Origin of the sequence: Halorubrum lipolyticum DSM 21995, from assembly GCF_000337375.1 — an archaeon.
GTDB lineage: Archaea > Halobacteriota > Halobacteria > Halobacteriales > Haloferacaceae > Halorubrum > Halorubrum lipolyticum.
In genome coordinates this window covers 1-56,658 of the sequence record NZ_AOJG01000038.1, presented here as the reverse complement: position 1 = coordinate 56,658, position 56,658 = coordinate 1, and the positions used below count along the sequence as shown (strand labels likewise).

The 56,658-nt window shown below is 70.2% G+C and carries 52 protein-coding genes, 1 tRNA gene and 1 pseudogene (1 of these 54 only partly in view); 22 read left to right on the top strand and 32 right to left on the bottom strand.

From position 1 onward, the window contains the following. Positions 1–607, top strand: the 3' portion of a protein-coding gene (locus C469_RS13365) for an ornithine cyclodeaminase family protein (RefSeq protein ID WP_008007464.1). Its footprint begins 392 nt before the window's first position; 607 of the gene's 999 nt are visible here — the last part of the coding sequence; its start codon lies beyond the left edge, outside the window; its stop codon occupies positions 605–607. A 70-nt stretch (positions 608–677) separates the two neighbouring features. On the opposite strand, the gene C469_RS13360 is transcribed toward C469_RS13365, so the two are convergent. Continuing rightward, a complete protein-coding gene (locus C469_RS13360) occupies positions 678–1,691 on the bottom strand; it encodes an ion transporter (RefSeq protein WP_008007462.1) in 1,014 nt (337 codons plus the stop codon). Positions 1,692–2,040: 349 nt separating this feature from the next. On the opposite strand from C469_RS13360, the gene C469_RS13355 reads away from it, so the two are divergent. Then, positions 2,041–5,940 (top strand): beta strand repeat-containing protein, encoded by a 3,900-nt coding sequence (locus tag C469_RS13355; protein ID WP_008007460.1) that lies wholly within the window; start codon positions 2,041–2,043, stop codon positions 5,938–5,940. A gap of 16 nt (positions 5,941–5,956) precedes the next feature. Here C469_RS13355 and C469_RS13350 read toward each other — a convergent pair whose 3' ends face one another. Both C469_RS13350 and C469_RS13345 read right to left on the bottom strand, forming a co-directional pair. Then, positions 5,957–7,024, bottom strand: coding sequence for an mRNA surveillance protein pelota (locus C469_RS13350; protein ID WP_008007458.1), 1,068 nt, complete (start codon positions 7,022–7,024; stop codon positions 5,957–5,959). 25 nt (positions 7,025–7,049) lie between these two features. Continuing rightward, entirely contained in the window at positions 7,050–8,234 is a 1,185-nt protein-coding gene (locus C469_RS13345; RefSeq protein ID WP_008007456.1) for a DUF4013 domain-containing protein, read from the bottom strand. A gap of 303 nt (positions 8,235–8,537) precedes the next feature. Here C469_RS13345 and C469_RS13340 point away from each other — a divergent pair, with 303 nt between their 5' ends. The 3 genes from C469_RS13340 (at position 8,538) to C469_RS13330 (ending at position 10,225) form a co-directional block, all read left to right on the top strand. Continuing rightward, on the top strand, positions 8,538–8,915 hold the full coding sequence (locus C469_RS13340) for a hypothetical protein (RefSeq protein WP_008007454.1): 378 nt from the start codon (positions 8,538–8,540) through the stop codon (positions 8,913–8,915). Beyond that, entirely contained in the window at positions 8,912–9,847 is a 936-nt protein-coding gene (locus C469_RS13335) for an alpha/beta hydrolase (RefSeq protein ID WP_008007452.1), read from the top strand. Before C469_RS13340 ends, C469_RS13335 begins: the two co-directional genes overlap by 4 nt. Positions 9,848–9,913: 66 nt before the next feature. Further along, positions 9,914–10,225, top strand: coding sequence for an MTH1187 family thiamine-binding protein (locus tag C469_RS13330; protein ID WP_008007450.1), 312 nt, complete (start codon positions 9,914–9,916; stop codon positions 10,223–10,225). Positions 10,226–10,285: 60 nt separating this feature from the next. Here the strand turns inward: C469_RS13330 and C469_RS13325 are convergent, their stop codons facing one another. From C469_RS13325 to C469_RS13295, 7 genes are all read right to left on the bottom strand, one after another. After that, a complete protein-coding gene (locus C469_RS13325; protein ID WP_008007449.1) occupies positions 10,286–10,972 on the bottom strand; it encodes a hypothetical protein in 687 nt (228 codons plus the stop codon). A 57-nt stretch (positions 10,973–11,029) separates the two neighbouring features. After that, positions 11,030–12,538: an RtcB family protein gene (locus C469_RS13320; protein ID WP_008007447.1), complete on the bottom strand. Its 1,509-nt coding sequence runs from the start codon at positions 12,536–12,538 to the stop codon at positions 11,030–11,032. Positions 12,539–12,622: 84 nt separating this feature from the next. Next, positions 12,623–13,069 carry a hypothetical protein gene (locus C469_RS13315; RefSeq protein ID WP_241430031.1) on the bottom strand — a complete coding sequence of 149 codons (447 nt, stop codon included), beginning with the start codon at positions 13,067–13,069 and terminating at the stop codon, positions 12,623–12,625. A 221-nt stretch (positions 13,070–13,290) separates the two neighbouring features. After that, the gene (locus tag C469_RS13310; protein WP_008007443.1) at positions 13,291–13,755 is read right to left on the bottom strand and encodes an archease; all 465 of its coding nucleotides are present in this window, start codon (positions 13,753–13,755) and stop codon (positions 13,291–13,293) included. Continuing rightward, positions 13,752–14,564 (bottom strand): DUF502 domain-containing protein, encoded by an 813-nt coding sequence (locus C469_RS13305; RefSeq protein WP_008007441.1) that lies wholly within the window; start codon positions 14,562–14,564, stop codon positions 13,752–13,754. Before C469_RS13305 ends, C469_RS13310 begins: the two co-directional genes overlap by 4 nt. Positions 14,565–14,855: 291 nt before the next feature. Continuing rightward, on the bottom strand, positions 14,856–15,773 hold the full coding sequence (locus C469_RS13300; protein WP_008007439.1) for an ABC transporter permease: 918 nt from the start codon (positions 15,771–15,773) through the stop codon (positions 14,856–14,858). Position 15,774: 1 nt separating this feature from the next. Further along, a complete protein-coding gene (locus C469_RS13295; RefSeq protein ID WP_008007437.1) occupies positions 15,775–16,545 on the bottom strand; it encodes an ABC transporter ATP-binding protein in 771 nt (256 codons plus the stop codon). Positions 16,546–16,651: 106 nt separating this feature from the next. On the opposite strand from C469_RS13295, the gene C469_RS13290 reads away from it, so the two are divergent. The 4 genes from C469_RS13290 (at position 16,652) to hmgA (ending at position 19,512) form a co-directional block, all read left to right on the top strand. Then, the gene (locus tag C469_RS13290) at positions 16,652–17,008 is read left to right on the top strand and encodes an ArsR/SmtB family transcription factor (RefSeq protein ID WP_008007436.1); all 357 of its coding nucleotides are present in this window, start codon (positions 16,652–16,654) and stop codon (positions 17,006–17,008) included. Next, entirely contained in the window at positions 17,005–17,673 is a 669-nt protein-coding gene (locus C469_RS17375) for a DUF7521 family protein (protein ID WP_008007434.1), read from the top strand. The genes C469_RS13290 and C469_RS17375 overlap by 4 nt, the downstream gene beginning before the upstream one ends. A gap of 54 nt (positions 17,674–17,727) precedes the next feature. Continuing rightward, positions 17,728–18,201, top strand: a complete 474-nt coding sequence (locus C469_RS13280; RefSeq protein WP_008007432.1) for a GNAT family N-acetyltransferase — start codon at positions 17,728–17,730, stop codon at positions 18,199–18,201. A gap of 87 nt (positions 18,202–18,288) precedes the next feature. Next, complete coding sequence (gene hmgA, locus C469_RS13275; protein ID WP_008007430.1) at positions 18,289–19,512, top strand: hydroxymethylglutaryl-CoA reductase (NADPH); 1,224 nt, start codon at positions 18,289–18,291, stop codon at positions 19,510–19,512. A gap of 13 nt (positions 19,513–19,525) precedes the next feature. Here the strand turns inward: hmgA and C469_RS13270 are convergent, their stop codons facing one another. The 3 genes from C469_RS13270 to C469_RS13260 all read right to left on the bottom strand — a co-directional run bounded on the left by C469_RS13270 (position 19,526) and on the right by C469_RS13260 (position 22,844). Then, entirely contained in the window at positions 19,526–19,843 is a 318-nt protein-coding gene (locus C469_RS13270) for a DUF2250 domain-containing protein (protein WP_008007428.1), read from the bottom strand. 100 nt (positions 19,844–19,943) lie between these two features. Continuing rightward, positions 19,944–21,371, bottom strand: coding sequence for a 7,8-didemethyl-8-hydroxy-5-deazariboflavin synthase subunit CofH (cofH, locus tag C469_RS13265; protein ID WP_008007427.1), 1,428 nt, complete (start codon positions 21,369–21,371; stop codon positions 19,944–19,946). 543 nt (positions 21,372–21,914) lie between these two features. Continuing rightward, positions 21,915–22,844 (bottom strand): HFX_2341 family transcriptional regulator, encoded by a 930-nt coding sequence (locus C469_RS13260; protein ID WP_008007425.1) that lies wholly within the window; start codon positions 22,842–22,844, stop codon positions 21,915–21,917. 140 nt (positions 22,845–22,984) lie between these two features. On the opposite strand from C469_RS13260, the gene C469_RS13255 reads away from it, so the two are divergent. Then, positions 22,985–24,292 carry an acetamidase/formamidase family protein gene (locus C469_RS13255; protein WP_008007423.1) on the top strand — a complete coding sequence of 436 codons (1,308 nt, stop codon included), beginning with the start codon at positions 22,985–22,987 and terminating at the stop codon, positions 24,290–24,292. Positions 24,293–24,781: 489 nt separating this feature from the next. Here the strand turns inward: C469_RS13255 and C469_RS13250 are convergent, their stop codons facing one another. Then, positions 24,782–25,768: a M48 family metallopeptidase gene (locus tag C469_RS13250; RefSeq protein WP_008007421.1), complete on the bottom strand. Its 987-nt coding sequence runs from the start codon at positions 25,766–25,768 to the stop codon at positions 24,782–24,784. A gap of 102 nt (positions 25,769–25,870) precedes the next feature. On the opposite strand from C469_RS13250, the gene C469_RS13245 reads away from it, so the two are divergent. After that, on the top strand, positions 25,871–26,950 hold the full coding sequence (locus C469_RS13245) for an aminopeptidase (protein ID WP_008007420.1): 1,080 nt from the start codon (positions 25,871–25,873) through the stop codon (positions 26,948–26,950). Between the two features lie 24 nt (positions 26,951–26,974). Here C469_RS13245 and C469_RS13240 read toward each other — a convergent pair whose 3' ends face one another. Continuing rightward, the gene (locus C469_RS13240; protein WP_008007419.1) at positions 26,975–27,370 is read right to left on the bottom strand and encodes a hypothetical protein; all 396 of its coding nucleotides are present in this window, start codon (positions 27,368–27,370) and stop codon (positions 26,975–26,977) included. Positions 27,371–27,469: 99 nt separating this feature from the next. On the opposite strand from C469_RS13240, the gene C469_RS13235 reads away from it, so the two are divergent. Further along, entirely contained in the window at positions 27,470–27,757 is a 288-nt protein-coding gene (locus C469_RS13235) for an amphi-Trp domain-containing protein (RefSeq protein ID WP_008007418.1), read from the top strand. A 16-nt stretch (positions 27,758–27,773) separates the two neighbouring features. Here C469_RS13235 and C469_RS13230 read toward each other — a convergent pair whose 3' ends face one another. Further along, positions 27,774–28,334 (bottom strand): response regulator, encoded by a 561-nt coding sequence (locus tag C469_RS13230; RefSeq protein ID WP_008007413.1) that lies wholly within the window; start codon positions 28,332–28,334, stop codon positions 27,774–27,776. Positions 28,335–28,663: 329 nt separating this feature from the next. Here C469_RS13230 and pan2 point away from each other — a divergent pair, with 329 nt between their 5' ends. From pan2 to C469_RS13215, 3 genes are all read left to right on the top strand, one after another. After that, positions 28,664–29,887 carry a proteasome-activating nucleotidase Pan2 gene (gene pan2, locus C469_RS13225; RefSeq protein WP_008007411.1) on the top strand — a complete coding sequence of 408 codons (1,224 nt, stop codon included), beginning with the start codon at positions 28,664–28,666 and terminating at the stop codon, positions 29,885–29,887. Positions 29,888–30,199: 312 nt separating this feature from the next. Beyond that, positions 30,200–30,745, top strand: a complete 546-nt coding sequence (locus C469_RS13220; protein WP_008007409.1) for a pyruvoyl-dependent arginine decarboxylase — start codon at positions 30,200–30,202, stop codon at positions 30,743–30,745. A 100-nt stretch (positions 30,746–30,845) separates the two neighbouring features. Further along, positions 30,846–31,223 carry a DUF5811 family protein gene (locus tag C469_RS13215; protein ID WP_008007407.1) on the top strand — a complete coding sequence of 126 codons (378 nt, stop codon included), beginning with the start codon at positions 30,846–30,848 and terminating at the stop codon, positions 31,221–31,223. A 7-nt stretch (positions 31,224–31,230) separates the two neighbouring features. Here the strand turns inward: C469_RS13215 and C469_RS13210 are convergent, their stop codons facing one another. After that, on the bottom strand, positions 31,231–32,130 hold the full coding sequence (locus C469_RS13210) for a succinylglutamate desuccinylase/aspartoacylase domain-containing protein (protein ID WP_008007405.1): 900 nt from the start codon (positions 32,128–32,130) through the stop codon (positions 31,231–31,233). A gap of 194 nt (positions 32,131–32,324) precedes the next feature. On the opposite strand from C469_RS13210, the gene C469_RS13205 reads away from it, so the two are divergent. Then, positions 32,325–32,999, top strand: coding sequence for a TetR/AcrR family transcriptional regulator (locus C469_RS13205; RefSeq protein ID WP_008007403.1), 675 nt, complete (start codon positions 32,325–32,327; stop codon positions 32,997–32,999). Between the two features lie 80 nt (positions 33,000–33,079). Here the strand turns inward: C469_RS13205 and C469_RS13200 are convergent, their stop codons facing one another. Next, positions 33,080–34,711, bottom strand: a complete 1,632-nt coding sequence (locus C469_RS13200) for a lipopolysaccharide biosynthesis protein (RefSeq protein WP_008007401.1) — start codon at positions 34,709–34,711, stop codon at positions 33,080–33,082. A gap of 63 nt (positions 34,712–34,774) precedes the next feature. Then, positions 34,775–35,794, bottom strand: coding sequence for an aldo/keto reductase (locus C469_RS13195; protein ID WP_008007399.1), 1,020 nt, complete (start codon positions 35,792–35,794; stop codon positions 34,775–34,777). Positions 35,795–35,908: 114 nt separating this feature from the next. Between C469_RS13195 and C469_RS13190 the strand changes: the two genes are divergently transcribed. Next, positions 35,909–36,238, top strand: a complete 330-nt coding sequence (locus tag C469_RS13190) for a transcription factor S (protein ID WP_008007397.1) — start codon at positions 35,909–35,911, stop codon at positions 36,236–36,238. A gap of 27 nt (positions 36,239–36,265) precedes the next feature. Here the strand turns inward: C469_RS13190 and C469_RS13185 are convergent, their stop codons facing one another. The 5 genes from C469_RS13185 to C469_RS13165 form a co-directional block, all read right to left on the bottom strand. Beyond that, entirely contained in the window at positions 36,266–36,817 is a 552-nt protein-coding gene (locus tag C469_RS13185) for a hypothetical protein (RefSeq protein WP_008007395.1), read from the bottom strand. Next, positions 36,814–37,809 carry a hypothetical protein gene (locus C469_RS13180; RefSeq protein ID WP_008007394.1) on the bottom strand — a complete coding sequence of 332 codons (996 nt, stop codon included), beginning with the start codon at positions 37,807–37,809 and terminating at the stop codon, positions 36,814–36,816. The genes C469_RS13185 and C469_RS13180 overlap by 4 nt, the downstream gene beginning before the upstream one ends. Positions 37,810–37,919: 110 nt before the next feature. Beyond that, a complete protein-coding gene (locus C469_RS13175) occupies positions 37,920–38,756 on the bottom strand; it encodes an RAD55 family ATPase (protein ID WP_008007392.1) in 837 nt (278 codons plus the stop codon). A 60-nt stretch (positions 38,757–38,816) separates the two neighbouring features. Beyond that, positions 38,817–39,830: a beta-ribofuranosylaminobenzene 5'-phosphate synthase family protein gene (locus tag C469_RS13170; RefSeq protein ID WP_049911450.1), complete on the bottom strand. Its 1,014-nt coding sequence runs from the start codon at positions 39,828–39,830 to the stop codon at positions 38,817–38,819. Positions 39,831–40,029: 199 nt separating this feature from the next. Beyond that, positions 40,030–41,142, bottom strand: a complete 1,113-nt coding sequence (locus tag C469_RS13165) for a zinc-dependent metalloprotease (protein ID WP_008007388.1) — start codon at positions 41,140–41,142, stop codon at positions 40,030–40,032. A gap of 119 nt (positions 41,143–41,261) precedes the next feature. On the opposite strand from C469_RS13165, the gene C469_RS13160 reads away from it, so the two are divergent. Beyond that, on the top strand, positions 41,262–42,326 hold the full coding sequence (locus tag C469_RS13160; RefSeq protein WP_008007385.1) for a M20/M25/M40 family metallo-hydrolase: 1,065 nt from the start codon (positions 41,262–41,264) through the stop codon (positions 42,324–42,326). Between the two features lie 121 nt (positions 42,327–42,447). Next, positions 42,448–42,522 (top strand) — tRNA-Glu (locus tag C469_RS13155). A 25-nt stretch (positions 42,523–42,547) separates the two neighbouring features. On the opposite strand, the pseudogene C469_RS17865 reads toward C469_RS13155, so the two are convergent. Then, positions 42,548–42,658, bottom strand: a pseudogene (locus C469_RS17865) (DUF3179 domain-containing protein); the annotation flags it as partial. Positions 42,659–42,879: 221 nt separating this feature from the next. After that, positions 42,880–43,665: a sulfite exporter TauE/SafE family protein gene (locus C469_RS13150; RefSeq protein WP_008007383.1), complete on the bottom strand. Its 786-nt coding sequence runs from the start codon at positions 43,663–43,665 to the stop codon at positions 42,880–42,882. 94 nt (positions 43,666–43,759) lie between these two features. Here C469_RS13150 and C469_RS13145 point away from each other — a divergent pair, with 94 nt between their 5' ends. Beyond that, positions 43,760–44,281 (top strand): redoxin domain-containing protein, encoded by a 522-nt coding sequence (locus tag C469_RS13145; RefSeq protein ID WP_008007381.1) that lies wholly within the window; start codon positions 43,760–43,762, stop codon positions 44,279–44,281. A 639-nt stretch (positions 44,282–44,920) separates the two neighbouring features. On the opposite strand, the gene C469_RS13140 is transcribed toward C469_RS13145, so the two are convergent. The 5 genes from C469_RS13140 to rdfA form a co-directional block, all read right to left on the bottom strand. Next, positions 44,921–45,265 carry a thioredoxin family protein gene (locus C469_RS13140; protein ID WP_241430029.1) on the bottom strand — a complete coding sequence of 115 codons (345 nt, stop codon included), beginning with the start codon at positions 45,263–45,265 and terminating at the stop codon, positions 44,921–44,923. A gap of 132 nt (positions 45,266–45,397) precedes the next feature. Next, the gene (locus C469_RS13135) at positions 45,398–48,208 is read right to left on the bottom strand and encodes a DEAD/DEAH box helicase (RefSeq protein ID WP_008007377.1); all 2,811 of its coding nucleotides are present in this window, start codon (positions 48,206–48,208) and stop codon (positions 45,398–45,400) included. Beyond that, positions 48,205–49,038, bottom strand: a complete 834-nt coding sequence (locus C469_RS13130; RefSeq protein ID WP_008007375.1) for a hypothetical protein — start codon at positions 49,036–49,038, stop codon at positions 48,205–48,207. Before C469_RS13130 ends, C469_RS13135 begins: the two co-directional genes overlap by 4 nt. A 459-nt stretch (positions 49,039–49,497) precedes the next feature. Next, entirely contained in the window at positions 49,498–50,715 is a 1,218-nt protein-coding gene (locus tag C469_RS13125; RefSeq protein WP_008007373.1) for a CaiB/BaiF CoA transferase family protein, read from the bottom strand. Between the two features lie 276 nt (positions 50,716–50,991). Next, complete coding sequence (rdfA, locus tag C469_RS13120) at positions 50,992–51,615, bottom strand: rod-determining factor RdfA (RefSeq protein WP_008007371.1); 624 nt, start codon at positions 51,613–51,615, stop codon at positions 50,992–50,994. Positions 51,616–51,977: 362 nt separating this feature from the next. On the opposite strand from rdfA, the gene C469_RS13115 reads away from it, so the two are divergent. Continuing rightward, positions 51,978–53,492: a phosphoenolpyruvate carboxykinase (ATP) gene (locus C469_RS13115; RefSeq protein ID WP_049911436.1), complete on the top strand. Its 1,515-nt coding sequence runs from the start codon at positions 51,978–51,980 to the stop codon at positions 53,490–53,492. Between the two features lie 361 nt (positions 53,493–53,853). Here the strand turns inward: C469_RS13115 and C469_RS13110 are convergent, their stop codons facing one another. After that, a complete protein-coding gene (locus C469_RS13110; protein ID WP_049911447.1) occupies positions 53,854–55,329 on the bottom strand; it encodes a family 4 glycosyl hydrolase in 1,476 nt (491 codons plus the stop codon). Between the two features lie 155 nt (positions 55,330–55,484). Here C469_RS13110 and xacR point away from each other — a divergent pair, with 155 nt between their 5' ends. After that, positions 55,485–56,180 carry an HTH-type transcriptional regulator XacR gene (gene xacR / locus C469_RS13105; protein WP_008007366.1) on the top strand — a complete coding sequence of 232 codons (696 nt, stop codon included), beginning with the start codon at positions 55,485–55,487 and terminating at the stop codon, positions 56,178–56,180. Positions 56,181–56,658: the final 478 nt, after the last annotated feature.

The following is a 56,658-nucleotide window of genomic DNA, read 5'->3' as shown; positions in this document are numbered from 1 at the left end:
CAGCGGCGCGCAGGCCCGCGGCCAGCTCGCGACGACCGCGACCGTCCGCGAGTTCGAGGCGGTCCGGGTGTTCTCCCCGACCCCGGAGAACCGCGAGGCGCTCGCCGACGAGTTCGACGAGCGGATCGACGCCGACGTGTCAGCGGTCGCGAGCGCGAGCGACGCCCTCGACGGCGCCGACGTGGTCGTCACCGCGACCACCGCGAGCGGGCCCGTGATCGACGACGGCGACGTGGAGCCCGGCACCCACGTCACCGCGATGGGACAGTATCACCCGGAGAAGAACGAGCTCCCGCCGGAGCTGGTCGCGCGGGCGACGTACGTCCCCGACATCCGGGCGCGCGCAGCGCAGGACGCCGGGTCGTTCCTCGCCGCGGTCGAGGCGGGGCTCGTCGACGAGGACCACGTCGCGGCCGATCTCGGTGAGGTCGTCGCCGGCGGGCACCCAGGTCGGACGAGCGAGGAGGAGATCACGGTCTTCGACTCCGGCGGGACCGGGATCGAGACGGTCGCGGCCGCGCACATGCTTTATCAACGGGCGAGCGAGAAGGGGCGCGGACAGACGATCGACTTCGCGCCCGCGAGCGAGGCGTTGACCGGGCGATAGCGGGCGGTATCGGGATTCGTGGCCGGGCGTCGTGTCGTCTCACGGAGCCGAACGCGGCGGGACGCCCCCGTTATCGCAGCGGGGTCCGGAGGTCCTTCCACGTCGCGGTGAGCCGTTCTTCGGACTCGTCTAACTCGATCAGATACTCGTCTCTGTCCGGATCGTACTCGGCGACGGTTCCGTGAACGCCGTGGTAGTCGTAATCGAGCGCGCTTTCCGCGGTGATGTCGATCCGGACGCGGTTCGACACGCCGTAGGTAGGGCCGTCGGCGCTCACGTCCGATTCCCAGTCGATCTCGTGTCCGCAGTCGGGACAGTAACCGGTCTCGTACGACGATCCCTGGATAAACCCGGACGCCATGATCGACGCCGGGAGGGCGAACAACCCGATCCCGAGGATCGCGACCGCGCTACCGATGACCTGGCCGGTCGGGGTAACGGGCGTGACGTCGCCGTATCCCACCGTTGTGAGCGTGACGATCCCCCACCACATCGTCCCCGGTATCGAGGGGAACGCCTCCGGTTGGGCGGCGTGTTCCGCGAAATACATCAGCGACGAGGCGACCACCAACAGGATCAGGTTGCCGGTCATCGCCACGACGAGTTGCCCGCGCTTGAGGGCGAAGGCGCGCCCGAAGGCCTGCATCGACTCGCTGTATCGAACGAGCCGAAACAGACGGAGAAACCGCATCAAGCGGAGTGCGCGCAAAAAGCGGAGGTCCGATGTTCCACCCACGAGCGTGATGTAAAACGGCGCGATGGCGACGAGGTCGAGCAACAGCAGCGGCCGGGTGGCGTATCGGAGTCGACCGACGACCGGTCGGTCGTAGGGTTCGCCCGCTTCGACCGCGCTCCAGATTCGCGCGAGGTACTCGGCGGTGAAGACGGCGACCGAGACGGTCTCCAACAGCACAAACTGCGCGCTGTACGCCGCGTATATCCAGTCGACCGTCTCGAGCGCGACCGCGAGCACGTTCAGCAAAATGAGAGAGATAATGACCCAGTTGAAGAGTTTCCCCCTCCCGTCGGCGTGCGTGGGATCGACCAGCCGACGGGTTCGCTTCCGTAACGAGATGTGACCCATTTTCGAACCCATCACGGCAGCGTGTATTAGGCCTTCGCTACTGTCCGTATTCAGCTATTAACAGCCGTCTGTCGGTTGATTTCGCCGTACCACCATGTGCTGGTATCGGTTATATCTCCTCCACCTGAGAACGTCACGCAAGAGCGGTAGTCCGGCCCATCCGAAGTGTTCGCCGTGGGCGCAGCTACCGGTCACAGCTCATGAAAATCGGAGACACGTACCATCGGAGCAGCGGACTGTGGCGAGACGTGCAGCGCGGCGCGCCCCCGTCGGCCGTCGGCCTCGGCGGACAACCGCCGGCGACGCGGACCACCGACCGACCGACCCGCCTGCGACCCGCCGGGAGTCGATGATCGGACGCGGGTTCTGGCGGGTCGTGCTCGTCGTTACGGTGGGAATAACGCTGTTTTCGGGAGCGGCGGCCGCCGAGCCGCTCGTCGGTCTCGATCCGGACGCGGACCTGGACGGAAACGGGACGGAATCGGACCCGTACCGGATCGGGAACGCCTCCGAGCTCCAGTCGATGGCCGGCAACCTGAGCGCCAACTACACTCTCACGGCCGCCGTCAACGCGAGCAACACCTCCGCGTGGAACGGCGGGGCCGGCTTCGCGCCGATCGGGAACGCCACCGACCCGTTCACGGGCTCGTTCAACGGGAGCGACCGGACGATATCGGGGCTGTCCGTCAATCGGAACGCCGAAGCCGACGTGGGGCTGTTCGGGGTCACAGACGGTGCGACTATCGAACGCGTCGGCCTCGATGACGTCGATATCGACGGTAACGAATCGGTCGGCGGGGTGGTCGGCAACGGCACCAACGACACCGCCGTGACCGCCGCGTCCGTCACCGGCTCGGTCGTCGGCGTCGACGGCGTCGGCGGACTGGTCGGCCGGGCCGCCGCGAGTACCGTCACTTTGTCGTACGCCACGAGCGCGGTCACCGGTAACGAGTCCGTCGGCGGGGTGGTCGGCGAGAGCGCCGACGAGAGCGAGATAACCGACTCGTACGCCGTCGGGGCGGTCGACGGAGAGACCGAGGTCGGTGGACTGGTCGGATATAACAACGAGAGCAGCGTGCTCAACGAGTCGTACGCCGCCGGAGCGGTCGACGGGGACGTCGGCGTCGGCGGCCTGATCGGTGTGAATAACGCGACCGTCGGGAACTCGTACTGGGATCGGGGAGCCGCGACCCGCGAGAACGCGACCGGTGGCGGAGCGGGATCCGAGGACGATCTCAGCGGCTTCGGCGCGGTCGGCGACGCCGAGCCGGCCGCCGAGATGACCGGTCTCAACGCGACCGTCGAGATGGACGACCTCGCGTTCTACGGGACGTGGATGCCGCGCGACGGCGGGTACCCCGACCTCGCGTGGAACTCGTCGTTCGCCGACGGCGGAGACGCCTTCGACGCGCTCGTCGCCGGCGACGGGAACGAAACGCCGTACGCGATCACGAACGTCTACGAACTGCAGCTGATCGGGCAGCGGCTCTCGGCGAACCACGAGCTGACGACCGATATAAACGCCTCTCGGACGGACGGCTGGAGCGTCTCGTCTGCTGAGAATGATGGAGTTGGATTCGAGCCGCTAGGGGACGACCTGGACTCGTTTGACGGCTCGTTCGAAGGTAACGGCCACTCTATCGATGGAGTAACCATCGAACGGCCTAACGGAACAGACACCGGGCTGTTCGGCGTCACCGGATCCGACAGCACGATAGCGAACGTCACGATTACCGACGCGAACGTCACGGGAGCGCAGAATGTCGGTGCGCTCGTCGGGCGGAACGGCGGCACTATTTCGGGGGGAGACGCTCAGGGCGGTTCACTGCAGGGCGTTGAAGCTGGTTCACAGCTGATTGGTGAAGCGAGATCCGATTCAGTCGGTGGACTGGTCGGCCAAAACAACGGTCGGGTCGTCGATTCGAGCGCCTCAGCGACTGTCTCCGCACCGGACAGGTCCGGTGTCGGCGGATTGGTCGGTCAGAACAACAACGGGCGGGTCGTCGATTCGAATACCTCCGGGACCGTCTCGGCACCTAACGGGTCCGATGTTGGTGGACTGGTCGGCGAAAACAACGGGCGGGTCCGCAGTTCGAGCGCGTCCGGGACCGTCTCTGCATCTAACGGGTCGAGTATCGGCGGGCTTGTCGGATTCAGCTCCGGGACGAGCGATTTCACAGCGATTTCGAACGCGAGCGCGAGCGTCGACGTGACCGCCCCGAGAGCACGAGCGGTGGGCGGGCTCCTCGGGAGCGGAGGCGGCTACGCCGAGGTCATCGACTCGGCCGCGACGGGAACCGTTCGCGGGCAGTCGGATGTGGGCGGGCTCGTCGGCGCGACCCAGAGCGACATCTTCCGGTCGTTCGCGACCGGCGACGTCGAGGGGAACACGACCGTCGGCGAGAACGCCGGCGGACTGGTCGGGGACAGCAACGGCCCGATCGGGAACTCGTCGGCGTTCGGCGACGTGACCGGGAACCGGAGCGTCGGCGGCTTCGCGGGGATCGTCAGGGACGAGTTCGACGGCTCCGAGATCGCCGCGTCCTACTCGGTCGGCACGGTCACCGGAACCGAGACCGTCGGCGGGTTCGCCGGCGAGATCAGTTCGATCCCCGTCGTCGACTCGTACTGGGACACCGAGACCAGCGGGACGGACACCCCGAACGGAACCGGTCCGGCGACCGGTCTCACCGGCCTCACGACGAGTGAGCTCCAGGGGTCGAACGTCACCGAGACCACGGCCCTCGCGTTCAACCCGGTCTGGGTCGCGACCGACGCGTATCCGATCCACGCGTGGCGAGTCGACGACTACGCGCTCTCGGTCGGCGAGACGACGCTCGATCCGGATGAGACGACCGCTGCGACGGTCACGCTCACGCTGTCCGACGGGACGACCCCCACCGCGACCGCGCCCGCGGAGTACACCTCGGACGCGCCGGCCACGGTCACGGTCGACGACGACGGCCTCGTGACCGCCGAGGAAGCCGGGACGGCCGAACTCACCGCCGCGGCGAGCGGCTTCTCCGACAGCGTCTCGCTATCGGTCACCGCTCCGACTCGATCGTCGACCTCGTCTTCTCGGTCGTCCGACGACGATGGCGGTGATGAACCGGAAGACGGACCGGTGGCAGACGAATCGGTGGAGAACGAATCGGTGGAGAACGAATCGGTGGAGAACGAATCGGTAGAGACCGAACCGGAGCCGGAACCGATAAACGAGACAGTTGACAACGCGACCGACGAGACGCCCGAGAACGAAACCGCGGTCGAATCGGTCGACGGCGGCGGGTCACGCTCGACGGTGGCGCGAATCGCCGCCGGCGGCGGTGCGGGTGCCATCGGCTCGTATCTCCTCGTCGTGCTGGTCTCGCGGACCGAGCTGTTCGCCGCGGCCGCGCCGGCCGGCGTCGCCAAGGCCGTCGCGGCGGTGCCGGGTGCCGCGGGCGTCCTTATGGCCGAACCCGAGCAAGCGGCGTTCGTCGTCGGCGCGGTGGCGCTCGCCGGCGGACGGGCGGACGGAGACGACGGTATCGACGTGACCGCCGGGGAGACGGCGACCCTCGACGTGACGGTCGAGAACAAAGGCGACGTTCCGGGCGCGAGGGTAGTCACGCTCTCGCTCGACGAGACGGAAGACTCGGTGACGATGGATCTCCCCGCCCACAGCGCCCGAACGGCGGTTCTGGAGTACCAGACGACCACGGCGGACGACGGCAAAACGCTCGGCTTCACCGTCGATTGCGAGACGGATTCGACCGACGTCGACGTCACCGTCGGCGAGCGAAATGACGAGGACCACGAACCAATGAGCGAAACGACGACGCATTCAGACGACGCACGTACCGACGACGGCGAGGCCGCACACGGCGAATCGACGGCTCCCGATGAGAGCGACAGCGAGGCGGCGCTCGACGCCGACGCCTCGGAGGCGGAGTTGGACGACGGCAGCCGAACCGGCCTCCTCGACCGGATCTGGCAGAAGAAAGGGAAGATCCTCAGTTACACCGCCGGGGTGATCATCATCTACATCGGGACGACGAACCTCGAAGGCAACGTCTTCGCCGGCGGGTTAGGCATCTTCCTCGGCGTGATGGCGCTCCCGATCGTTCGCGCGCAACTGCCGACCTCGACGCGGGTCCTGATCAGTCGCTACGGAAAAGTGGTGGTAGTCATCATCGCCGCGCTGTTCAGCGGCGTGCTGGTCGACCCCGCGGTCGTCTTCGAAACGCTCGAAGGTCTCGTCCGGTAGCCGTACTGTCGGTCCGCTACTGCAGCCGATACCGCAGTATCGCGGCGATGCCGCCGAGGTTGGAGAGCTGCTGGCCGGGGTCGAACTCCGAGGAGAAGACGACCACGTCGCCGCCCTGCTGTTCGACCGACTCGATCACCCCGTTGACGTCGATCTCCCAGTCGCCCTCGTGCTGCCGCTCCTGCCGGAGCCGCTCATCGACGACGAGGAGCGTCTCGATCGCGCCGAACTCGGCGGCCTCGGCCACGTCCTCGGGCCCGTACGTCGCCTTCGCGCCCTGCGCGATCTCGGCCGTGAGGTCGTCGATGAGCGTCGCCTCCTTCGAGATCCGGGTCTCCTTCTGCACCTCGTCGACCGCGCCGCGCTTGAGCACCTCGTGGACGCCGCGGTCGCCGGCGGCCGAGGTGTCGACGGTGGTGATCCGGTCGGCCAGATCGCGGTGCTCCTCCTCGACGTAGTCGAGCGCGTCCTGCTTCGTGAACCCCGGCCCCGCGAGGATCACCGCGTCGGCGTCGAGGTGCGCGAGCGCCTCGCCCAGCTCGGCGAACAGCTCCTCGCGCGGCCGTGAGAAGTCGCCCTTCCCGGTCGGCTTCGTGAACGAGGCGTACTCCTCGGTGCCGTACTGCTGGACCGTGTGGACGTAGGCGGCCCCTTCCTCGACGGTGGCGATGGCCACGTCGGGGTTCTCGGCGGCCTCGGTCGCCTCCTCCAGCCGCTCGGTCTGGTCCGGCTTGAAGTGCTTTTCCACCGTGATCTCGTCGTGCTCCTCGACGTTGAGGGTGTGGTGGGCGTTGAGCTGGTCCTCGCGGGAGCAGCCGACGATCACGCCCGACACGCGGAGCCGGTTGGCGAACCGGGCGAACTCCACCTCGTCGACCTCGAGCGTGACGAACAGGTGTTCGCGCTGGCCGCCGGTGTCCCGCATCTGGTCGTCGTTCCGCTGGATCCGGCGGGTGGTGTCGCCCTCGACGAGGTCCCCAGGTTCGAGGACGTGCGCGAGGTGCCAGAGGTCGTCGACGTTCTCGGGGACGAGAGCGAGCCGCTCGCGTCCCTCCTCGCCGTACCCCCGATCGGTGATGCGCATGCCCGAACGTGGCCCCGCCCGCGTATCAACGCTTGTCTTTCGGATCGGCGACGTCGACGTTCCACTCGAACTCGTCGGCGGCGTCGGTGGCGTCGGTGGCGTCGGTGGCGTCGGTGGCGTCGGTGGCGTCGGCGGTAGCGGGTCCGTCACGGGAGTCGGCCGCGTCGTCCCCGCGGCGGTCGCCCGGTTCGCCGCCGCGCGCGTTCCAGTCGAACCCGCCGTCGACCCCGACGACACCACCGAGCCCGTCGGGGACGGGGCCGTCGCCCCCCGTCTCGCCGACTCCCGCCTCGCCGACTCTCGGCCCACCGATCGGAACCGACCGGCCCGTCTGCACCGCCGGCGGCACCTCGGGCGTCGGGGGGCGTACGGGCTCGGCCGGCCAATCAGCGCGACCCGCCCCCGCCGTGGTCGCGTCGGCTGCCGGCCCGTCCGCGTCGCCCGCGACGACGGCGTCCAGCGTCGACGACGCCCCCCGCCCGTACAGCCCGTACGCGGCGACGCGGACGACGAAGACGAGCGCGGTCCCGACCACGAGCGGGACGAACGGCCCCGCCAGCGCGTAGCCCGCGCCCAGCGTCGCGGCCGCCACGACCCACGCGGTCGCGTACGCGCCGGAGCCGGCGACGCGAGCGACGCGGCGCGGGCGAAGCCCGTCGCGGAGGCGGCCGGACGCGGCGAACGCCGCGAGCGCCGCGGGCCTGACGTACGCGAACGCGAGGAGGTACGCCGCCGCGACGACCCCGCCGAGCCCGCCCGCGACCCCGGCAACGGCCACCGCGCCGCCGTCACCGAGGGCGCTCCGAGTCGCGTCGGCGAGGGGAGCGGGAGCGACGACGCCGGTCGCGAGCGCGCCGGTCGCGAGCGCCGAGAGCGCGGCTCCCGCCGCGAGCGGCGCGAGCAGGACGGCGCTCAAGAGCGCGGATCTGAGGCCGGTCCGATAGAGTTCGTTCCACGCGACGAACGGGGGTGCGCCGTCGGCGTTCCCGTCGGCGACGCCGGCGGCGAGGACGCGGACAAAGTAGCCGCGAGCGACGAACGCGGGCGCGAGCGCCAGCGGCGCGAACAGGACGAGCGGGGGGAAAAGGATCGATCCGCCGACCCAAACCGGGGTGACGACCCACGCCAGCAGCGTCAGCACCCCGCCGACGACGAGGACGCCGGCCGCGTCGGCCGAGCGCGTCAGCGCGGTCACCGTCCCCCGAAGCATACCGGATCCTGTCGCGCGACACTGATAAAGGGTGCCCGGAACCGGCGACTCGCTCGCGGAGCGGGTCCGGTTTCGGCCACACCTGTCACCGAGCCGACTTTCCCGAGAGTTTATATAATTTCACAGAGTACTACAGCCCGGCCGCGCGGGACAATCGTGTGCCTCTGACAGAACCGATCCCGGCCGTCGTTCGCGGCGGCCTTCCCCCGTCCGCGGCTTTCGGAACGAGTCGTTTCTCACGCGCCGAGCGGCCGCGCCGTCGGACGCCGGTACCGATTTATCTCGTCCGGACGTGGGTCGCGTATGACCGGTGACGAGCGGACGACCGAGGTGGAGCCGGCGCTCCGCAGCTACGGGGTCAGCGTCGAGGCCGTCGAGGGCGGCGACCCGCTGGATCTCACGTACATGACGGCGTTTCCCGGCCGCGAGGTGCACCGCGGGGAGATCGGGCGCGCGCTCAACGCGCTCATCGATCGCGCCGAAGCGGACGCGTGGGACCCCGTTCGGGTCGAGGCGACCGTGGTCCGCTCGCCGGGCGACGTGCTCGGGACGTGGCACGCGGAGGCGGCGTGGTTCGAGGCGCTGATCGCGTACGAGATCAGCGAGACCGAGTTCTCGACCCGCGTGCTGGAGACGCTGACGCACGCCGACGAGCCCGCCGGGAGCGGGGACGAAGCGTGACCCGCAGAGACCCGATAAACCGCGCGCAGCGGCGTCTATCGCGGCCGCCGCGCGAGCGGTTCGCCACCCGCGAGCTCGCGTTCGACGCCGGCGGCGACACCTGCCGTGGCACCCTCTATCTCCCCGGCGGCGACGGCGAGGACCCGCCGGTCGTCGTGATGGCGCCGGGGCTCGGCGCGGAGCGGAGCTTCGGCTACCCCGCGGTCGCGGAGCGGTTCGCCGACGCCGGCTACGCGGCGTTCCTCTTCGATTACCGCGGGTTCGGGGCGTCGGACGGCGACTCGCAGCTCGTCGACCCCGATGGCCAGCGCGCGGACTACGCGGCCGCGATCGACCGCGTTCGCCGGGTCGACGCGGTCGGCCGCGGACTGGTCCTCTGGGGCGCGTCGCTGTCGGCCGCGCACGTCCTCACGCTCGCGGCGGAGCGGCGCGACCCCGACGCCGTGATCGCCGCGGTCCCGATGCTCGACGGGCGGGCGATCGCCCGACGCCGCGGCGGCCGGTACCTCGCGCGCTCCGGGGCCGCGGGCGTCCGCGACCTGCTCGGTCACCGGCTCGGTCGCGGGCGGACGGTCCCGATCGTCGGCGGCACCGAGGAGCTCGCCGCGATCACGGAGCCGGGGACGAAGCGGAAGTACCTCGATCTGGTCGACCGCGGGTCGGCGTGGCGCAACGAGACGCCCGCGCGGTCGCTGTTGGGGGTGGCGAACTACCGGCCGGTCGAGCGGCTCGACGAGATCCGGGCGCCGACGCTGCTCCTCGCGGGGACCGACGACGCCATCGTCGACAGCGAGGCGGTCGTCGACGCGGGCGAAACCCTGTCGCGCGGGACCGTCGTCGCCATGCCCGCGGACCACTTCTCCCCGTTCGGCGAGGACTTCGAACCGGCCGTGGGGCACCAGCTCTCCTTCCTCCGGGACGCGCTCGAGTGATGCGGCTGCCGGAGCCGGCGCCGTGTCGCGTCCGTTTTTAAGTGTTCGCGGGCCGGACGCTCGGGCATGACCGCCATCGCGCTGTTGAGCGTCGCGCCGGTGATCGAGGGGAGCATGTCGGGCGAGGTCGCGAAGGCCGTCGCGGCGCTCGACGAGTTCGACGTGAGCTACGAGACCAACCCGATGGGGACCGTGATCGAGGCCGGCGACGCCGAGACGCTGTTCGCGGCGGCTGCCGCCGCCCACGACGCCGTCGACGGCGACCGCGTCTCCACCGTCTTAAAAATCGACGACAAGCGGACCGAGGAGACGACCGCCGACCGGAAGGTCGCGGCCGTCGAGGAGCACCTCGGTCGGGAGGCGAAGCGGGAGCGCTGACCGGCCGAGGGCGGGGGAGTCGACCCCCGAACGGCGTCGCTCCTCAGGCGGCGTCGCGTCTCAGGCGGTGTCGACCTCGACCGACCCGCCCGCCGTCGCGTCGCCCGCCGGGTTCTCGACGGTCAGGTCGACGGTCGTCGTGCGCACGACGGTCGCCTCGTCGCCGCCGCCGGCGACGTCCACGCGGAACACCACGTCCAGCGTCGTCGTTTCCGTCTCGCCGCCGGACAGGTCGGTGGCCGAGAGCGTCTCGCTCGTCACCGCGTCGCCCCGGGCGGTCGCGTCGGCGCGCTCGAACCGCGCGGTGAGGCCGCCGTCGACCGCGTCGAAGTCGGGCGTCGAGTCGTCCGATGCAGAGTCGTCGCCCACGGCCGCGACGTCGCCCGGCGTCGCCCCGGGATCGTCAGCGGTGAGGGTCTCCCGGTACACCTCGTCGACGCCGTCGTCGCTCCCGACGGCGAGCGTGAGCGTCACGCGCTCGACGCCCTCGGAGAAGTCGGTCCACGACACGTCGACGGCGGGCGAGAGGTAGACCGACTCGATCCGGCCGTCGTTGCTGGTGACCGTCGGGGCGTCGCCCGCCTCGAAGGCCGCCGGGTCGCCGTCGACCGCGGCGGCCGGTTCGCTCGACGCCGCGAGGGCGCCGAGGCCGGTGAAACCGCCGACCGCGACGGCGGCGACGCCGCCGAGGACCGAGCGTCTGGAGACCGCTTCGGACGAGCTACCGTTCCGCGAGTGGTCGGTCATCTCGGTGCGACGTGGCCGCGGTATCGGCCATAAACCGTCGGCGCTCCGGGACGCCGATCAGCCCTTGATGTTACAGACGGGGAACGTCCGCGCCACCTTGTCGCCGATTCCCAGGTCGTCGCTGACGCGGATCACCTCGTCGATGTCCTTGTAGACGCCGGGCGCCTCCTCGGCGATGGTGGCGCCCGACTGCGCCTTCACGTAGATCCGCTGGCCGTCCTCGAGGTCGTCCTGTACGTCGCCGCCCCAGAACTCCTGTTTCGCCTGCGTCCGGCTCATCAGTCGGCCGGCGCCGTGGGCGGTGGAGCCGAACGAGACCGACATCGACTCCGCGCCGCCCCGGAGCACGTACGAACCGGCACCCATGCTGCCGGGGATGATGACGGGCTGGCCGACGTCGCGGTACGCGTCGGGCACGTCCTCGTGGCCCGCGGGGAACGCGCGCGTGGCGCCCTTTCGGTGGACGTACAGCTCGCGGTCCGCGCGCTCGGTGGCCTCGTCGCCGACCGCGGGGCGGCCGTCGGCGTCGACGCCGACCTCGTGGGTCTCCTTCTTCGCGATGTTGTGCGCCACGTCGTACAGCAGCTCCATCCCGAGGTCATCGATCGGGTCGGCGTCGAACACCTCGCCGAACGTCTCCCGAGCCTGGTGGGTGATCAGCTGGCGGTTCACCCACGCGAAGTTGATACAGGCGCCCATCGCGCCGTAGTACTCGTCGGCCAGCTCGGAGCCGGCGGGCGCGGCCGCGAGCTCCTTGTCCGGTAGCGAGTCGAGGAGGTCGCCGTGCTCCTTCTCGATCCGACGCAGGTAGTCGTTGCAGGTCTGGTGGCCGAGCCCGCGGCTCCCGCAGTGGATCAGGACGACGATCCCGTCCTCGCGGAGGCCGAACTCGTCGGCGACTCCCTCGCGGAACACGTCGGTGACCCGCTGGACCTCCAGGAAGTGGTTCCCCGAGCCGAGCGAGCCCATCTGGTTGCGCCCGCGGTCCATCGCCTTCTGGGAGACGTACTCCGGGCGCGCGTCGGGGCGTCGCCCCTCGTCCTCGCAGCGCGCGAGGTCGCTCTCGATCCCGTACCCCTCCTCGACCGCCCACTCGACGCCGCGTTCGAGGGCGCCCTCGATGGCGTCCGCGTCGCCGTCGATGACGCCGCCGCCGCCGAGCCCGGACGGGATCGCCTCGAAGAGCGCGTCGACGAGCTCCGACTCGCGGCCGCGCACGTCGTCGTACGTGAGATTAGTTTTTACCATTCTCACTCCGCAATTTATGTCATAGCCGACCGCTCCGGGCGATATACAGCCGGTTCGGGCGTCGATGGCGCCGACGCCGCCGACCGGGAAGCCGTACCCCTGGTGGCCGTCGGGCATGCAGAGGGCGGGCTCGACCATCCCGGGCAGATGGGTGGCGTTCTTCAGCTGCTGCAGCGAGTCGTCCTCGCCGATCTCCTCCAGCAGCGATTCGCTGGCGAGGACCCGTGCGGGGACGTTCATGTCGCCCTCGCGGGGGATCTCCCAGACGTGCTCGCGCACCTTCTCCAGTCGGATCCCGTCGAACTCGCGCGTGGTCATACCCGGGGTTCGACGCGGGGAGGCAAGGGCGTTGCGAGAGGCGGGCGCGGTGGAGGGGAGCGGAGGCGGAGCTCTCCGCGACCGCTATCGGTCGACCGGGTCGATGGGGAGCCACCCGACCCCGCCGTCGGCGAGGGTGAACGCGGCGAAGACGCGCCCGAGCACGAGCCCGTACAGCAGGTGCGCCACCGCGATGACCGCGCCGAACTCGAAGCTCGCCGTGAGCCCCGGGACCGGCAGCGTCGGGACCGGTAGCGAAGTCGCGCCCGCGATCGCGATCGCGGTCGGCAACAGCAGTCCGCCGGTGATCACGCCGAGCAGCGCCGAGTGGGCGACGCCGAGCGAGAGGCACCCGCCGATGTCCGTCCGCAGGTCGTCGAAGAACGCGCGGTCGAAGACGGCGACGAACAGCGCCCCGAACGCCGTGCTGTTGATCAGGTGGACCGCCCAGCCCGCGGCGACCGTCTCGACGCCGACGAGGGCACCGATCGTCGGCATGAGGCCTAACGCCCCGTGCAACACGAGACCCATGGCGGCGCCGGCGACCAATCCGCCCACGGCGCCGGCGCGCCAGTGCCGCCCGTCCCTCTCGGCGTGCCGCCCGGCCGTCGCCTCCGACTGCGGTTCGGCCGTCGGTTCCGCTTCGACTCCCGCGTCCGTACCGCCTCGGGCTGACGGTGACATACGATGACAAGGTACTCACCACGGATAACGGTTTTTACACATTCCCGATTCACGGCCTGTTACGGCCCTCACACGTCGAAGACGACGTACGCGTACCACCCGTCGCCCCGCCGTTCGAGGGTCATCTCGGAGTAGGTGACCGCCTTGATCTCCCGGGCGGCGACGGCGTCGAGGGGGACGCCGCGGGCCGTCGCCTCGGCGGTCCACGCGGCGTCGTCGCTCCCGGCACCGTCGTCGCCCTCGGTGTCGTCGTCGCCCCCGGCATCGCCCGGCCCCGAGACCGCACACCGGTGATCGGCGGGGAGCACGAGCCGCACGTCGCGCTCGTAGATCAGTTGGTCGAGGTAGTCGAAGAGGAGCGCCTCGCGGCTCTCGGCGGTCACGGAGAGCTCGAACCGGTCTCCGGCGTCGGGAACCGCCTCGCAGCTCGCGGCGGTGAGCCCGTCGGCGACGGCCTCGAACAGCGCCGCGAGGGTCGGCGCGGTCGCCTCGACCGCGATGTCCGCCGTGTGCTCGCGGAGGGCGTAGCTCACGAGTCGTCACCTCGCTCGTCGGGCGCGACCCGCTCGTCGGACTCCCCGTCGGCGTCGGGGCGCTTCGCGGCGTCCGACATCGAGGAGTGGTACGAGCCGACCCGCCCGCCGCGGTCGGGGTCACGGACCTGTTCCGGCGACACCCCGTCGGCGTCGGCCGCGGCCCGTTCGAGGGCGACGCCGCTCGTCACCAGCGCCCGGATCCCCTCCTCGACGCTCAGGTCGACCTCGACGATCCGGCGCTCGGGGACGAACAGGACGTGGCCGCCCATCACCGGGTTCGGGGCCATCGGCATGAACAGCGTCCGCATCTCGCCGCCCTCGGCCGGGGCGGCGACCGCGTCCGGGGTCTCGCTCGTGACGAACGCGAGGGTGTAGACGGCCTCCGTGGGGAACTCGACGAGGACCACCTCCCGAAAGTTCCCGCTGTCGGACTCCAGCATGGCGTCGCTCATCTGCCGGAACCCCTGGTAGACGGAGCCGGCGCCGGGGATCTGCTCGATCGCGTAGTCGACGTAGTCGACCGCGAGCTCGCCGTAGCGCGTCGACTCGACGACGACTCCGAGCGCGAGGATCGACGCGACGAACACGACCGGCGTCGCGACCTCGATCGCGACCTCGCCGCCGACGGGGACCGTCCCCGACGGCAACAGCGGGACGAGCGCCGTGGAGAAGGCGTCCAAGTAGTCGTAGATCGCGTTGAACACCACGCCGAGCACCGCGAGCGTGATGACGGAGGGGACGATGACGGCGACGCCGGTCAGGAACGCGCGACGGAGGCGCTGCCGGCCCGTTTGCGACGGGTCCATTATTCCACACCCACGACCGAGCGCGACAAAACGCTTCCGTCAGAGACGACCCACCAGGCGTCAGTCGAACGCAAAAAGAGAACGGCGGCGGGTCACCGACCGATCGCCCCTGGTGGTCGGTGAGCGCGGGGAACGACCGTCTCGGCGGAGGGCCGAAGCGGCAGCGGGGGGAGACGCTACCGGGGGCGTCTCGTCCGTCTCCCCGTGTCCGCTTATGAAGGTGTGCCGAGTTTCACGGCGAGAAACTCGGCCCGTCTCCGCGCTCCGACCGAGCACCTCCGTTCCCACCCGTCACAGGTCACGGCGTCGGAGCCGGAGCGTCCCGACGGCGAGCGGGATCACCGTCCAGAGCCCGAGTACGGCGACGGCGAACGGGTCGGAGAGGTACACCGGAGCGCCCCCGGCTCCTCGCGCCGTCGTCGCGCCGGCCTCCGAGCCGAGGAGACCGATCGACACGCGGAGCGGCGCGACGGTCTCGGCTCCGAGCGCCACGGCGACCCTCGCGTACGCCCCGATCGGGTTGCAGGCATCGAGCGCGGCCAGCCACACCGGAAGCGGCGCGGTCGGGAGCGATCCCGTTGCCGCGTAGGACGCGCCGGCGACGACGGCCTCCCAGAGGAACAGGAGGGTGAGGTGGGCGCCGACCGCGATCGCGATCGATCGCTTCCGTGTGGACGCGAGCGCGGCGGCCCCGACGGCGACCCCTAAGAACGCCCCCGCGAGTAGCGTCGTCGCGATCCCGGCGGCGGCGAGCGACGACGCCGGGACCCGTCCGGTCGCGGCGAGGCTCGCGGGGACCGCGACCGCCACCGCCGCGGCGACGCCGAGCGTCAGCGCGGCGAACGCGCCCAGAAACGTCCCGGCGACGACCTCCGTCCGAGAGGCAGAGAGCCCGAGCAAGAGCCGTACCGTCCCGGCGTCGCGATCGCCGGCGAGCGTGAAACAGCCCGCGAGGATCGCCGCGACCGGGACGGTCAGCTGAAACGGGAGCCCGAGCAGCCCGACCGCGGCGTCGGCCGCGTACGCCGGGTCACCGTCGCTTCCGGCGACGAACGCGAGGACCGTCGCGGCGAGTAGCAGGACGAACAGCGCACGGAGGCTGCGCGACCGACCGATCCGGACGAACTCCGCGCGAGCGACGGCGAGGGACCGACGGATCCTCGGGGGTAGACCCGCGGTCGGCGGCGACGAACGGGGCCGGCGAGACATCTCACGTTACCTCCCCGTCGCGAACCCCTAGACGCGCCGTCTCCGAGTTCCGATCTGACGTGTACGCGTCGAACAGGGCCCGGAGCGATCGGTCGGCGGCTCCCGCGTCGGCGGTCGTCCGGAGCTCGTCGAACGATCCGACCGCCGCCAGTCGCCCGCCGTCGAGGATCCCGACGCGGTCACAGACCGCCTCGACGTGCGACAGGGCGTGGCTGGAGAAGAACACGGTCGCGCCGCCGTCGGCCGTCGCCCGGACGATCCGCTCCAACCGCGAGACCCCGTCGGGGTCGAGTCCGCTCGTCGGCTCGTCCAACACGAGCAGGTCGGGATCCCCGGCGAGGGCGAGCGCGAGCGCGAGCCGCCGGCGCATCCCGGTTGAATACGTCCCCGCGGATCGTTTCGCGGCCTCGGTCGATAGCCCGACGCGATCGACGAGCTCCGCGGCGTCGACGTCGACCCCCCGCAGATCGCCCGCGAGACGGAGGTGTTCGACCCCCGTGAGTTCGTCGTACAGCGCGTCGCCGTCCGGGAGGGAACCGACTCGTCCGCGGACCGCGCGCGGCGCCGTTTCGACGTCGTGGCCGAGCACCGTCGCCGTTCCGCGGGAAGGGGCGACGAACCCGAGCAGGACGCCGATCGTGGTCGACTTTCCGGCGCCGTTCGGTCCGAGGAAGCCGAACACCTCGCCGTCTCTCACGGTGAACGTCACCTCGTCGATCGCGGTGTGATCGCCGTACGTCTTGGTGAGGCCGTCGGTCTCGATCGCTGGCATATGTGGGCCCGACCGGCGAGAGACCTTAATCCGAGACCCACAGTTTCTGAGGACGAAACTCGGTGATCGGGTATTTTCTGTCACCGAACGAACGTCCGCGTGACAGATGGGGAAGCGCTCGGAGCAGGTCGGCGCCGAGACCGTCGGCGAGCTGCTGGAAGACGAATACGCTCGCTCGATCCTCGCGGAAACGAGTCGGGAGCCGCTGTCGGCACAGGAGCTCGTCGACCGATGCGACGCGTCTCCGCCGACGGTGTACCGACGGATCAACCGACTACAGGAGCTCGACATGGTCGAGGAAGAGCAGGAGCTCGATCCGGACGGCCACCACTACCGGCAGTTCTCCGCGCGGTTAGAGCGCGTGACGGTCGAACTCCGAGACGGGGAGTATAGGGTGTCGGTCGAGCGAACCGAATCCGACGCCGTCGAGCGGTTCACGAAACTGTACGAGGGGTTACGATGAGCGGGTCCGGACTCACCGTGGACGGCGGATCGGCCGCGGTCGTGCTGTTCGCGATCGCGATCGCGCTGGCGACGATCGCCGTCGGCGCCTGGGTCGCGGTGTCGGCGTACAACGGGTACCGGCGGTCCGGCGATCGGTCGACGTGGTTCCTCGCGGTCGGGATCGCGCTGGCGGCGGCCGTCCACGCGTCTCTGCGAGTGGTCCTATCGACGGCGGGGGCGTCGCTGTTCCTCGTGAACACGGTCGCGGTGGCGGTGCAGTTCACGGGGCTCGTGTTCGTCCTGTACGCGGTCTACGGGAACCCCGGCCGGAGGACGACGCGGGTGATGGCCGGCGCGGCGGCGGGCGGAGCCCTCGTGTTCCTGGTACCGGTGGCGCTCGTTCGAGCGGACGCGCTCGCGCCGCTGGCCGCGGCGACGGTCGCGAACGGCGTCACGGCCGGACTGGGGCTGTTCGTCGCGGCGCAGGCGTTCCGCGGGTACCAACGGTACGACCGCCGGCCGATGCTGCTCTTCTCCGTCGGGATCGGACTGTTGACCGTCGGGTCCTTCGCCGTGCTCAACGTCCCGGCGGCGTGGGCGTCCGACGCGCTCCGGATCGGCTCGGTCCTGACGGTAGAGTTCGCGGGGCTCCTGTCGATCGCGGCGTCGCTTCGGACCGAGTAGCTCGGTGGCCGCTGGCGGTGGAGTTATATTCCGTTGGCGTGTTAGCTTCGTGCAGTGAGCGTCAACGTGGAAAAGCGGACGGAACCGCCCGGCGAGGCCGACCACGCCACGGAAGCGTGGGAGCTCAAAGAGCGGATCCGGTCGGCGGAGGGCGTCCTCCGACAGCGGCGAGGGTTCTTCGTCGACGCCTACCGCCGGTCCACGACGCACCTCCTCACCGAGAACGACGAGATCGTCGCGTTCGCCTCCGTGCGCCGCGACGGCTACATCCTCTTTCTGGCCGTCCACCCCGACCACCGCGGGCGCGGCCACGCCGAGCGCCTCATCGCCGACGTGGCCGAGGAGCACCGGTCTGTCACCTGCCACGCCCGCACGACCAACACCCGGGCGCTCGGCTTCTACGAACACCTCGGCTTCGAGGTCGTCCGCCGGATCGACGACTACTACGAGGACGGCGGCGACGCCTACTACCTCAAGCTCGGCGGCGAGTCGCTCCGCGAGCGGCTCTCGGGGTTCGTCGGGCGGTAGGCGGCGGGACCGCGAAGCGGCCCCCGAGACCCCTCCGGCGCCGCCGGAACCGATAGCCATTAGCGCGCGCCGCGAGGAACCCCGGCCATGACCGAACCAACTCCCGCGTCGCTCGCGGAGCGCGTCCGCGACGGCGAGGTCCGCTTCCACGAGCTCGAAGAGCACGCCGACGCCGACACCGCCGCGGCCGCCCGGCGCCTGCTCGTCGCCGAGACCGCCGACGCCGACGTCGACGCCCTCGGCGAGTACGCGTTCGACGCGGCCGACGCCCACGGGTCGAACATCGAGAACATGGTCGGCGCCGTGCAGGTGCCGATGGGCGTCGCCGGCCCCGTCGCGGTCGACGGCGGCGCGCTCTCCGGCGAGCGCTACCTCCCGATGGCAACCACGGAGGGCGCCCTGGTCGCCTCGATCAACCGCGGCTGCTCGGTCGTCAACGACGCCGGCGGGGCGACCGCGCGCGTGACGAAGAGCGGGATGACGCGCGCGCCCGTCTTCCGCGTCGCCGACGTGGCCGAGGCGGAGGCGCTCGTCTCGTGGGTCCGCGACAACGAGGAGACCCTTCGGGAGGCCGCCGAGTCGACGACGAGTCACGGCGAGCTGCTCGACGTGACCCCGTACGTCGTCGGCAACAACGTCTTCCTGCGGTTCCGCTACGACACGAAGGACGCGATGGGGATGAACATGGTCACAATCGCGACCCGCGAGGCGTGCGACGCGATCGAGGCCGAGACCGACGCCTCGCTCGTCGCGCTCTCGGGCAACCTCTGTTCGGACAAGAAGCCGGCCGCGATCAACGCGGTCGAGGGCCGCGGGCGCTCCGTGAGCGCCGACGTGGAGGTCCCCCGTGAGGTCGTCGAGGAGCGGCTCCACACGACGCCGGAGTCGATCGCCGAGATCAACACGCGGAAGAACCTCGTCGGGTCCGCGAAGGCCGGCGGGCTCGGCTTCAACGCCCACGTCGCCAACGCGGTCGCCGCGATGTTCCTCGCGACCGGGCAGGACGAGGCGCAGGTCGTCGAGGGCGCGAACGCGATCACGACCGCGGAGACGACGCCGGACGGCGACCTCTACCTCTCCGTGTCGCTCGCGAGCCTCGAGGTCGGCACGGTCGGCGGCGGGACGAAGCTCCCGACGCAGGCCGCCGGCCTCGAGATTCTGGGAGTCCGCGGCGGCGGCGACCCCGCCGGCAGCAACGGCGACGCGCTCGCGGAGGCGATCGCAGTGGGCGCGCTCGCGGGCGAGCTCTCGCTGCTCGCGGCGCTCGGCTCCCGACACCTCTCCTCGGCGCACGCGGACCTCGGCCGCTGACTCCCGAAAGCCGTCAGTCCGACCACGCCGCGCAGTCCTCGCGCAGCGCGTCGCGGCCGGCGTCGGTGACCCGAAAGACCTCCTCACCGGTCGCCCGCTCGACGAGCCCCGCCGCGTCGAGCGCGTCCAGCCGCGACTCGACGTGGTCGACGTACAGCCCCGTGTTGCTCGCGACGAACGCGGGGTAATCGGTCCCGACGTCGGCGAGATACGCGAGCACCCGCTCGTCGGTGCGGGTGAGTGCGATCGCCGGGGAGTCCGGGTCGGCGTCGCCGTCCTCGGGCGACGCGTCCCGCTCCGAGCCGGGAGTCGGCGCGTCTGACGCGGGCATAGTTAGTGTGTTAACGATTACCAAGATAAAGAGTATTCCGGTCGTTCCCGCTCGCCGGGAGACGCGGGACGTGACGCTCCGATCGGCGTCGTCGGCCGGGTCAGTCGTCCGCGCCCGCCGACTCGCCCTCGGGGCGAGAGCCCTCGCCCGACCGGGTCGGGAGTATCGGCGTCCCGTCGGCGCGCGGACCGAGTCGCGGCCCGTGGGGGCCGTCGTCGGGGTCGATCCGGCGCCGGGTGCGGTAGTCGGTCGAGCGCTCGACCGGGGTGCGGCCGATCGCCGTGATCATGTCGACGTAGTCGTCGAACGAGCGGAACTCGCCGTAGTCGCCGCCCGCGCGCTTGGTGATCTCCTCCGAGAGGATGGTGCCCATGAAGTCGTCGGCGCCGCAGTTGAGCAGCTTGAGTCCGTGCGCGTCGCCCGACTTCACCCACGAGGCCTGCACGTGGTCGACGTTGTCGAGGAAGAGGCGCGCGACCGCGACCACGAGTTCGTCCTCGTCGCGGGAGGGGCCGGAGTCGACGACGCCGTGACGGTACAGCGGCGTGTTCTGGTGGATGAAGGAGAGCGGGACGAATTCGGTGATTCCGCCGGTGCGGTCCTGCAGGTCGCGGATCACGCCGAGGTGCTCCGCGCGGTGGGCGACCGTCTCGACGTGGCCGTACATCATCGTGGAGGTGGTGTCGAGGCCGGCCGCCATCGCGCCCTCCATCGCCGCGACCCAGTCGTCGGTGCGGATCTTCCCGGGGCAGATCACGTCGCGGACCTCGTCGACGAGGATCTCCGCGGCGGTGCCGGGCGCGGAGTCGAGCCCCGCGGCCGCCAGCTCGCGGTAGACCGTCTCGTACTCCCACTCCGTGCCGCGGGCGGCGTGGTACGCCTCCTCGGGCGTCATCGAGTGGACGTGGATCCCGCCGACCGACATCGCCTCGATCTGGTCGACGTAGGTGCCCGGGTCGGTGGCGTACGCCGACGGCGGCTTGTAGTTCACCGCGCTCTCGGGGTCGTCGTACGACCGGAGGATTTCGTGGTGCTCCTCGTTCAGCGCCAAGGCGGGGTGGAGCCCCGACACCGAGCACACCTCGTAGACGCCCATGTCGAGGGCGTCCTCGACGATCGCGCGGGACTCGGCGGGCGTCTTCGTAAAGCCCGCGTGGTCGGCGTCGCTGTCGGCCTCGAAGGCGTGCGCGGAGTCCTTGAAGTTACAGAACAGACAGCCCGTGTTGCAGGCGGTCGTGACGTTGTTGTTGAGGTTGGCGACGAAGGTGACCTCGTCGCCGACTTCCTCGCGGCGCCGCCGGTCGGCGAGTTCGAGGACGCGCTCCTTCCGGACCGGGTCGATCCCCTCGGCGTCCGTGCCGGTCGCGAGCAGCTCGGTCGCGTCGTCGACTGAGAGTCGGGTTCCGTCGCGGGCCTTCGCCAGCGCGTTCTCGAACGACTGGTCGGTCGACGGCTCGGCGAAGCCGAAGTCGTCGTCGAGGTCGGCGGCGTCGCGGTCTGTCGCGTCGGGGTCCCGCGCCGGAGTCATCGCGTGTGTCTCCCCGTCCCACGGATAAAAACGGGACGGTCACGGCACCCCCTCTCAGAACCGTGATGCGGACCGCACGCGCGATATGCGGCGGCAACGGGGCTTCGACCCGCCGACGGCGACATGATTTATAAACCAGCGAGGTGCGCTCGGTTTCGTATTTAAATCACCGCGGTGGCGTCGCCGGCGCTACGCGCCGGCTGCAAGCGAGAGCTTTGCTCTCGCCCTGCGTACCTGCGAGCGGCCCATCGGCCGCGAGCAGCGCGCGCGAGGTCGTCGGCGCTACGCGCCGGCTGCCAGAGAATCTTCGATTCTCGCTGGATGCGGTGAGCGCTCGGAGAGCGCGAACCGCGAGGCTGGGGAGGCGTGAGGCTGCGGTCCCGCGAGCGGAGCGAGCGGGAGCACGGAAGTCGCAGCCCACGCCGTCACTCCGCGATCGACTACTTATAAGCGAGCGACTGGGGCTCTGGAGATGGTCGTCGTCGATCCGCCAGCAACAGTCGTTTATAACCAACCGACCGGTTCGTTCGGATCCGACGCGTCCTAGGCCAAGTTCCGATCCTCGTCCGCGTGCGCTCGGACCCACAGCTCGCCGATCCGTGAGAGGGTGGTCCGGTAGGACTTCCCGTGTTCCTCGCGCTCGATGTACCCCTTGCCGCCGGGGCCGAGGCGGTCGACGTTGTAGATCACCTTCGAGCGGAACGAGTCGGTGTACTCCTCGTTGAGGTCGGCGGCGAGCGTCTCGGCCAGCTCGGAGACCGACTCGAACTCGCCGTGCTCGCCCAGCGTGAACAGCACCAGCTCCTCGAACGGCTTGACGTTCTGGAAGGAGGCGACCGGGAGCTCGATCACGTGGCTGTCGCCGATTTTCTTCGCGCCGATGGTGGTGCCGCGCTCGTCGAACTCCGCCAGGAGGTCGGTGGTGCTCGCGAGCCGGTCGGCGACGCGGTCGTCGGCCACCGCGTCGTCCGCGACCAGCTCCCGCAGGAGGTCCCGCGTCGCGCGCAGCTCCTCGGCGAGCTCGGTCTCGAGGTACTTCTCCGGGGCGGTGTAGTAGGTGTGGATGCGGTCGCGGTCGTCCTGCCGCTCGACCATGATCGAGTGGGCCGCGGTCGCGAACGCGAAGGAGACCGGCCGGGGCATCGAGCAGAGGTTCACCCACACCTCGCGTTTGCCGGACTCCTCGACGCCCTCGTCCCGGTCCAGCTCCGCGTTGATCAGGTCGTAGGCGCGCTCGAAGGCGGCGTCGTAGTCGTACACGTCGTCCAACCGCTCGCGGACGGTCTCGGCGCCGAGCAGGTTCCGAAAGTCCTGTTCGAGCTTGCGCGCGATGTTGCGCGAGTACTCGACGTTGGCCTCGCTGCCGACCGTCCCCTCCAACAGGATCACCCGGTCGACGTCGAACTGGTCCCGGATGAGCGGGGCGATCATGCGGTCGTAGTCGAAGCCGACCGGCACGACGTGGGTCTGCATGGGTGAGGATATAGCGGGACGCAGTTATAAACGACCGCAAGGGCTCTCGATCGTTCTCCGAAAACCCCGCCCACGACACCGGATCCCACCCTTCCGCCAACAGTAGCATTATTCGCTCGACGCCCCTACCACGACGTGGTATGTCACAGCAAGGCGTTCAAGACGAACTCTACGTCGACCAGTACACGCTCGGGCTGGTCGGGCCCGATCAGGAGTGGGCCGGCACGGTCGCGGACGGCGGGACGGTGGAGACGTACACGCCGCCGGGGTGTTGGGGGCCGATGGTCACGCCCTCGTTCCGCGGCGGCCACGAGGTGACCCGCCCGATCCGCGTCGAGGGCGCCGAGGTCGGCGACGCCATCGCGATCCGCATCCGCGACGTGACCGTGACGAGCATGGCGACGAGCACGGGGTCGATGGCGGAGCGCGAGGGCGCGTTCGGCGACGACCCCTTCGTCGACCACCGCTGCCCCGAGTGCGGGACGACGTGGCCCGACTCCGTCGTCGAGGGCACGGGCGAGGACGCGATCCGCTGTGCCGAGTGCGGCGCCAACGCCTCCTCGTTCGGCTTCGAGTACGGCTACACCGTCGCGTTCGACCACGAGAACGCGGTCGGGGTCACCCTCGACAAGGAGGGCGCCCACGAGCTCGCGCTCGACGCCGACGAGGTGATGGACATCCCCGAGAACGCCCGGCAACACCCGATCCTCCTGTACGAGCCGGACGGGATGCCCGGCACGCTCGGCCGGCTCCGCCCCTTCATCGGGAACATCGGGACGACGCCCTCGGTGACGATGCCCGACTCGCACAACGCGGGCGACTTCGGACAGAGCCTCATCGGCGCCGACCACGACTACGGCGTCGAGACCGAGGCCGACCTCGAGAAGCGCACCGACGGCCACATGGACATCCCGGAGGTCCGCGCGGGCGCCACGCTGATCTGCCCCGTCGAAGTCGACGGCGGCGGGGTGTACGTCGGCGACCTCCACGCGAACCAGGGCGACGGCGAACTCTCGCTCCACACCACCGACGTGAGCGGCACGGTCACTATGGACGTGGAGGTGATCGAGGACCTCGACATCGACGGTCCCGTCCTCCTCCCGAACGAGGCGGACCTCCCCTTCATCAGCCAGCCCTACAGCGACGCGGAGCGCGAGGCCGGCCGGGACCTCGGCGCGGAACACGGCGTCGACGTCGACGACGAGATGGCCCCGATCCAGGTCGTCGGCTCCGGCGCCACCGTCAACGACGCCACGCAGAACGCCTTCGACCGCGCGGGACAGCTCCTCGACATGAGCGAGGGCGAGATCCGCGCCCGGTGCACCTTCACCGGCGGCGTCCAGATCGGCCGGCTGCCCGGCGTCGTCCAGCTCGATATGCTGGCGCCGCTGGACCTGCTCGACGAGCGCGGGCTCGGCGACGCGGCGCGGGAGCAGTACGGGCTGTAAGACGCCGGCGAGGCAGGAACCGTCGGTGTCGACGCCGCCAAATCCCAGTTGATTACTTATAAATGGTTGCCGGCGGATCGACGGTGAACACCTCCAAAGCCCCAGTCGCTCGCTTATAAGTGGTTGTTGGCAGATCGACAGCGAACGTCTCCAAAGCCCCAGTCGCTCGCTTATAAGTGGTTGTTGGCAGATCGACAGCGAACGTCTCCAAAGCCCCAGCCGCGAGGACTCGGTGCGGTCGCTGCGGTCCTCGGTCGCTCGCGATGCTCGCTCCCTGCGGTCCTTGCGTCCCGCGCCTTCGTCCTCGCGACTGCCCCTTTGAGTCCCGCCCCGCACCGCAACCGCGCCTCACGCCTCCCCAGCCTCGTCGGCCACTCTCCGCTTCGCTCCGAGTGGCCGACTCCCTCGCGCGGTGCTGCTCGGCCGCAAAGCGGCCTCGCAGGCACGCGCCGACCGCAGTATCGGCCGAATCAGGTGTCGCGCGCCTCCTCACCGCCGCGACCGTCCGCGCCCGGCGGTCCCCCGCGACGGCCCCGCCGGGATCCGTCTCGTCGGGCCCCGAGACGCGGCTTTCGCTCGGAGGCGCTCGACCCGCTCGTCGATCGACGGGTGCGTCGACAGCCAGCGCTCGGCCGGGTTCTCGGTCCGTTTATACGTCGACAGCGGCGCGAACGGCCAGGAGGGCTCCGCGGCGCGCTCGATCCGGCGGAGCGCCCGCGCGAGCGCGGCGGGGTCGCCCGTCACCTCGGCCGCGCGGTCGTCGGCGGCGAACTCCCGCTTTCGCGAGCGCGACCGCGTGAGGAACGTCGCGAGCACGAATCCGGCGAACAGCCCGCCCGCGAGCGCGCGGTGGAGCCGCGCGAAGGGGCCGGACCGGTCGCCCGGGCGCCCGCGGATCCACGCCGAGCCGGCGGCGAGCCCGGAGAGCGCCAGCAGGGCCGGCAGCGCGAGCACCGTGGCGAACCCGACGAGCGCGCGTCCGATCCCGTCGGCCATCGCGAGCGCGAGCCCGTCGTTCGTCTCGAGGTGCGCCAGCTCGTGCGCGACGATCGCCTCCACCTCGCGGGCCGAGAGGACGCGGAACAGCGACCGGTCCAGCACGAGGGCGCCGCCGCCCGACCCGCCGCCGACCGCGAACGCGTTCGGCGTCCGAGCGTCGGTGACGTACAGCGCCGGGCGGTCGACCGCCATCCGCGCCGCCAGCGCGTCGACCCGGCGGTGGAGGTCGGGCGCGCGCTCGCGGGGCAGCCGGTCGCCGTCGAGGCTCGCGAGCACCTGCGCGGTCCCGATCCGGTAGCTGAGGTACGCCGAGCCGACCGCGACCGCGACGAGTAACGCGAGGAGGACGGGGAGGTCGGGGCGGGCGGCCCAGAGGAGCCGCAGCGCGTCGGCGACGAACAGCGCCGCCGTCAGGTAGACCGCGAGCAGCGCGACGCCGACGACGGCCGCGGCCGCGCGGAACGCGAGCCGGGACATATTCCGACGTACGCGACGGCGGGACAAACGCGTTGCGGCCGGCTCCCCCACGCGCGCCGCCGGAAGGAAAAGCCGTAATTCCCCGGCCGCGAAACCCGGTGTATGGACGCACGCGTTCGCGAACACGCCGAGATCATCGCCGACCACTCCACCGGCATCGAGTCGGGCGACGACGTGGTCATCCAGCTGCCGAAGGAGGCCGAGGACCTCGCGGTCGCCCTCCACGAGGTCTGTGGAGACCGCGGCGCCAACCCCGTCTACCTGAACTACTCGAAGCGCGCCCAGCGCGCCTTCAAGCGCTCGTCCGACGACTTCTCCGAGCCGAGCCACCGACGCGCCCTCTACGAGGAGGCCGACGTGTTCGTCATCGCGCGCGGCGGCGCGAACGCCACCGAGGACGCCGACGTCGACCCGGAGACCAACGCGGCCTACAACCGCGCGATGGAGGACGTCAAGCGGACGCGCCTCTCGAAGACGTGGTGTCTCACGCAGTACCCGACCGCGAGCCACGCCCAGCTCGCCGGGATGAGCACCGAGGCGTACGAGAACTTCGTCTGGGACGCCGTCTCGCTCGACTGGGACGAACAGCGCGCCTTCCAGTCGGAGATGGTCGACATTCTGGACGACGCCGACGAGGTCCGCATCACGTCCGGCGACGAGACCGACCTGACGATGGACCTGTCGGGGAACTCGACGCTCAACGACTACGGCGAGGCGAACCTCCCCGGCGGCGAGGTGTTCACCGCGCCCGTGCGAGACGGCGTCGACGGCGAGGTCCACTTCGACCTCCCGCTGTACCGCTACGGCCGCGAGATCGACGGCGTCCGCCTGCGGTTCGAGGACGGCGAGGTCGTCTCCCACTCCGCCGAGCGCAACGAGGACCTGCTCACCGGTATCCTCGACACGGACGAGGGCTCCCGGCGCCTCGGCGAGCTCGGTATCGGCATGAACCGCCAGATCGACCGGTTCACCTATAACATGCTGTTCGACGAGAAGATGGGCGACACGGTCCACATGGCGGTCGGGTCCGCGTACCCCGAGACGGTCGGCGAGGAGAACGCGGTCAACGAGTCCGCCGAGCACGTCGACATGATCGTCGACATGAGCGAGGACTCCGTCATCGAGGTCGACGGCGAGGTCGTCCAGCGCGACGGGACGTTCGCCTTCGAAGACGGGTTCTGAGGGCGGGTTCAAAGCGCGGACGCGTCACTCGGGATCGGACCCGTCGCGCCCCGCACGCCGGCGAGAGAACGCCGCGTACGCGACGACGAGAACGCCGAACAGCCCGACGGTTCCGAGCGCGGCGGCGCCCGGGGAGCCGGCGAGCGGCGCGATCTCGCCGTCGGGCGCCGCGACGAGGTCGACGACGCCGGTTCCGACCGAGACCGCGAGGACGGCGAGCCACATCGTCCCCACCGCGTACCCGAGTTCCACGAGCCGGTCGGTTCGCGCCGCGTGCGCGACGACCGCGCCGCCGCCGAGAATCGGAATCGCGACGAGCGGGCTCGTCGGGTCGGCGAGGAGGACGCTCCCGCCGAGGGCGATCGCCGTCCAGTACACGGCGACGGCGACGACCGTGCGGAGCCAGTCGGGGACTGTCACGGCGTGCGGGTTCGGACGGAGCCTATAAAACGGTCAGGGGGACGCGCCGCCACCGCGACGCGGACGGTGTTTATGTTTCCGGGGCGCGTACGAGCCGGTATGCCCGAAGAAGTCCTGTTCAAGTCGGAGAGTCGTCGGAGCCGCGACGAGATCGCCGCGTACCTCCGGACGGTCGCGGACTCGCTGGAGTCCGGTAACGCGGTCACCCTGAAGAAGGGCGATCAGTCCGTGACGATGGACCCGCCGGCGCGACCGACGTTCGAGGTGAAAGCCGAGCGCGAGGGACCGGTCGACGGGCCGGGCGAACTCAGCGTCGAGCTCGAACTGGAGTGGGACGAGGAGAGCGGCGGCGACGACGGCGACGGCGGCGAGCTGGAGATCGAGTAGGCGGGAGTCGTCGACACTACGGGACTTCGCTGGAGACCTCGGCGAACGCGTCCCGCGCCGAGAGGTGATCGAGGGTGTCGTCGACGCGGTCCCGGACCGACTCCATCCGGTCGATGAGCTCCTCGTACTCGTCGGTGTTCGTCGTGTCGGCGGCCTCCAGCGCGGCCTTCTTCGACGCCAGCGCGAAGAACTCCTGGCTGTGCTCGTCGAACTTCGCGCGGTGGAGCAGCACCTCGACGAGCGCGAGCAGGTCCTCCTTCGTGACGGGTTTGGTCTTGTAGTCGTCGAACGGCATCTCGACGATGTCCACGTCGGGCTCGACCGCGGTCAGCATCGCGATCCGCGCGTCGTACCCCGCTCCACGGATCGCCTCCAGCACCTCGTGGCCCGACATGTCGGGCATCCGCCGGTCCAAGAGGACAACCTCGACCGACTCGTCCATCATCGAGAGGGCCTCCTCGCCGCCGGTGGCGATCCGCACGTCGTAGGCCGCGTCGAGGTACACCCGGTACAGCTCGGCGAGGTCGGGCTCGTCGTCGACAGCGAGGACCGTGGGCCGCGCCTCGGCGTCGCTCATGATCGGAGGACCGCGGTCCGCTGATCGCCCGCTGCGAGTCCCGGTCCGCCGCGGTCGACCGCTGTTCGTGCGCTCATGACGCGAGCTACTCGCGGGATCGGTTAAAACGTTGACCCCAGTGTATCAATACTGATACCGGGGCAGAGACTGAGGCGGCGGCCGACACTGGGACAGCGGTCGGGGCTGAGATCGAGGGCCGAACCGCGAGAGGGCGCGCCGACGGTCGGTCGAGTCGCGGTCGTTCGACGGGACCGTTCCGCACGGTCGGATCGGGAGACCGCCGTGACCCAAAGGCACATTTACGCGCGCTTCCTAACCGGCACCAACGAATGTCTCATAGCCCCTCACTGCCCGACCGTCCCCGTCTGGAGCTCGATCCGGAGATGAGCGAGACGGAGCGGCTCGAGGCCATCCGCCAGCACTACCGGCGGATCCTGCAGGTGAACGACGAGCTCGAGGACCGACTCGACGACGCACAGGACCGACGCGGCGAGCTGAAGACGGACGTCGACGAGCTGAAACGCGAGAACGAGGTGCTGAAGACCTCCTCGCTGTACATCGCCTCCGTCGAGGAGATCACCGAGGACGGCGTCGTCATCAAACAGCACGGCAACAACCAGGAGGTGCTGACGCAGGCGTCCACGACGCTGGAGTCCGACCTCCGGCCGGGCGACCGCGTCGCGATCAACGACTCCTTCGCGGTCCAGCAGGTGCTCGACGACGAGACCGACTCCCGGGCGCAGGCGATGGAGGTCACCGAGTCGCCCGAGGTCGAGTACGCCGACATCGGCGGGATCGACGACCAGATCCGCGAGGTGCGCGAGGCCGTCGAGGACCCGCTCGACGACCCCGAGCAGTTCGAGGCGGTCGGCGTCGACCCGCCGAGCGGCGTCCTCCTGCACGGCCCGCCGGGCACCGGGAAGACGATGCTGGCGAAGGCGGTCGCCAACGAGTCCGACGCGACGTTCATCAAGATGGCCGGCTCCGAGCTCGTCCGGAAGTTCATCGGCGAGGGCGCCCGGCTCGTCCGCGACCTGTTCGAGCTCGCCGCCGAGCGCGAGCCCGCCGTCATCTTCATCGACGAGATCGACGCCGTCGCCGCCAAGCGCACGGACTCGAAGACCTCGGGCGACGCCGAGGTCCAGCGCACGATGATGCAGCTACTCAGCGAGATGGACGGCTTCGACGACCGCGGCGAGGTCCGCATCATGGCCGCCACCAACCGGTTCGACATGCTCGACGAGGCGATCCTGCGTCCCGGTCGCTTCGACCGCCTCATCGAGGTGCCGGAGCCGAACGCCGAGGGTCGCGCGCGAATCCTCGAGATCCACACGCAGGACATGAACGTCGCCGAGGGGACGGACGTGAGCGAGGTCGCAGCGGAGTTGGACGGATACAGCGGCGCCGACATCGCCTCGCTGGCGACCGAGGCCGGGATGTTCGCGGTCCGCGACGGGCGCACCGAGGTCAGGCAGGCGGACTTCGAGGCGGCCCGCGAGAAGCTGCAGGACGCCGAGCAGACCGAAGAGCAGGTCATCAACTACCAGTACTAGGGGTACTGCCACTGGCCGGGAGTTGTTTTCGAGTTCTGTGAGGCTTCTGACCGTTGATCGGCGGTGATGTCGTTTAAAACCTCAGCCGCTCGCTTATAAATCGTTGCTGGCAGCTCAACGGCGAACACCTCCAAAGCCCCAGCCGGCGCGTAGCGCCGGTTGCAAGCGAGAGCTTCGCTCTCTCCCTGTCGGTGAACACTGGGCCGCTCACCGGGGCGCGCCACCGCAGTCGTTTATAAATGTCGTGTCGCAGTCCGTCGAGATGCGATCGCTTCGTAACTCCTTACCTCCCGCGCCGTCGACGCTCCAGCGATGAACACCATCCACGTCGCCGGCGGCGTCGGGGTCGCCGACACGGCGATGGCCTCCTACGACGCCGCGCTCGCGGACGCGAACCTCCACAACTACAACCTCGTCGCGGTCTCCTCGGTCGTCCCCGCCGAGGCGACCGTCGAGGCGGTCCCGGAGGCGCCGGATCTCGGCCCCGCCGGCGACCGACTCACGGTCGTCGAGGCGCGGCGGACGGTCGGGCCGGGCGACGAGGTCGACTTCCGCGAGGGCGGCCGCGCCGGCGCGGAGGACGCCGACTCGAAGCGAGCGCCGCGTCGCCGCCCCGACGTGGCCGCCGGCCTCGGCTGGGCCACCGGTCCGGGGCCCGGACTCTTCTACGAGGTGACCGGCGAGGACCCCGACGACGTGCGCGAGCGGATCGAGGCGGGCCTCGACGCGGGCGGCGACCTGCGCGACTGGGACCTGCCGGACCGCGAGGTCCGCGTGGAGACGGCGGCCGCGGCGCCCGAGCGGTTCACGACGGCGGTCGTCATCGCGGCGTACGGCGAGTCCGAGCCGATCCTGTAGGCCCTCAGGCGGCGCCTCCGAGGCGCCCCGCGGCGTCCGCGCGCGGATCGCCCTCGCCGACGCCTTTTTGAACCGTCTCCGCGTACCGGACGTGTCTTCGATGAACGGCAACAACCCGTACGCCGGGGCACCGGGTGTGACGAACGCGGGCGAGCCCGCGGCCGTCGACCTCTCTCCGGACCAAGAACGGCGTCTCCGGCGCGCGGTCGCCGGAATCGTCTCGCGAACCGAGTCGTATCTCCCGAACAGCTACGCCGTCGGCTCCGAGCTGTCGGTCGGCGCGAACGGGCCGCAGGCGACCGTCGCCGTCAACCCGCCCGCGGGCCACCCGGTCTCGGCCGGGTTCACGCCGGACCCCGACGAACTCGAGGCCGGCATCGCCGACGCCGACACCGACGAGGTCGCCCGCGGGCTGGCCGCCAGCGCCGCGATGCAGGTGATGGACGCGGTCGGTGACGTGACGCCGACCGCGAAGTGAGTCCGGGCTACTCCGTCGGTTTCCGTTCGCCGGCCGCGCCGTCCGAGCCACCTGAACCGTCCGTTTCCCCCGCCGCTTCCGCCGGCGCGACCGTTCCCGCCACCCGCCCGTAGATCCCGAAAATATCTTCGTATCCTTCCTCGCTCGCGAGGATCGGGACCACGCCCTCCTCCTCGACGCGGTGGGTGTACACGTCGTCCTCGGCGAACACCGCCCCCGCGGGGATCTCCTCGAAGTTGGCGAAGTGAACCGTGGGCTCGCCGCCCCCCTTCGGCACCTCCTCGTCGCCCGCGACGACGGTCGTCTCGGTGAACGTCGGCGGCTCGTCGTCGATCGCGCCGTGCGCCCGCAGAAACGCCAGACAGGCCTCGTAGCCGAACGCGACCGCCTCCTCGCTGCCCTGTCGACCGACCTCGATCGAGACGGTGTGGGGCACCGTCGAGTCCAGGGTCGTCCCGCGGAGCCCGCCCGCGTCGACGACGTAATCGACGGGCATCCCCGTCACGCTCCGGCGCACCGACGGCGTGAGCTCGCTGTAGATCGCGAACGGCGGCGGCGCGCTGTGAGAGGTGTGGAGCGCGAGCACCGCGTCCATCCCCTCCAGCTCGGCCGCGAGCCGGGGCGCGAGCGCCCGCTCGTACTCGTCGCTGTCGGCGTCGCCCGGGAACGCGCGGTTCAGGTCGGTGTCGGTGTACCGCGTTCCGGCCGCCAGCGCTCGCTCGTTGGCGACGATCAGTCGGATTATCCCGTCGCCAGCCTCGCCGGTGGACGCCTCCCCCTCATCCTCCCCGGCGAGTTCCGCTGCGAGTCGCCGGACGATCCGCTCGCCGGCGGGCTCGTCGCCGTGGATCCCGCCGACGATCGCGACGCGGGCCGACCCCGCCGACCCGCGGTCGATCGTTTCCATATCCTCACTACGGGCCGGTCCACATAAAGTGTCACCGTTCTGGAAGGGAGACGGGGGCGCCGCGGCGCAGTCCGGGAGAAATCGGGGCGCGATCTGAGGGGACGCCGGGGCGCGATCCGCACGCTTAACGACGGGGGGCGATCAGACCGGATAGATGCACTCCCGCAACGCCAGCCGCGAGGTGAGTCCGTAACGTGGTCGACGCCGAGAACGCCGGAGACGCAGAGGTGGCCGACGGTTCCGGGACCGGACCCGCCGGATCCCTCGGGATCGCGACGGACGACCCCCTCGAAGCGGAGATCATGCGCGCGACCTACAGAGCGCTGGTCGAACGGGGGTACAACGACCTCACGGTGCAGGCGATCGCCGACGAGTTCCCCAAGAGCAAGTCCCTGCTCTACTACCACTACGACGGGAAAGACGACCTGCTCGCGTCCTTTCTCGGGTTCGCGACCGACCGGTTCCGACGGGAGATCGAAGTCGAGATCGACGACCCCGAGGCGCAGCTCCGCGCGCTCGTCGACCGGCTCGTCCCCGAGTCGCTCGACGACGACGAGTACCGCGTGCAGGTGGCGCTGTTGGAGCTCCGCAGCGAGACCCCCCACAACGATCGGTTCCGCGAGCAGTACGCGGTGGTCGACGACACTCTCAAATCGGTGATCGCCGACGTGCTCCGGCGCGGGGTCGAGTCCGGCGCGTTCGCCGCCGACGCGGACCCCGACACCGAGGCGGAGGTCCTCGTCTCCCTCCTCACGGGCGTCCGGACCCGCCGGCTCTCGACGCGCGAGGGGTTCCCGATCGGGGGGGTACGGACGGCGCTCGACGCGCACCTCGATCGGCTGCTCGCCGACCCCGCGGCGGGGCGCTAGACCGCCGTCAGCGCCTGTTCGTCGACGTCCGCCGCTGTCCGCCACCGTCCACCGCTTTTCGTCGCCGATCGGTCCGCGACCTACCGACCGAACCGCTCCGCGAGGATCGCGCGATACCGCCCCGCCAGCTCCCGGACGACGAGTCGGTCGCGGGGGTCGACGCCGATGGCGTGCAGCGTCGCGGCGTACACCGCGAGCCCGCCCGCGGTCCCGACGACGACGGCGGCCCGCCCGGGGACGACCTCCCGGATCGCTCGCATCGCGAGCAGCGTCACGCCGCCGGCCGCCAGCGGGGTGAGGTAGGTGCGGTCGAACGGCCACAACCCCTCGAAGTACCGCAACAGGACGACCTGGATCGCGTTCTGCACCGCGATCGCCAGCGAGGTCCCGAGCGCGGCCCCGACGAGCCCGTACCGGACGACGAACGCGTAGGTCAACGCGACGTTGAGGGCGGCGAGCAGCCAGTCGAGCGCCATCCGGGCGTACTGGTGGTCGGTCATCATCAGGAGCCAGCCGGTCGCGCCCACCGCGCTCCCGACGAACACCCCGCCGAGGTAGACGACGAGGGGGACGTACCCGGCGACGTAGGGGTCGCCGAACAGCCCGAGCAGCTCCCGGCCGAACACCACGAGCACGGCGAGGATCGGGATCACCGTCGCGACTATCTGGCGGGTCACCGACGCGTACACCGCGTTGAGGGTCTCGGTCCGACCGTCGGCGTACAGGTCGGAGGCGACCGGCGGCAGCAGTTGGTTGAAGGAGAGCAGCGGGATCCACGCGATCGCGATCAGCACGAGGACGACGTTGTACACCCCCGCGGCGGTCGCCGTCAGCAGCGCCCCGACGAGCAGCACGTCGACGCGGTTCTGGAACACCTTCCCGAGGCTGCTCATCGCGACCGGCGCCGCGTGGTTGTAGAACCGACCCGCTTCCCGGCGGATCCCCCGTAGCGACGGAACGACGCCGGTCACCCGCGCGGCGAGCGGCGCGGCGACGGCCGCGAGCAGCGCGGTCGCGACGACGATGCCGCCGGCGACGCCGACGACCGAGTAGCCGAGCGCCAGCGCCGCGACCGCGCCGACGAGCCGGACGACGGGCCGGAGGAGCTTGTTGAAGGCGATCTCGCCGCGGGCGGAGCCGACCGCGCGGAATATCGCGGACGCGACCATCACGACGCCGAGCAGGCCGACGAGGAGGCCGAACGCGCGCATCGTCGGCGGGAACGCGGGGTCATCGACGGTGAGCGCGTCGATCCGCGGCGCGGCCAGCCAGATCCCGGCGGCGATGGCGACGCCGAACGCGAGCGTCGTGGCGTACGCGAGCCCGGCGACGACCCCCTGCCTCTCCGGGTCGTCCGCGTACTCGGGGAGGTACCGCTGGAGCGCCGGCACGCTCCCGAACGTGACGAGTCGCGAGAGGAGCTGGGCGATCCGCCACGCCAGCGCGTACACGCCGTACGCGGTCGGGCCGAGCCCCCGGGTGAGCGCGAACTCGGTCGCGGCCGTGAGCGCGCGCTGGCCGGAGACGCCGCCGGCGGTGATCACGGCGCCGCCGGCGATCGTCAGGAGCGCCTCGCGCTCGTCGTCGGGGACGGCGTCTGCGGGGGCGGTGTCGGCGTCTTCGGAGGCAGCGTCGGCGTCGGCAGGGACGGCGTCGGCGTCGCTCGCCGAACCGCCCGGAGCGTCGCCACCGATACCGGGTCCGTCGTTCACGGGTCACCTCGACGTGGCCCGGCTCGGGAGAAAAGCGACTCGTTCCGTCGCCGGTCGGATCCGCTACCAGCGCTGGTGGACGTGCTCGCGGACGAACTCGTCGTACACGTCGGCGACGGCCTCACGGTCTGCCTCGTCGAGGGGTGCGAGCTCGCTCGCGGCCGCGTTCGACCGGACGTGTGCCGGCGTCGTCGACCCCGGAATGACGGTCGAGACGGCGTCGTGGTCGAGGATCCAGCGCAGCGAGAGCTGCGGGAGCGAGAGACCGTCGCCGGTCGCGTCGGTCGGGTCGGCGGCGACGGCGTCGACCCGCTCGGCGAGCGCGTCGGCAGCGTCGAGGCCGACCTCGTAGGGGACGCCGGCGAACGTCTCGCCCACGTCGAAGGCGTCGCCCTCGCGGTTGTAGTTGCGGTGGTCGTCCCCGGCGAACTCGGTGTCCCGCGAGAGCGCGCCGGTGAGCAGGCCGGAGGCGAGCGGCACCCGGCAGATCACGCCCACGTCGCGGGCGGCGGCCTCGTCGAGGAACAGCTCGGCGGGGCGCTGCCGGAGGGGGTTGAAGATGATCTGGACCGACTCGACGCCGGGGTACGCGATCGCCTTGAGCCCCTCCTCGACGCGCTCGACGCTGACGCCGTAGCGCGCGATCCGCCCCTCGTCGACGAGCGTTTCGAGCGCGTCGAACGTCTCCGGTCGGTAGTAGACGTCCGTCGGCGGGCAGTGAAGCTGGACGAGATCCAGCGTCTCCACCCCGAGGTTCTCCCGCGACCGGTCCACGAACCGGCGGAGGTTCGCCTCGTCGTACCCGTCGGCGACGTGCGGGTCGAGCCGGCGGCCCGCCTTCGTCGCCACCGTCACGTCGTCGCTCGCGATGTCGCGTTCGAGCACGTCGCCGAGGATCTGCTCCGAACGTCCGTCGCCGTACACGTCCGCGGTGTCGAAGAAGTCGATCCCGGCGTCGCGGGCGGCCTCGACCGCCGCGACGGCCTCGGACTCGCTCACGTCGCCCCAGTCGCTCCCGATCTGCCAGGAGCCGTAGCCGACCTCGCTGACCGCGCCGACGTTCCCGAGCGTTCGGTGGTTCATGTTCGCGTCTCACTGGTCGGGGGAACCCCAAGGGCGTTCCGGAGGCGGAACCGGATCCGCATGTCGGCGCGCAGTCACGGAAGCTAAACCGCTCGACGCCGTACGCCGCCCCATATGCAGTTCTGTGACGACTGCGGCTCGATGATGGTCTCTCGCGACGGGGAGATGGTGTGTCAGAACGACGACTGCGGCGCCACCACCGAGCGCGACGAGGCGCTCGCCGCCGAGTTCGAATCGACGACCGAACAGACCGGCGACGAAGTGATCGAGACGGAGGAGGGCGCGAACTTCGAGGGGAAGCCGACCGCCAACGACGTGGTCTGCGACGAGTGCGGCCACGGCGAGGCGTGGTACACGATCAAACAGACCGGCGCCGCCGACGAGCCGCCGACGCGATTCTTTAAATGCAAGGAGTGCGGCCGCCGCTGGCGCGGGTACAACTGACCGGTTCTCTCGGGCCTTTTCGCGGGGTCACTCCCCGCGAGTCGCGTCGAAGGTCGGGTCGTCGTCGTCGACCATCGGGCAGTTCCGGACGCGGAACTCGTCGAACCCGACGGCCTCGACGATGGTCGTCCCCTCGTGGTCGCAGGCGACGTCCGGCGGCGCCGAGAAGTGCGGGCACTGCTGGCAGTACGTTCGCTTCGAGACCACGCGCTCGACGCCGGCGTCGTCGAACCGCCCTCCGGCGCCGAACTCGCCGCCGAGGTCTGCCCCCGTCGCGTCCATCTCCGCCCCCGCGCCCCCGAACTCGCCGACCGGTCCGATCCCGCCAGCGTCCTCGTCGAGCGACTCCCAGACGTCCTCCTCGGAGAGGTCGCCGATGTCCATCCGCTCGAACGCGTCGGCGAGGTCCGCGTCGGTCGCGTCGGTCGCCGGCCCGAGTTCGTCGAAGGGGTCGTCGAACTCGTCGGTCTCGTCGATCACGTCGCTCGGGTCGTCTCCAAGGTCGTCCCGGAACGCGTCCGACTCGTCCCGGAACGCGTCCGACTCGTCCCGGAACGCGTCCGACTCGTCCTCAGTCACGGCCTTCCCCCTCCGTCGGCGTCGCGGGTGCTCACGCCGCGTCCGTCCTCGACTCCCGCCTCGTCGGCCGCGCCACGCCCAGCGGCGGACGAGGACCCGCTCACGTCGCCGTCGAGCGCAGGCCGGTCCGCCGCGACCAGCCGCGAGGTGCCGAGGAAGCCCGGGTTCGGTTCCAGTTCCCCGAACCGGCGGCCGCAGTGAGGGCACTCCGGCGCCGTCAACAGCCCGATGTCGACGGTCCCGCCGCAGTTGGTACAGTCGGCCTTCCGGACTCCCTCGCGGTTCGCGGCGGCGGCGAGGGCGTCGAGCCGCTCGCGGTCGCCCCGGTCGCGCTCGGCCGCCTCCAGCCGACGGCGGACCCTCACGACCGCGCTCGCGACCCGCGAGAGCTTCTCCTCGACCTCGTCGAGGTCGCCGACGCGGTCGTCGAGCCCCTCCAGATCGGCCACCCGCGCTTCGAGGTCGTCGATCCCGTCGGTCCGAGCCCGCAACTCGTCGACGTCGTCGATCCGGGACTCGACGCCGGCGAGCCGGTCGTCCAAGGCGTCGATCGTCTCCTCGACCGCCTCGCCGACGGTCGCCGTCGCGGCCGCCTCGGCCTCCAGGTCGTCGAGGCGGTCGGCGACCGCGTCGAGGTCGGCCGCGACCGCGTCGAGCCGCTCGGCCGTCTCCTCGTGGGCGTGGTCTGCGGGCGCCGCCGACTCCAGTTCGCGGTACAGCTCCACGAAGCGCTCCCGCAGGTCCTCGACCTTCTCGTCGACCTCGGCGTCGAGGTCGTCGAGCCGCGACTCGATCGCCGCCACCTCCCCCGCGTCCGGCACGTCGATCCCCTCGGAGTCCGCGAGCGCGACGACGGCGCGCTTCAGCAGTTCCTCGCGACTGACGCCGAGATCGTCGGCGGCGGCCTCGACCGCCGCGACGGCCTCGGACTCGGCGTCAGAGTCGGCGGCCGCGGCAGCGCTGTCGCCGTCCGTCGGATCGAGGTCGCTCATCGCGGATCCCCCGTCATCTACGCTCCGTTTAGGGGGGAGACTTAAGTAATCTGTCGCGTCGTTCTCCGGATCGATAGTTGGGATCGGGGGCCGGCGACTCGCGGAAGCGCTCACCGGATCTTGCGCACGTCGCTGATGTCGAACCCTCCCTCGTGGATCTCTGTCTCGAAGCGGACGATGTTCTCCGACTCAAGCCGGGAGAGCACGCCGCGGAACTCGCGCACGAACATGGTTCTGGCGCGCTGGGAGCCGCCGCTCTCCCACGTGAACTGGAGCGTGCCGCCCGCGGCGTCCGTCAGCGCGCCGAACTCGCGGTCGGAGATCGAGTCGGTGTTCACCAACACGAGGATGAGCCCGCCCCACTCGTAGGCCGCCTTCTTGAGCCCCTTCATCACCATCGCCACGTCGCTCCACTCGGTGTCGTCGTCGACCATCGAGACGAGGTCGGTCACGGAGTCGATACAGACGAGACTGTCGTCGGCGTGCGCCGAGAGGTAGTCGCCGAACGCGGTGAGCACGTCCTCGTACTCGCCGCGGTCGCCGAGCTCCGTGATCGACGCCGTCTCGTCCTCGTACCAGTCGCGCGGGATCGGGCTGAGCTGGAAGTACTCCGGCGAGAGGTCCCGGAAGGCGATCTCGTCGATCGCGGCGTCGACGATCTCGTCCGCCATCGTGTACCCCATCTCCCGGGTGAGCGCGCCGGTGTCGGCGGTGAAAGAGAGGTAGTGGACCTCGTCCGGGAGCTCGGCGTCGTCGGGGAGGTCGCCGTAGTAGAGGTCGAACAGCTCCGCGTCGGCGCGTCCGAGGGCGTTCATCGCCGCGCTGGTGTACAGGAACTCGCGCGCGCCGGCGCCGGACTCGCCCGCGAGCAACACGACGTTCCCCGGCGGCGCCCCGCCCCCGAGGATCGAGTCGAGCCGGGCGACGCCGAACGGAAGACTCGGCATGTCCCGTATGGGGAGGCCGCTCCGCTTAGTGTTGTTGCTCGGCCGCGGCCCCCGCTGTGCTCACTCCCGTCCGTCCCCGCCTCCCGTCACCCGCGCCCCGCCGTCGGCCGCCTCGACGACCGCGACCGACCCGTCCACGCCCGCCTCGTCGAGTGCGGCCTCGCCCGCGGTCGCGGCCGCGCCCGCGTTCGCGGCGTCCGTGACCCCGTACACGGTCGGCCCCCACGACGACTGCCCGGCGCCGAACACCGCCGCGGCGTCCGACAGCGACGCCACCACGTCACCGACCGGCGGGCGGTAGACGCCGCCCTGCTCGTCGGCGTACCACGCGCCGTTGAGCCGGCCGATCTCCGCGACCGCCGCGCCGAAGCGCTCGGCGTTCCCCGTCGCGATCGCGGGGAGCACGCGCCGGGTGACGATCCCCCCGATCCGGTCGGCGAGCCCGGGGTCCGCGCGCTCGACCGCGGTCCGCATCGCGTCGTCCTCGGCGTCGCCGCTCCGGCCCGGGTCGGCGTCCGGCCGGACGAGCAGGAACCGCCAGTCGTCGGGCACGCCGTGACGGGCCGCCACCGGCGGCACGGTCCACTCGCCGTCCGCGGGGCGGTCAGTGGTGAATCGCGCGGTGGGGTGGCCGGCGTCGAGGACGAACCCGCCCGCCTCGAAGGTCGCGACGCCGACGCCGGAGCGCCCGCCGCGGCCGAGCGCCGGGGCGCGCTCGCGGATTCGGGGTTCCTCTCCGTAGGCCGTCGCGACCGCAGCGAGCGTCGCCGCCGCCAGCTGGGTGCCGCTTCCGAGCCCGGCGTGACGCGGGAGCGTCTCGCGGACCGCGACCCGGGCGCCGTCGACGCCGAGGAGGTCGACGGCGACGGCGGCGTACTCGCGGACGTCGTCGCGGACGAGCGGATCGGCGGTCAGCGTCGAGACGCCGACGCGCACGCGGTCGGCGGGCTCTGCGTCGACGACGACTCGCGGCTCCGCGAGCCCGAGCCCGAGGGCGCCGTACAGCCGCTCGTGCGAGAGGCTGAGGTTACAGAAGCCGAAGTGGAGCCGCGCCCCGGCGCTCGCGCGTGCCATGTGGATGTCCATGGTTCGAGGGGGATTGGTAAATGATGCGTGGCAGTGGCGGGAGTTGCCCCGGAACGCGCAGCGCCGATCCTTGCGTTTCGATCGGCGGGTTCGGTTATAAACGGTCGTTGACGGAGTATCGGTGAGCGCCTCCAAATACTCACTCGCTCGTTTATAAGTGATCGAGTGCCGATCGACGGCGCCTCGTTCAGGGGTCGACCCGCACCAGCCACGCCGCGGGGTCGTCGAGCTCGGCGCGCGTCGGCAGGTGCTCGGGGCGCTCCCACACCGCGCCGGCCGCCTCGATCCCGCGGGCGTCGACGACTTCGCGGAAGAAGGCGGCGCCCTGCTCGTACTGCCGGCGCTTCAGCCCCAGCCCGAGCAGCCGGCGCGCGAGGCGCTGAACCGGGCCGCCACCGCCGCGTCGCTCGTCGAGCTTCCGGCGGAGGTCGGCGTACTCGCCGTCGAACGCGCGGTCCATCAGCACCTCGGCGTACCCCTCGACCGCGGTCATCGCCGCCTGCAGCTCCGCGAACGGCTCGGTGTCGAGCGCGTCGACCGGCAGCCCGCCCGCGGTCAGCCCTCCGCGACCGGTCGATCCGCTCCCGCCGGTGAACCCCTCGATCCCCCGCTCGACCCGCGACTCGAGGTACTCGGGGAGCCACGGGGCCGCGCCGAACTCCGCCGCGTGGGTCACCTCGTGGAAGGCGATCCAGCGCCGGAACCGCGGGAAGTCGACGTCGAGCGACGCCGCGACCGCGACGATGTTCGGGTGGACAAAGTAGAGCCCGTGGTCGGCCTCGGGCTCGTCGGCCAACAGCAGCGGGTCGTACTGGCCGAGCACGTTGCGCGCTAAGAATCCGAGCGTGAACGCCATTGACCCGGTGTTGGCGATCCGCGAGAGGTCCCGCGCGAACCCCCGCGTGAGGTCGCCGGCCGGGGCGCCAATCGGTCCGCCGGTCGGCTCGACGATTCCGCCGGTCGAGTCGACGACCTCACCGACCGACTCCTCGTCGTTCGCGGTCGCCGCCTCCTCGATCGGCGCCATCACGTTCCGGAACGTGTCGACGCTGGCGTCGATCCAGTGGTGGCGGTTCTGCACCTCGATCGCGTCGGGCACGTCGAACTCGATCGCGGCCACCTCGCGGAGCCGGGACCGGGCGTCGCGCACGTCGGTCGCGTACCCGGTCCGCTCCGCGTCGGTGAGCGCGATCGACCCGGGGTCGGTGCTCGCCTTCGCGGCCGCCGCGGCCCGGTCCCAGTCGACGACGCCCGGCCCGCTGGCCTCGGAGACGGTCCGGAGGCTTCGGAGGATGTCCATACGGACCGGACGGGAGCGGGCCTCAAGTCCCTTGTGTCGGTGACGGCGCGAGACCTCACACCACCTCGCCGTCGCCCCGGTATCGGCGGGTTCTTGCCGACCGACGAACAGCCACGCGTATGCGCGACTCACAGAGAGCGTTCCTCGACGACCTGCTCGCGACCGCCAGCCCGTCCGGCTTCGAGACGCCGAGCCAGCGGGTCTGGACCGACTACGTCCGCGGCTTCGCCGACGAGGTCTCCGTCGACGCCTACGGCAACGCCGTCGCCGTCCACGAGGGCGACCCCGACGCGCCGACGATCGCCCTGACGGGCCACGCCGACGAGATCGGCTTCATCGTCCGCGACGTGCTCGACGACGGCTTCCTCCGCATCAGCCCGATCGGCGGCTCCGACCGCACCGTCTCGAAGGGCCAGCACGTCACCGTCCACGCCGACGAGCCCGTGCAGGGCGTGATCGGCCAGACCGCCATCCACCTGCGCGACCCCTCGGAGGACGAGTACGAGGAGATCGCCGAGCAGTTCGTCGATATCGGCGCGACCGACGCCGAGGAGGCCGGCGAACACGTCGAGATCGGCGACCCGGTCACCTTCTCGACCGAGGTGGAGGAGCTCGTCGGCGACCGGATCGCCGCCCGCGGGATCGACAACCGGACCGGCACGTGGGCGGCCGCGGAGGGACTGCGTCGCGCGGCCGAACGCGACGCCGACACGACCGTCTACGCCGTCTCCACGGTGCAGGAGGAGGTCGGGCTCAAAGGGGCACAGATGGTCGGCGTCGACCTCGACGCGGTGGACGCGTTCGTCGCCGTCGACGTGACCCACGCCACCGACAACCCCGACGTCGACGGCGAACACCGGGGGCCGGTCGAGCTCGGCGCCGGTCCCGTGATCACCCGCGGCAGCGCGAATCATCCCGCTCTCGTCGACCTCGCGCGCGACGCCGCGGCCGACGACGACATCGACGTGCAGCTGCAGGCGGCCGGCACGCGAACGGGCACCGACGCCGACGCGTTTTATACTTCCCGGGGCGGCGTCCCGTCGCTCAACGTCTCGATCCCGAACCGGTACATGCACACGCCGGTCGAGGTGATCGACACCGGCGACCTCGACGCCGTGGCCGACCTCCTCGCTGCGATCGCCGCCGACGCGGGCGACGCCGCGCCGTTCGGCGTCGACGTCTGAGCGACGCGTCACGGGGACGACAGTGGAGCGGCGAACCACGGTAAACCGGGACATGGCGGGGTCGAAACGGAACTGTTTTACAATATCCTGCCCTATCCGTAATTGCGTCGAACGGACGTGCGCTCTGGTGGTGTAGTCCGGCCAATCATATTGCCCTCTCACGGCAATGACCTGGGTTCGAATCCCAGCCGGAGCATTCTTCTTCGACGCGTTTCAGTTTTTCACGCGACGGAACCAGTGTAACACGCGTCGGGTCCGTGATCGTCCTGCCACGCGAACGCGTAGAGCCGTCGGGTCGGGAGGCGCCGCAGCCTGCGGCCGTCGTCGCTCCGTCAGGTCGCCGGCGTCCGCGCGCTCCTACGCGAGTACGACGCGATCGACCCCGACGCGGTCTCCCGGATACCGTACCGGGAGTACGACCGGTCGCTCGCGCTCGGCGCCGTTCGCGACGGGGGGAGCGACCGATGAGCGACGACGGTCTGCTGGGGTCGCTGTCGGTCGTCGGGCTGTTGAGCCTCTGTTGTATCAGGTTCGGCGTGAGCGACGGCGACGCTTAGACGACTCCAGCGCCGCCGAGTATCAGCCGGACGCCGATGAGCGTCAACAGCCCGAGGACGACCCCGCGCCGGAGCCGCTCGCTCACGCGCCCCCGGAGACGCTTTCCGAGGGCGACGCCGGCGACCGCGGGGACCATGGCGGCGACCGACGCGAGGACGAGCCCGAGGTCCGGGTAGAGTCCGAGCGCGCCCGCGGCGACGACGCGCAGACCGTTGATCCCGACGAACACGAGCGCGACGACGCCGACGAACAGCCCGTGCGAGAGGTCGAAGCTCCTGACGAACGCGACGAGCTGCACGCCGACGTTCGTCGCGCCGAACAGGACGCCGGAGACGGCGCCGACGGCCGCCATGACGAGGGGCGACTCGGCGGAGACCCGGTCTGTCGGGCCGGGCAGCGCCGGGAGCGGGACCGCGCGCTGGGCGATCGCCACGAAGCCGAGTGAGACGATCCCGAGCAGGACGCGGAGCGGGGCCGCCGGGAGCCGGTCGAGCAGCGCCATCCCGACGACCGTCCCGACGAGCGCGGCGACGAGCAGCGGGGCGAACCGGGTCCCGCAGGTGCGGAGCTCCTCGCGGGTGAGCTCGCCGACGAGCGCGACGTTCACGGCGAACATCGGCACGATCATGAACGCGACGGCGGTGGCCGGGTCGAGCGCCGACGCGAGCACCATCGTCCCGACGACGGCGAAGCCGAACCCCGCGACCCCGTTGACGGCGCCCGCGACCGCGACGACGAGGGCGATCGTCGCCACCAGTCCGGCGGAGAGCGCGAGGGTCATACGCCCGTGAGGAGGCGGGCAGTTATAAACGACCGCTGGCTGTGCGGCACGGGAGCACGCTCGGCCGGGGCTCATATCGGTCGGGCGCCGTCTTTTGTATCTGCTCCAGATCGGACAGACGGCGCCGACGTTCGAGCTCCCCGGCGCGGGCGGCGGGCGGATCGACACGCACGGGCTGGCCGAGTACACCGACAGCGGATGGGCGGTCGTGGTGGTGTTCTACCCCTTCGACTTCCACCCGGTGTGTACGACGCAGATGTGCACCCTGCGGGACAGCGAGGCGCTGTCGCTGCGTGAGAACACCGTCGTGCTCGGAATCTCTACAGACGGCGTCTACAGCCACCGCGCGTTCGCCCAGAAGCCCCGGATCGACTTCCCGCTGCTCTCGGACAGCGACGGGCGGGTCGCCGAGGCGTACGGCGTGCGCGCCGACGAGATCGACGACCACCGCGGGGTCGCGCGCTCGGCCGTCTTCGTGGTCGACCCCGACCGCACCGTCCAGTACGCGTGGCGGAGCGAGGAGACCGCCGACGAGCCGGACCTCGCGGCCGTCGAACGCGCGGCGGGGTGTCACGGCGACGAGTGCGAGCTGCCGGACGGGAAGTCGTATTTATAAATTCGGTTCGCCGGAGCGCTCTTTTTCAAATACCACGTGAAACAGCCGACAGCATGCGGCTGTGAATCCGCAGAACCTTCCGCCGCCCTGTTATAAGCGATTGCCGATAGACGTTCGGTGACCACCGCCAAAGCCCCAGCCGCGAGAACTCGCGCGGCTCGCTGTGCGCTTCGGTCGCTCGCGTTGCTCGCTCCCTGCAGTGCTGGCGCCGCCGTGCTTCGTTCTCGCGGCTGGGGCTTTGAGTCCCGAACGCACAGCACCGCCGGAAGACGGTCGCCTCGCTCCGCTCGGCGCTGCGACTTCCGTGCCCCCGCTCGCTCCCTCCGGTCGCTCGCGGGACCGCAGCCTCACACCTCCCCAGCCTCGTCGGTGGTCCTCCGCGTTGCTCCGGACCACCGACTCCCTCGCGCGGTGCTACTCGGCCGCGAAGCGGCCTCGCAGGCACGCGCCCCTGCCATCTATTTATAAGCGGTTTTCGTGTTCGCTCACTCAGTTTTAAATACTGTCTCGCTGCCGACGAACAACACCACAAGCCCTCACAAGCGGCTATGGAAGTATCGGGAATAACTGCGGAGAGGAAATGAATTAGTCGTTCGCCGCATTTCTGTCAGAAACCATCCGTTCCACCGGTCTCCGGTCCTACTCCAGCGCCGCCCGAATGTTGTCGGCGCCCGTGACGCCGACGAACCGCTCGACCTCCTCGCCGTCGCGGAAGACCGCGACCGTGGGGATCGACCGGACGCCCGCCTCCGCCGCGAGCCCGTTGTGTTCGTCCGTGTCGACCCCGAGGACCGGGGCGTCGATGGTGCCGGCCAGCTCCTCGAGGATGGGCGTCTGCTGCTTGCAGGGGCCACACCAGTCCGCGAAGTAGTCGACGACGACCTGGTGGTTCTCCGCGATCGTCTCCTCGAAGGAGGCCGCGCTCTCCACGTCGATGATTCCGCCCGCCCGCGCGCCGTCGCCGGAAGCCGCGTCGGATGACATACCGGAGCCGAGGGTCCGGGGCCCCATATCCCTTCCCGAACCGCGCGGTAAGCGGGTTACCGGCGGGTCATCGGGCGAGCGATCGGCCGCGAGCGGCCGTGCCGGCGCGAGAGGCGACGCCAACGACTGCGACTAACGCCGGAGAGACCCGTCTTGAGCCGGTGTGACGTCACATTGGTCGAACCGGATCTGCGTCCCGTAGCCGTTACGCTCAACGACGGGGTCGGCGACGTGGTACCGCTCGCCTTCGACCATCGGCTCCGGGTCCTCCCAGCCGACGAGTTCGATCTCGTAGTTCCCGCAGTCCAGCTCGATCCGGTAGGGCGACTTATCGGTGTGCGGTTCGGTGACCGACGCGCAGCGACCGGTCACCCCGGGGAGGACGGGGTCGAAGTAGTCGTCGAGCTCCTGAACGAACCGCGACTCCTGTCCCCGCGGGGCGACCGCGTGGAACTCCCCTTCCGTGCGGGTCAACGCCACGTAGAACAGCCGTCGCTGTTCGGCGAGGTGGTTCGCCGGGTTCGCCTCGACGGGAGCCAGCAGGCCGCCGGACCGGTTCTCGTTCGGAATGCCGTCCTTGTCGCCGTCGGTCGCGGGCGCGAGGATCACGACCGGCGCCTCGGTCCCCTTGGCGCCGTACACCGACTGGACCGCGACGACCGGCGGTTTCGAGGGCAGGTCCGGGCGCTCGTCGGCGTCGGCGTATTCGACGTTCCCCTTCTCGTCGAACGCCGCCTCGCGGGTCAGCTCCTCGCGGTACCACTCCGGGACGTAATCGTCGTGGTTCTTCGGGCGCTTGTGCGGGACGCCCCTGGACGCGAGCTCCTCGCGGAGGTCGGTCAGGAAATCGCTGTTCTCGTCGTTCTGTGAGATCACCATCACGTCGTCGTAGGTCCGCCCGTCGGCGAGGGCGTCGTCGATCAGGTCCGCGGTGTAGGCGACGCCGCGGCGGTCGAACAGATCGAGCGAGTGAATCTGGGGAACGACGTCCGCTTCCGTATCCGCCTCGACCGCCTTCGCGTTCTGCTCGACCTCCGACAGCGACATCAGCTTCCGTCCCGCCTCGACGACGGTCGGCGGACAGCGGAAGTTCACCGACAGCGACGTGTACGTGGTGTCCTCGAAGCGGTCGGTGTACCCCGTGAAGATCCGGACGTCGCTCCCCCGGAACCCGTAAATGCTCTGCCAGTCGTCGCCCACGCAGAACAGGTGCGTCTCGCTGCCGACGCCCAGAAGCGACTCGAACAGCTCGAGCTCGGCCTCCGAGACGTCTTGGAACTCGTCCACCAGCAGGTGGTCGTAGCGGGTCCCGAGCTCGACCGGGTGCTCACGGATCACCGCCACCGCGTCGCCGATCATCCGCCCGAAGTCGATGGGGCCGTCCATCCGGGCGGCCTCCGCGTGATACGCGGAGAGCAGCGAGGCCCCCGCCCGGCCGAACGCCGACGCCAGCGCGTCGGAGTCTGGACACCGCGCCCGGACGTCGTCGGGCTCCAGATCGAACGTGGCGGCCTTCTCCAGGAAGTTCTCGAGCCTGTCGACCACGTCGTCCCGGTCGGGGGGCCCGCCGTCGCGTTCGGTCCTGAGATCGCGGTACTCCCGGATCTCCGCGCGGAACCGGCGATACGCCTCGGGGTCGACCGGATCGAACGCCTCGGGCGTCTCTTCGGCCCTCGACGCCCGGTAGAACTCCTCGGCCAGCTCCGACCGCCTCTCGCCAGGGGAGGCACCGCTGCTGCGTCCGCGGTGTCGGCGCACGATCCGGTTGGCGAATCTGTGGATCGTCGAGATGTTGAGGTCCCGCTCGTGTACCCCGTCCACCTGCGCAGCGATCCGGCCCTTCATCTCGTCCGCGGCGTCGTTGGTGAACGTGACGGCCGCGATGTCGTCGACCGGAACGCCCCGCTCGAGGAGGTAGAGGAACCGGTAGGTGAGCGTGAGCGTCTTTCCGGTCCCGGCGCTGGCGTCGACCAGGTTGCGCCGGTCGTTTCGGACGATCGCCTTCTGCTGGGACGGGTTCAACGGACCGTGGCTCGTCTCGAAGCGGTCGGCATACCGCTCGCGCTGTCGCTCGACGAACCGCTCGTTGTACGCCGGGAGCTGCTCGGCCAGCTGCCCGAAGCGCGCCTTCCGGTCGCGGAGCCACTCCACGTCGTCGACGGGGAGCAACTGCAGGTCCAGCTCCCGAGCCATCGTCCGAAGGGCCCGGCGGATCTCCGCTGCCGCGTCCGACAGCGCCGCCTGATCGCTGCTGATCATGTACCGCGTTCCCCCTTTATACCGGTCGAACCGGCTCTCGAAAGCATCCACGTCGGGGGCTAGCGTCTCCCGACGGTCGTCGAACGCCCGCTTGTTCCGGAGATACTCACGGGCGGCGACGATGTCGGACTCGAGGTTCGCGAGGTAGCGCCGTTCCGACCGGCGGAGATAGTCGGAGTCGACCCGGTCGCGAAGCGACTCGACCGCCGCCATCGCGTCGTCGACCTCGGTCGCGAACCCCTCGAGATCGAAGGCGGGCAGCGCCCCGTCCCGGCGCCGGTCGAGCGCGCGGTTGACCGGGCCGCCGTATATCCCCTCGACGCGCTCGATCGCCTTCGTGAACGCCCGCTCCGTCTCCGCCCGCTGCTCGAGAATCCGATCGCGTTCCGCGAAGTAGTCCAGGTTCAACAGCCGTTCGACCAGGGGCTCTAGCGGCTCCGGCGTGACGTGGACGAGCAGTTCCTCGCGCTCGACGTTCGCCTTGTGTTCCTCGAGCGCGGGGAACGTCCCCTCGTGTTCGTCGCCGAGCGCCCTGCTCGCCCGGTCGGTGACGCCGCGACCGGCTTCGGAGCTTCGGCCGTCTGTCGAGTTCGCCCCGTCTGTCGAGTTCGCCCCGTTCGCCGAATTGTCGACGGCCGCTGTCCGATCGGCTGCGGCGTCTCCGGACGGCTCGGAGCGCGTCACGCGCGCTCACCGCCGCGATCGGCCTCCGGTGAAAAGGGGAGCAGCTCCGGGTCGTCCTTCGGCGCGGCGTAGGCGTCCCAGACCCCCTCGGGGCCGAGCGGATCCCCGTTCGCCGGCTGGTACTCCGCGAACGGCCGGGATTTCGGGTTGCCGCTTTTCATCCGCTGGACGTGGGTTTTGAACACCTTCTCGGCCGTCGTCTTCCCCTCCTCGACCTCGCGTCGCCCCGGGACCGAGAACCGACAGAGCGTACACGCCAACGCCGGCACCTCGCGAGTCGACTCCGTCTTCGGCGCGCCGTGGACGTCCGCCCATCCCTCGGTCTCCCGCTCCAGTCGGTCCGCGTCCGGACTGAGCCCCTCGTTCGCCCCGTACGCCACCGACTCCGGGAGGAGCTGCTGGTCGAGTTCGCTGCCGCACCGCGGACAACAGCGCCCGGCGGCCTCGACGCGACCGTCGTCCCAGTACTCGACGTCCCACGCGACGTCCGTCGGCGCCACGCGGCCCCGAAGCACGGGTTCGTCGAAGACCGCGAGTCCCACCACGGAGTCGGCGAGCTTCACGCAGCTCACGAAGAAGCCGAGCAGGGTCCCGTACCGCCGATAGCCGTAGAGCGTCGTCGTCCCGACGACGGCCACGAGGCCGAGATAGAACAGCGGGGACGCCAGCGCGGCGGCGACGTCGTGAATCGTGAACGTCGGGAGCGGGCCGACGATGAGACTGACGACGGTGTATATCAGCCCCAGCGTGGAGAGGAGCGCGACGACGGCGACCGTCGACACGGCCACGGCGACGCCGTACCGCAGCGTTCGAGTGGTGATGCGCTGCATGACCGCGTCTTCGTCCGTCGCCTATTTTTCTCTTGTCGTTCCGACAATTCGCATGGAGACGGGGCTCGCAGGCGTCGGGTACGTCGGCGAGTCGGTCGCCCCACGCAACTACATAAGCAAACTGAACCTTCGTCGGGTTCGCCACCCGTGGCTGAGTCGGTCGTCTCCTCGGTGAGCCTCGGGCGAGGACCCGGGTTCCGTCCGGCTAGTCCGGCACCGGTGCCGTCGACCTTGGTGCGGGACCACGAGGCGGAACCCGTCTCGGAGATCGGGGCGGTCCGGAGTCAACTACTTATGAACAGCGGCAGCGAGACGCGAAGCGCCGCTGGCACCCAGCGGCAACGCAGCCGGCGACTGAGACTTTGGAGACGCTCACCACAGCACCGCGTTCGCTTATAAACAGCCGCCAGCAACACCACACGATCACTGATAAACAACCACTCAACCGTATCGGTACACTCACTCCGCGTCGCTCTCGGACCCGAACGCGCCCGCGTCCGCCAGCTCGTCGATCTCCGCCTCGGAGTAGCCGAGCTCCCGGAACACGTCGCGGTTGTGCTCGCCCAGCGTCGGCGGCGGGAGGTCGAAGCCGCTCTCCGCGCCGTCGTACCGCAGCGGGTGTTCGATCACCGGGATCTCGCCGAGCTCCGGGTGGTCGATTTCGGTCAGCGTTCCGCGCGCGTCGATCTGCGGGTTGTGCAGCGCCTCCTCGACCTCGTACACCGGCCCGGCCGGCACGCCGGCGTCCTCGGCGATGATCTCGATCCACTCGTCGGTCGTGTGCTCGGCGAGCGTCTCCTCGATCTCGGCCTCCAGCTCGTCGAGGTGGTCGACCCGGTCGGCGTTCACCTCGAACCGGTCGTCCTCGGGGAGGTCGGGCCGGTCGAGCGCCTCGCACAGCTCGCCCCACAGCTTCTCGTTGAGGATGCAGACGTTGATGAACCCGTCCTTCGTCTCGAACGTCTGGTACGGGGCGAGGACAGGGTCTTTCGTCCCCATGCGCTTGGTCTCCTCGCCCGCGAACACCATCCCGGCCTGCTTGGTGAGCCACGGCAGCGTCGCCTCGAGCATGCCGAGGTCGATGTACTCGCCCTCGCCCGTCTGCTCCCGGCGGTACAGCGCCGTCATCGCGCCGAACGCGGCCCACATGGCCGTGATGAGGTCCGTCATCGGCAACCCGACTTTGACCGGCTGGCGGCCCTCCTCGCCGGTGACGCTCATGATCCCGCTCATCCCCTGAATCAGGAGGTCGTACCCCGACCGCTCGCGCCACGGCCCGGTCTGGCCGAACGCGGAGATGGCGAGGTAGACGAGGTCGTCGTTGTGCTCCGCGAGCGTCTCGCGGTCGACGTCGAGCCGCTCGGCGGTCCCGGGCCGGAAGTTCTGGATGAACACGTCGGTCTCCTCGACGAGCTCGTACAGCGCCTCCTTGGCCTCGGGGTTCTTTAAGTCGAGCTCGAGGCTCTTCTTCCCGTAGTTCAGCGACCAGTAGTAGGGCGATTCGCCCTTGATGAACGGCGGTCCCGAGTGGCGGACGGCGTCGCCGTACCCCGGCTGCTCGACCTTGACGACCTCCGCGCCCTGATTCGCGAGCATCGCCGAACAGAAGCCGCCGGTGACGAACGTGGAGAGGTCGAGGACGGTCACCCCGTCGAGTATCTTTCCGGTGTCGGTCATCTGCGGCCCCCCGTGACTGTCGCGCGTGTCGCGCGTGTCGCGTATTCCCGTCTCATGAACTCGTGGACGCCCATGCCGTGCACCTCGGCTTACCAGATAGTAAAACTACCGCCGATCGCCGTTCGAAGCCAGGCGACGGTCCCTCTAAGTACCAGATTTATATAGTATGTCTGTTTCTGATACATTAGCCGATCCGCGGCGCTCACGAAGCGACACCGATCGGTCGCCGAACGGCGTCCCTCGACTCACTCGTCGTCGACCGCCGCGTCTCCCGACTCACTCGTCGTCGGCCTCGGCGTCCACCGTGCATTCGCAGCCGCCGCGCCGGATCAGTTCCCCGACTGGCGCGTCGGCCCCGCAGTTCGGGCAGACGGTGCGCACGTCGACGAGCACGTCGTAGTCGCCGCGGTCCAACTCCCCGGCGTTCGCGAGCGACGAGATGGCCGACTCGGCGACGGCCGAGACCCGACCCTGGAGCTTCTCGATGGTCTCGACCTTTCGGTCGGCCATGTCGTCGTCGGCCGCCGGGAGGCTCGCCTCGCGCTCCTGCGTGAGGTACGTGTGGATCGCCTGGTGGGTGACGAAGTCCCCGGTCAGCTCGTCGACGTCGATTCCCTCGCGTTCGAGACGCCGACGCGCCCGCGTCGACGCCGAGCCGGAGTCGCCGCGGAGGGCCTCGTACGTGCTCGACACGTCGACGCTGAGCGACGAGACGCTCGCCTCCCGGAGGGCCGCCCCCAGCACCGCCTCGTTGAACTCGTCGGCGAGGTCCCGCAGGCTCGTCCGCTCGCCCGCCTCGCCGGTCCACGCGGCCTCCAGGTTCGCGCCCATTCCGTCGAGGTCGTACGCGCGGATCACCCGCGCCACCTTCGTGTTCGCCCCGCTCGTTTCGTTGCTCATACCGGGGCTTCGCCCCCGACCGTGACAAAATCATCGGTGTGGCGACCGGGCGCGACGGCTCGCCCCCGGCGAGCGGCCGACGATCTCGGTCCCGTCCGCGATAGCCGATCTGAGAACGAATTTCAAGAAACGTAGATGTTCGCGAAAACATACGATCTTATAACTGTTCGCGGTGAGGCGTCGAGCGCGCACTGACCACGTCGCGATCGGCCGAGCGGACGCGCCGAGAAGCGACGACGACCGCACCGCGCCGCCGCGGACCCGAGCGATCCGAACGGGGTCCCCGCGCAGACGGACCGGGGCCGGACAGTGTTCCGCCGTTCAGTACGCTTATTAGCCCGTCTCTCGGATCGACGGACGACATGGCTGCTCATGAGGCGGTGCCGGAGCCTGGGGAGTATCCCGATCCGGCGACGGCGGATCACGTCACGTACAACCCCTCGCTCGCGGAGCTGCGCGAGCTGTCGGCGAGCGACGAGGTGACGACTGAGTACGGCTCGCCGTCGTACGTGAGCGAACACCGATCGCGGAGCGCCGACGCGACGGCGAACGCCGTCGACGACGAGTTCGGCGAGGCGGATTACGACGTGTTCGCGCGCGGCGTCGAGTGGGTCGAGGACCCGGACAACGACGTGGTGTGCGTCGACCGAGTCGTCGGTCGGCACCCGGAGACCTCCCACGTGTGTCGGCTGTTCCTCCCCGCCGAATACGGCCGGATCGCGCTCTCGTGGGCGAAGCTCCTCGAGCCGGCCCGCGGCCGGCCCCCGGACTTCGTCACGGTGCAACTGCCGGACGCGACGGACGACCCGCGGATCCGCGTGCATCCGGACCGCGGCGTCACGACGGTGCTCGGCAGCGACTACACCGGCGAAGCGAAGAAGTCGTTCCTCCGGCTGTTCATGCACCGCGCGAAGCGGCGGGGCGGGCTGGGCCTCCACGCGGGAAGCAAGCGCGTCACGCTCGCCGACGGGGACGACACCCGCGACGTGGGTCAGCTCTTCCTCGGCCTCTCCGGGACGGGGAAGTCGACGCTGACCAGCCACGGCCTCTGGCTCGACGAGCCGGAGGGCGTCGAGATGATCCAAGACGACGTCTGCGCGCTCCTCCCGTCGGGAACGGTCGCCGGGAGCGAGGGCGGCGGCCTCTACGTGAAGACGATCGGCCTCGACGCGGCGGAGCAGCCGGAGCTGCACCGCGCCGTCACGGACGAGAGCGCAGTCTTGGAGAACGTCGCCGTCGACGACGACGGGACGGTCCGCTTCGACGAGCCTCGGTACGGGCGCAACGCGCGGGCGACCGTCCGCCGGGACCGGCTGGAGAGCTCGGCGGACGGGATCGACCTCGACCGCGTGGATCAGGTGTTTTTCATCACCCGGAACCCGCTCATGCCGCCGATCGCGCGCCTCAGCGACGAACAGGCCGCGATCGCGTTCATGCTCGGGGAGTCGGTCGAGACGAGCGCGGGCGACCCCTCGCGGGTGGGCGAGCCGATCCGAGTCGTCGGCACCAACCCGTTCATCGTCGGCTCCGAGGGCGAGGAGGGGAACCGGTTCCGCGACCTCATCGCCGACCTCGACATCGAGTGTTACGTCATCAACACGGGCGCGGTGGGAACCGACGACCCGATCGACGTCGGCGTCGAGGAGACTGTCGCCGTGCTGGAGGGAGCGGCCCGGAACCGCATCGAGTGGGAGCGCGACGACGACCTCGGGCTGACCGTCCCGAGCGCCGTTCCGGGGATCGAGGTCGACCGGTTCGCCGTCGCCGACCGCGTCGACGAGTTCGAGGCCGCCCGGGATGCGCTCCGCGATGACCGACGCGAGTACCTCGACCGGTTCGACGGCCTCGACGACGAGATCCGCGACGCGATGTACTAACGGGGCGCTTCGGGGCGGTATCGGACGTGGCGGCGGCGGCGGCTGCGAGCGTCAGTCGGCGCCGTGCCGCAGCGTGCGGCCGCAGTTTCGGCAGACGAGCGAGCCGTGGTCTCTCGCGACTGTGTCTCCGCATCGGGTGCATGTCGAACGCATACGTGAGTAGTGGTTCGACAGACAGATAACTCTTACTCGTCGATCGTCGAGTAGCGTCGCGCCCACGGCGTCCGATCGCGACGCGTCGAACGGACCGCGGTGCTCGCTCGCGGACGATCCGATCTCTCCACCGGCGACGCTCCCTCGGCGGCCGCTCGAGCTGATCGCGTGACCCGATGTCGGCCCGAGACGCGGTGCGCGGAAGCGCTCAGTACGCGTCTGCCGCCGCGAGCGTCGCCGCGTCGTCGAGCCGCCAGTCGTCGAGGAACCGCTCTTCGGCGGCCGCGAGTTCGGCGAACAGCTCCCGGGCCTCCTCGGTCTGGAGCGTCCGGACCTGCGGGTCGAGCAGGAACCCCTGGAACGCGCGGTCGACGTCGCCGTCGCGGGACGCCTCGATCACCGTCTCGATCGTGTCGACGTGCGTGGACAGCAGCGACCGGACGGGACGCGGGAACCCGCCGGCGCTCAGCGGCCGAATCTCGCCGGCGGAGACGAGCGCGTTCGTCTCCACGACGGTACCGGACTCGAGGTCCTCGATCTGTCCCCGGTTCGGTAGGTTGACGTTCGTGACGAACGGCTCGCCGCCCGCGAGCGCATCGAGGATGTCGAGGAGCACCTCGTCGGAGGCGGTGAGGTCGAACTCGCGCTCGCCGGAGAGCCACGCCTCCACGTCGGTGGTTTGGTCCGACTCGGCCGGCGTCCAGTGCTTCGCGCGGAAGTCGCTCCCCGTCCGCTTGACGCCCCAGCGGTTCAGCGCCTCCCGACCGCCCTGCAGGAACCACGTGGCGTACTCGACGACGTGCCGGTCGCCGGCCAGCGGGAGCAGCCCGAAGCGCCGGTACAGCTCCCACGAGACCTGCCACGAGTCGGTGAAGGGGCTCGCGTCGTCGAGGTCGGCCGGCTCGTAGGCGCGGTTCCCCTCCTCGCCGCGGGCCAACTCGTCGAGCAGCGGCCAGAGGTCGACCCCGTCGCAGTACGCCTCGTCGATCCACGTGAAGTGATTGATCCCCTTGACGTTCACCGAGATGTCCGACCGGTCGGCGTCGATATCGAGGTGCTCGCCGGCGAGGCTCGCCAGTCGGTCGCGGCCGTGGAGCACCTCGTGACACATGCCGACCGCGTTGATCTCGGGGAACTCGTCGTAGAGCGCGCGCGTCACGAAGTGGACGGGGTTCGTGAAGTTGAACACCCACGCGTCCGGGCAGTGCTCGCGGATCGCGGCGGCGAACCGGCGATAGACGGGGATCGTCCGCATCGCGCGGAAGATGCCGCCGGGTCCGATGGTGGCGGCGACCGCGCCGTAGATCCCGTACGACGCCGGAATATCCAGGTCGTGGACGAACGTCTCGGTCGGGTCGTACTGGGTCGACAGCAACACCACGTCGGCCCCGTCGAGGGCGTCGGCGAGGTCGTCCGTCGCGGCGTACTCCCAGTCGCCGACGGCGTCGTCGCGCTCCTGTACCCAGTTCCCGAACGCGGCGTTTCGCTCGGCGCTCTCGACGTCGGGGTCGTAGAGCCGCACCTCGCCGCCGAACGTCGAGAGCGCGAGGTCCTGTACGAGGTTCGGGACCCACTGACGGCTCCCGCCGCCGACGTAGGCGACGGTGAACTCGTCGGTTTCGAGTCGATTCCCGGCCGTCGCTCGCGACGAGACGGAGCGGCGCGTCGAGCGGTTTCGGTCCATGTTCATGGCTCCGTCCGATCCTATAAAATGGTACCGGGGCCCGTTACCCGTATTTTGTTCTGCTATCCAGAACACTTATGAGCGCTGTATGTCTCGATCGATCAGTATGGACGCTGTCTCTTATACACATCNCCCTCGCGCTGGTCGAGGAGCTGATGGACCGCGGGCCGTGCGGGGTGACGGAGCTGGCGGACGGGCTGGAGATGGGAAAGAGCGCGGTGCACAACCACCTCACGACGCTCCGAGAGCACGGATACGTGTTGAAGACCGGCGACGAGTATCAGCTCGGGCTGAAGTTCCTCGAGGTCGGCGGCTCCACCCGGAAGTCGATGGAGTTCTATCAGGTTGCCGAGCCGGAGGTGAAGTCGCTCGCGAACGAGACCGGCGAGCTCGCGAACCTGCTCGTCGAGGAGCAGGGGGTGGGCGTGTACCTGATGCGGTCGAAGGGCGCGGAGGCCGTCGACCTCGACACCTACGCCGGGCTCAGGACGCACCTCCACACCACCGCGCTCGGGAAGGCGATCCTCGCGCACCTGCCCGAGTCCCGCGTCGAGGAGATCATCGAGCGGCGCGGGTTAGCGCGAAAGACCCCCCGCAGCGTCGGCTCCCGCGAGGAGCTGTTCGAGGCGCTGGAGGGCGTTCGCGACCGCGGGTACGCGATCGACGACGGCGAGCGGCTCGAAGGGCTCCGCTGTATCGCGGCCCCGGTCAAGGACTCCTCGGACGAGGTGCTGGGCGCGATCAGCGTGTCGGCGCCCGCCAGCCGCGTCAGCGACGAGGACCTCCACGGGAAACTCCCCGAACGCGTGCTCAGCGCGGCAAACGTCGTCGAACTGAACATCAACTACTGAAAAGCGTTCTGAGAGGCAGAACGCATCGTGGGCGGTGTTCGATCGTCAAGTCGGTGTTTTAAGGGCGCAACGGCCGCGTTTCGGCCGATCACGATCGGTTTTCTCGAAGGGACTTACAGCACTACGAGCGTAATGAATTGGGCGGCGGTGGCGGGGGATGCGTTCTGATTTACAGAACGACTGGAGCACCGCTCGGTACCGGACGTGAGCGGTCTCGCTCGCATCCGGGGACCGCGATCGTCTCGCTCGGAGCGGCTACGCCGGATAGCGAGAAAATCCAACATATCCAATGGTTAAATAATATAAACAAAACGGTGTGAGTGGAGTGAGCATACTCCATCACAACCCACTTCGACAGCCACGAGAGCAGGCGGAGAGAGTTCCTCAAAGCCCTCGGCGCGTTCGGCGCCGCGACGGCGGCCGGTCCCGGAGCAGCGGGATCGGTGGCCGCCGATCCGGATTCGAGCCATCGGGAGGC

Bases quoted from the DNA above. Each gene is read 5' to 3' on its own strand.
- C469_RS13290 (WP_008007436.1), top strand. From the start codon at position 16,652: ATGGGGAAGCGCTCGGAGCAGGTCGGCGCCGAGACCGTCGGCGAGCTG.
- C469_RS13350 (WP_008007458.1), bottom strand. From the start codon at position 7,024: ATGCGCATCACCGATCGGGGGTACGGCGAGGAGGGACGCGAGCGGCTC.
- C469_RS13110 (WP_049911447.1), bottom strand. From the start codon at position 55,329: ATGGACCGAAACCGCTCGACGCGCCGCTCCGTCTCGTCGCGAGCGACG.
- C469_RS13140 (WP_241430029.1), bottom strand. From the start codon at position 45,265: ATGTCATCCGACGCGGCTTCCGGCGACGGCGCGCGGGCGGGCGGAATC.
- C469_RS13360 (WP_008007462.1), bottom strand. From the start codon at position 1,691: ATGGGTCACATCTCGTTACGGAAGCGAACCCGTCGGCTGGTCGATCCC.
- C469_RS13220 (WP_008007409.1), top strand. From the start codon at position 30,200: ATGAACACCATCCACGTCGCCGGCGGCGTCGGGGTCGCCGACACGGCG.
- C469_RS13235 (WP_008007418.1), top strand. From the start codon at position 27,470: ATGCCCGAAGAAGTCCTGTTCAAGTCGGAGAGTCGTCGGAGCCGCGAC.
- C469_RS13210 (WP_008007405.1), bottom strand. From the start codon at position 32,130: ATGGAAACGATCGACCGCGGGTCGGCGGGGTCGGCCCGCGTCGCGATC.
- C469_RS13160 (WP_008007385.1), top strand. From the start codon at position 41,262: ATGCGCGACTCACAGAGAGCGTTCCTCGACGACCTGCTCGCGACCGCC.
- cofH (WP_008007427.1), bottom strand. From the start codon at position 21,371: ATGACTCCGGCGCGGGACCCCGACGCGACAGACCGCGACGCCGCCGAC.
- C469_RS13175 (WP_008007392.1), bottom strand. From the start codon at position 38,756: ATGCCGAGTCTTCCGTTCGGCGTCGCCCGGCTCGACTCGATCCTCGGG.
- C469_RS13195 (WP_008007399.1), bottom strand. From the start codon at position 35,794: ATGAACCACCGAACGCTCGGGAACGTCGGCGCGGTCAGCGAGGTCGGC.
- C469_RS13180 (WP_008007394.1), bottom strand. From the start codon at position 37,809: ATGAGCGACCTCGATCCGACGGACGGCGACAGCGCTGCCGCGGCCGCC.
- C469_RS13355 (WP_008007460.1), top strand. From the start codon at position 2,041: ATGATCGGACGCGGGTTCTGGCGGGTCGTGCTCGTCGTTACGGTGGGA.
- C469_RS13315 (WP_241430031.1), bottom strand. From the start codon at position 13,069: ATGGGTCTCGTGTTGCACGGGGCGTTAGGCCTCATGCCGACGATCGGT.
- C469_RS13260 (WP_008007425.1), bottom strand. From the start codon at position 22,844: ATGCAGACCCACGTCGTGCCGGTCGGCTTCGACTACGACCGCATGATC.
- rdfA (WP_008007371.1), bottom strand. From the start codon at position 51,615: ATGAGCAACGAAACGAGCGGGGCGAACACGAAGGTGGCGCGGGTGATC.
- C469_RS13270 (WP_008007428.1), bottom strand. From the start codon at position 19,843: ATGCCCGCGTCAGACGCGCCGACTCCCGGCTCGGAGCGGGACGCGTCG.
- pan2 (WP_008007411.1), top strand. From the start codon at position 28,664: ATGTCTCATAGCCCCTCACTGCCCGACCGTCCCCGTCTGGAGCTCGAT.
- C469_RS13125 (WP_008007373.1), bottom strand. From the start codon at position 50,715: ATGACCGACACCGGAAAGATACTCGACGGGGTGACCGTCCTCGACCTC.
- xacR (WP_008007366.1), top strand. From the start codon at position 55,485: ATGGACCGCGGGCCGTGCGGGGTGACGGAGCTGGCGGACGGGCTGGAG.
- C469_RS13190 (WP_008007397.1), top strand. From the start codon at position 35,909: ATGCAGTTCTGTGACGACTGCGGCTCGATGATGGTCTCTCGCGACGGG.
- C469_RS13320 (WP_008007447.1), bottom strand. From the start codon at position 12,538: ATGACCACGCGCGAGTTCGACGGGATCCGACTGGAGAAGGTGCGCGAG.
- C469_RS13230 (WP_008007413.1), bottom strand. From the start codon at position 28,334: ATGAGCGACGCCGAGGCGCGGCCCACGGTCCTCGCTGTCGACGACGAG.
- C469_RS13330 (WP_008007450.1), top strand. From the start codon at position 9,914: ATGACCGCCATCGCGCTGTTGAGCGTCGCGCCGGTGATCGAGGGGAGC.
- C469_RS13300 (WP_008007439.1), bottom strand. From the start codon at position 15,773: ATGTCTCGCCGGCCCCGTTCGTCGCCGCCGACCGCGGGTCTACCCCCG.
- C469_RS13150 (WP_008007383.1), bottom strand. From the start codon at position 43,665: ATGACCCTCGCGCTCTCCGCCGGACTGGTGGCGACGATCGCCCTCGTC.
- C469_RS13165 (WP_008007388.1), bottom strand. From the start codon at position 41,142: ATGGACATCCTCCGAAGCCTCCGGACCGTCTCCGAGGCCAGCGGGCCG.
- C469_RS17375 (WP_008007434.1), top strand. From the start codon at position 17,005: ATGAGCGGGTCCGGACTCACCGTGGACGGCGGATCGGCCGCGGTCGTG.
- C469_RS13250 (WP_008007421.1), bottom strand. From the start codon at position 25,768: ATGTCCCGGCTCGCGTTCCGCGCGGCCGCGGCCGTCGTCGGCGTCGCG.
- C469_RS13255 (WP_008007423.1), top strand. From the start codon at position 22,985: ATGTCACAGCAAGGCGTTCAAGACGAACTCTACGTCGACCAGTACACG.
- C469_RS13295 (WP_008007437.1), bottom strand. From the start codon at position 16,545: ATGCCAGCGATCGAGACCGACGGCCTCACCAAGACGTACGGCGATCAC.
- C469_RS13340 (WP_008007454.1), top strand. From the start codon at position 8,538: ATGACCGGTGACGAGCGGACGACCGAGGTGGAGCCGGCGCTCCGCAGC.
- C469_RS13325 (WP_008007449.1), bottom strand. From the start codon at position 10,972: ATGACCGACCACTCGCGGAACGGTAGCTCGTCCGAAGCGGTCTCCAGA.
- C469_RS13130 (WP_008007375.1), bottom strand. From the start codon at position 49,038: ATGCAGCGCATCACCACTCGAACGCTGCGGTACGGCGTCGCCGTGGCC.
- C469_RS13305 (WP_008007441.1), bottom strand. From the start codon at position 14,564: ATGGACCCGTCGCAAACGGGCCGGCAGCGCCTCCGTCGCGCGTTCCTG.
- C469_RS13170 (WP_049911450.1), bottom strand. From the start codon at position 39,830: ATGGCACGCGCGAGCGCCGGGGCGCGGCTCCACTTCGGCTTCTGTAAC.
- C469_RS13345 (WP_008007456.1), bottom strand. From the start codon at position 8,234: ATGCTTCGGGGGACGGTGACCGCGCTGACGCGCTCGGCCGACGCGGCC.
- hmgA (WP_008007430.1), top strand. From the start codon at position 18,289: ATGACCGAACCAACTCCCGCGTCGCTCGCGGAGCGCGTCCGCGACGGC.
- C469_RS13245 (WP_008007420.1), top strand. From the start codon at position 25,871: ATGGACGCACGCGTTCGCGAACACGCCGAGATCATCGCCGACCACTCC.
- C469_RS13215 (WP_008007407.1), top strand. From the start codon at position 30,846: ATGAACGGCAACAACCCGTACGCCGGGGCACCGGGTGTGACGAACGCG.
- C469_RS13115 (WP_049911436.1), top strand. From the start codon at position 51,978: ATGGCTGCTCATGAGGCGGTGCCGGAGCCTGGGGAGTATCCCGATCCG.